Source organism: Streptomyces sp. CB00316, from assembly GCF_001905595.1.
Lineage (GTDB): Bacteria > Actinomycetota > Actinomycetes > Streptomycetales > Streptomycetaceae > Streptomyces.
The window spans coordinates 399,583-456,519 of sequence record NZ_LIXI01000002.1; the positions used below are offsets into that span (position 1 = coordinate 399,583).

Annotated in this window: 47 protein-coding genes and 2 pseudogenes (1 of these 49 only partly in view); 28 read left to right on the forward strand and 21 right to left on the reverse strand. The window is 70.6% G+C overall.

All coding sequences use genetic code 11. The annotated features are described in order from the left end of the window. A protein-coding gene (locus AMK21_RS05835) for a non-reducing end alpha-L-arabinofuranosidase family hydrolase (RefSeq protein ID WP_073874843.1) crosses the window boundary here: on the forward strand, nt 1-1,745 show its 3' portion. 628 nt of this gene lie to the left of the window's left edge; 1,745 of the gene's 2,373 nt are visible here — the last part of the coding sequence; the start codon falls outside the window, past its left edge; it ends in the stop codon at nt 1,743-1,745. Nucleotides 1,746-1,786: 41 nt separating this feature from the next. Further along, on the forward strand, nt 1,787-4,438 hold the full coding sequence (locus AMK21_RS05840) for an RICIN domain-containing protein (protein WP_073874845.1): 2,652 nt from the start codon (nt 1,787-1,789) through the stop codon (nt 4,436-4,438). A 997-nt stretch (nt 4,439-5,435) separates the two neighbouring features. Here AMK21_RS05840 and AMK21_RS05845 read toward each other — a convergent pair. Continuing rightward, on the reverse strand, nt 5,436-5,855 hold the full coding sequence (locus tag AMK21_RS05845) for an SRPBCC family protein (protein WP_073874847.1): 420 nt from the start codon (nt 5,853-5,855) through the stop codon (nt 5,436-5,438). 26 nt (nt 5,856-5,881) lie between these two features. Continuing rightward, complete coding sequence (locus tag AMK21_RS05850) at nt 5,882-6,244, reverse strand: VOC family protein (RefSeq protein ID WP_073874849.1); 363 nt, start codon at nt 6,242-6,244, stop codon at nt 5,882-5,884. 129 nt (nt 6,245-6,373) lie between these two features. Between AMK21_RS05850 and AMK21_RS05855 the strand changes: the two genes are divergently transcribed. From AMK21_RS05855 to AMK21_RS05870, 4 genes are all read left to right on the forward strand, one after another. Next, the gene (locus tag AMK21_RS05855; RefSeq protein WP_073874851.1) at nt 6,374-7,192 is read left to right on the forward strand and encodes an AraC family transcriptional regulator; all 819 of its coding nucleotides are present in this window, start codon (nt 6,374-6,376) and stop codon (nt 7,190-7,192) included. Nucleotides 7,193-7,559: 367 nt separating this feature from the next. Beyond that, nucleotides 7,560-7,754: a type II toxin-antitoxin system Phd/YefM family antitoxin gene (locus tag AMK21_RS05860; RefSeq protein ID WP_073874853.1), complete on the forward strand. Its 195-nt coding sequence runs from the start codon at nt 7,560-7,562 to the stop codon at nt 7,752-7,754. A gap of 29 nt (nt 7,755-7,783) precedes the next feature. Next, on the forward strand, nt 7,784-8,149 hold the full coding sequence (locus tag AMK21_RS05865; RefSeq protein ID WP_030595201.1) for a hypothetical protein: 366 nt from the start codon (nt 7,784-7,786) through the stop codon (nt 8,147-8,149). A gap of 29 nt (nt 8,150-8,178) precedes the next feature. Next, nucleotides 8,179-8,469: a hypothetical protein gene (locus AMK21_RS05870; RefSeq protein WP_079181083.1), complete on the forward strand. Its 291-nt coding sequence runs from the start codon at nt 8,179-8,181 to the stop codon at nt 8,467-8,469. Nucleotides 8,470-8,816: 347 nt separating this feature from the next. Here the strand turns inward: AMK21_RS05870 and AMK21_RS05875 are convergent, their stop codons facing one another. Both AMK21_RS05875 and AMK21_RS05880 read right to left on the reverse strand, forming a co-directional pair. After that, complete coding sequence (locus tag AMK21_RS05875; RefSeq protein ID WP_199863116.1) at nt 8,817-9,482, reverse strand: response regulator; 666 nt, start codon at nt 9,480-9,482, stop codon at nt 8,817-8,819. Beyond that, on the reverse strand, nt 9,464-10,672 hold the full coding sequence (locus tag AMK21_RS05880; protein ID WP_073874857.1) for a sensor histidine kinase: 1,209 nt from the start codon (nt 10,670-10,672) through the stop codon (nt 9,464-9,466). Before AMK21_RS05880 ends, AMK21_RS05875 begins: the two co-directional genes overlap by 19 nt. A 148-nt stretch (nt 10,673-10,820) precedes the next feature. Here AMK21_RS05880 and AMK21_RS05885 point away from each other — a divergent pair, with 148 nt between their 5' ends. Beyond that, entirely contained in the window at nt 10,821-11,381 is a 561-nt protein-coding gene (locus AMK21_RS05885; RefSeq protein WP_073874859.1) for a VanZ family protein, read from the forward strand. Between the two features lie 111 nt (nt 11,382-11,492). Here the strand turns inward: AMK21_RS05885 and AMK21_RS05890 are convergent, their stop codons facing one another. The 7 genes and pseudogenes from AMK21_RS05890 to AMK21_RS35310 form a co-directional block, all read right to left on the reverse strand. Continuing rightward, nucleotides 11,493-14,039 (reverse strand): sensor histidine kinase, encoded by a 2,547-nt coding sequence (locus AMK21_RS05890; protein ID WP_073874861.1) that lies wholly within the window; start codon nt 14,037-14,039, stop codon nt 11,493-11,495. An 80-nt stretch (nt 14,040-14,119) separates the two neighbouring features. Then, nucleotides 14,120-14,823 (reverse strand): annotated as a pseudogene (locus tag AMK21_RS05895) (response regulator). A gap of 116 nt (nt 14,824-14,939) precedes the next feature. After that, on the reverse strand, nt 14,940-15,575 hold the full coding sequence (gene kdpC, locus AMK21_RS05900; protein ID WP_073874863.1) for a potassium-transporting ATPase subunit KdpC: 636 nt from the start codon (nt 15,573-15,575) through the stop codon (nt 14,940-14,942). A gap of 6 nt (nt 15,576-15,581) precedes the next feature. Continuing rightward, entirely contained in the window at nt 15,582-17,720 is a 2,139-nt protein-coding gene (gene kdpB / locus AMK21_RS05905) for a potassium-transporting ATPase subunit KdpB (RefSeq protein ID WP_073874865.1), read from the reverse strand. Beyond that, nucleotides 17,717-19,381 carry a potassium-transporting ATPase subunit KdpA gene (gene kdpA / locus AMK21_RS05910; RefSeq protein WP_073874867.1) on the reverse strand — a complete coding sequence of 555 codons (1,665 nt, stop codon included), beginning with the start codon at nt 19,379-19,381 and terminating at the stop codon, nt 17,717-17,719. The genes kdpB and kdpA overlap by 4 nt, the downstream gene beginning before the upstream one ends. Nucleotides 19,382-19,389: 8 nt before the next feature. Then, nucleotides 19,390-19,479, reverse strand: a complete 90-nt coding sequence (kdpF, locus tag AMK21_RS05915) for a K(+)-transporting ATPase subunit F (protein ID WP_018845955.1) — start codon at nt 19,477-19,479, stop codon at nt 19,390-19,392. Next, entirely contained in the window at nt 19,476-19,613 is a 138-nt protein-coding gene (locus tag AMK21_RS35310) for a hypothetical protein (protein ID WP_199863117.1), read from the reverse strand. Before AMK21_RS35310 ends, kdpF begins: the two co-directional genes overlap by 4 nt. Before the next feature lie 403 nt (nt 19,614-20,016). Between AMK21_RS35310 and AMK21_RS05925 the strand changes: the two genes are divergently transcribed. Beyond that, the gene (locus AMK21_RS05925; RefSeq protein ID WP_073874869.1) at nt 20,017-20,559 is read left to right on the forward strand and encodes an MOSC domain-containing protein; all 543 of its coding nucleotides are present in this window, start codon (nt 20,017-20,019) and stop codon (nt 20,557-20,559) included. 158 nt (nt 20,560-20,717) lie between these two features. On the opposite strand, the gene AMK21_RS05930 is transcribed toward AMK21_RS05925, so the two are convergent. Then, on the reverse strand, nt 20,718-23,129 hold the full coding sequence (locus tag AMK21_RS05930) for a PA14 domain-containing protein (RefSeq protein WP_073874871.1): 2,412 nt from the start codon (nt 23,127-23,129) through the stop codon (nt 20,718-20,720). A 602-nt stretch (nt 23,130-23,731) separates the two neighbouring features. On the opposite strand from AMK21_RS05930, the gene dacB reads away from it, so the two are divergent. Both dacB and AMK21_RS36595 read left to right on the forward strand, forming a co-directional pair. After that, a complete protein-coding gene (gene dacB / locus AMK21_RS05935) occupies nt 23,732-25,285 on the forward strand; it encodes a D-alanyl-D-alanine carboxypeptidase/D-alanyl-D-alanine-endopeptidase (RefSeq protein ID WP_234421843.1) in 1,554 nt (517 codons plus the stop codon). 76 nt (nt 25,286-25,361) lie between these two features. Continuing rightward, on the forward strand, nt 25,362-25,493 hold the full coding sequence (locus tag AMK21_RS36595; protein WP_267893902.1) for a hypothetical protein: 132 nt from the start codon (nt 25,362-25,364) through the stop codon (nt 25,491-25,493). Between the two features lie 74 nt (nt 25,494-25,567). On the opposite strand, the gene AMK21_RS05940 is transcribed toward AMK21_RS36595, so the two are convergent. Beyond that, complete coding sequence (locus AMK21_RS05940; protein ID WP_073874875.1) at nt 25,568-27,085, reverse strand: cryptochrome/photolyase family protein; 1,518 nt, start codon at nt 27,083-27,085, stop codon at nt 25,568-25,570. A 190-nt stretch (nt 27,086-27,275) separates the two neighbouring features. Here AMK21_RS05940 and AMK21_RS05945 point away from each other — a divergent pair, with 190 nt between their 5' ends. Next, entirely contained in the window at nt 27,276-28,442 is a 1,167-nt protein-coding gene (locus AMK21_RS05945; protein WP_073874877.1) for a spore photoproduct lyase family protein, read from the forward strand. 27 nt (nt 28,443-28,469) lie between these two features. Here AMK21_RS05945 and AMK21_RS05950 read toward each other — a convergent pair whose 3' ends face one another. Beyond that, the gene (locus AMK21_RS05950) at nt 28,470-28,682 is read right to left on the reverse strand and encodes a DUF4287 domain-containing protein (RefSeq protein ID WP_030571070.1); all 213 of its coding nucleotides are present in this window, start codon (nt 28,680-28,682) and stop codon (nt 28,470-28,472) included. Between the two features lie 547 nt (nt 28,683-29,229). Beyond that, nucleotides 29,230-32,637: an AfsR/SARP family transcriptional regulator gene (locus AMK21_RS05960; protein ID WP_073874879.1), complete on the reverse strand. Its 3,408-nt coding sequence runs from the start codon at nt 32,635-32,637 to the stop codon at nt 29,230-29,232. A gap of 155 nt (nt 32,638-32,792) precedes the next feature. Between AMK21_RS05960 and AMK21_RS05965 the strand changes: the two genes are divergently transcribed. From AMK21_RS05965 to AMK21_RS05980, 4 genes are all read left to right on the forward strand, one after another. Further along, a complete protein-coding gene (locus AMK21_RS05965; RefSeq protein ID WP_079181084.1) occupies nt 32,793-33,455 on the forward strand; it encodes an SDR family NAD(P)-dependent oxidoreductase in 663 nt (220 codons plus the stop codon). Next, entirely contained in the window at nt 33,452-34,714 is a 1,263-nt protein-coding gene (locus tag AMK21_RS05970; protein ID WP_073874883.1) for an MFS transporter, read from the forward strand. The genes AMK21_RS05965 and AMK21_RS05970 overlap by 4 nt, the downstream gene beginning before the upstream one ends. 385 nt (nt 34,715-35,099) lie before the next feature. Continuing rightward, nucleotides 35,100-36,320, forward strand: a complete 1,221-nt coding sequence (locus AMK21_RS05975) for a transposase (protein WP_073874885.1) — start codon at nt 35,100-35,102, stop codon at nt 36,318-36,320. Nucleotides 36,321-36,354: 34 nt separating this feature from the next. After that, nucleotides 36,355-37,044: a response regulator transcription factor gene (locus tag AMK21_RS05980; protein WP_107429874.1), complete on the forward strand. Its 690-nt coding sequence runs from the start codon at nt 36,355-36,357 to the stop codon at nt 37,042-37,044. Nucleotides 37,045-37,153: 109 nt separating this feature from the next. Here the strand turns inward: AMK21_RS05980 and AMK21_RS05985 are convergent, their stop codons facing one another. Continuing rightward, nucleotides 37,154-37,909: an arylmalonate decarboxylase gene (locus tag AMK21_RS05985; protein ID WP_073874889.1), complete on the reverse strand. Its 756-nt coding sequence runs from the start codon at nt 37,907-37,909 to the stop codon at nt 37,154-37,156. 226 nt (nt 37,910-38,135) lie between these two features. Between AMK21_RS05985 and AMK21_RS05990 the strand changes: the two genes are divergently transcribed. The 11 genes and pseudogenes from AMK21_RS05990 to AMK21_RS06040 all read left to right on the forward strand — a co-directional run. Then, on the forward strand, nt 38,136-39,290 hold the full coding sequence (locus AMK21_RS05990) for a LeuA family protein (RefSeq protein WP_073874891.1): 1,155 nt from the start codon (nt 38,136-38,138) through the stop codon (nt 39,288-39,290). A 44-nt stretch (nt 39,291-39,334) separates the two neighbouring features. Next, nucleotides 39,335-39,520, forward strand: coding sequence for a lysine biosynthesis protein LysW (locus AMK21_RS05995; protein WP_015609635.1), 186 nt, complete (start codon nt 39,335-39,337; stop codon nt 39,518-39,520). Nucleotide 39,521: 1 nt separating this feature from the next. After that, on the forward strand, nt 39,522-40,376 hold the full coding sequence (locus tag AMK21_RS06000; RefSeq protein WP_073874893.1) for an ATP-grasp domain-containing protein: 855 nt from the start codon (nt 39,522-39,524) through the stop codon (nt 40,374-40,376). Further along, the gene (gene argC, locus AMK21_RS06005) at nt 40,373-41,428 is read left to right on the forward strand and encodes an N-acetyl-gamma-glutamyl-phosphate reductase (RefSeq protein ID WP_073874895.1); all 1,056 of its coding nucleotides are present in this window, start codon (nt 40,373-40,375) and stop codon (nt 41,426-41,428) included. Before AMK21_RS06000 ends, argC begins: the two co-directional genes overlap by 4 nt. Continuing rightward, nucleotides 41,425-42,264 carry an acetylglutamate kinase gene (locus AMK21_RS06010; RefSeq protein WP_073874897.1) on the forward strand — a complete coding sequence of 280 codons (840 nt, stop codon included), beginning with the start codon at nt 41,425-41,427 and terminating at the stop codon, nt 42,262-42,264. The genes argC and AMK21_RS06010 overlap by 4 nt, the downstream gene beginning before the upstream one ends. After that, nucleotides 42,261-42,824 (forward strand): type 1 glutamine amidotransferase, encoded by a 564-nt coding sequence (locus AMK21_RS06015; protein ID WP_073874899.1) that lies wholly within the window; start codon nt 42,261-42,263, stop codon nt 42,822-42,824. The genes AMK21_RS06010 and AMK21_RS06015 overlap by 4 nt, the downstream gene beginning before the upstream one ends. A gap of 77 nt (nt 42,825-42,901) precedes the next feature. After that, a complete protein-coding gene (locus tag AMK21_RS06020; protein ID WP_073874901.1) occupies nt 42,902-44,032 on the forward strand; it encodes a Glu/Leu/Phe/Val dehydrogenase dimerization domain-containing protein in 1,131 nt (376 codons plus the stop codon). After that, entirely contained in the window at nt 44,032-45,756 is a 1,725-nt protein-coding gene (locus tag AMK21_RS06025) for an AMP-binding protein (RefSeq protein ID WP_073874903.1), read from the forward strand. The genes AMK21_RS06020 and AMK21_RS06025 overlap by 1 nt, the downstream gene beginning before the upstream one ends. A gap of 41 nt (nt 45,757-45,797) precedes the next feature. Continuing rightward, a complete protein-coding gene (locus AMK21_RS06030; RefSeq protein WP_073874905.1) occupies nt 45,798-47,105 on the forward strand; it encodes a pyridoxal phosphate-dependent aminotransferase in 1,308 nt (435 codons plus the stop codon). A gap of 47 nt (nt 47,106-47,152) precedes the next feature. Beyond that, nucleotides 47,153-48,091 carry a fumarylacetoacetate (FAA) hydrolase gene (locus tag AMK21_RS06035; protein ID WP_073874907.1) on the forward strand — a complete coding sequence of 313 codons (939 nt, stop codon included), beginning with the start codon at nt 47,153-47,155 and terminating at the stop codon, nt 48,089-48,091. Nucleotides 48,092-48,220: 129 nt separating this feature from the next. Next, nucleotides 48,221-48,561 (forward strand): annotated as a pseudogene (locus AMK21_RS06040) (F420-dependent methylene-tetrahydromethanopterin reductase); the annotation flags it as partial. Nucleotides 48,562-49,018: 457 nt separating this feature from the next. On the opposite strand, the gene AMK21_RS06050 reads toward AMK21_RS06040, so the two are convergent. Together AMK21_RS06050 and AMK21_RS06055 are read right to left on the reverse strand one after the other, a co-directional pair. Next, complete coding sequence (locus tag AMK21_RS06050; RefSeq protein ID WP_073874912.1) at nt 49,019-49,963, reverse strand: oxidoreductase; 945 nt, start codon at nt 49,961-49,963, stop codon at nt 49,019-49,021. 179 nt (nt 49,964-50,142) lie between these two features. Next, nucleotides 50,143-51,087 carry a carbon-nitrogen hydrolase gene (locus tag AMK21_RS06055; RefSeq protein ID WP_073874914.1) on the reverse strand — a complete coding sequence of 315 codons (945 nt, stop codon included), beginning with the start codon at nt 51,085-51,087 and terminating at the stop codon, nt 50,143-50,145. Between the two features lie 147 nt (nt 51,088-51,234). Here AMK21_RS06055 and AMK21_RS06060 point away from each other — a divergent pair, with 147 nt between their 5' ends. Together AMK21_RS06060 and AMK21_RS06065 are read left to right on the forward strand one after the other, a co-directional pair. Next, nucleotides 51,235-52,383, forward strand: a complete 1,149-nt coding sequence (locus AMK21_RS06060) for a LacI family DNA-binding transcriptional regulator (RefSeq protein ID WP_073874916.1) — start codon at nt 51,235-51,237, stop codon at nt 52,381-52,383. Between the two features lie 138 nt (nt 52,384-52,521). Further along, entirely contained in the window at nt 52,522-53,748 is a 1,227-nt protein-coding gene (locus tag AMK21_RS06065) for a cytochrome P450 (protein ID WP_073874918.1), read from the forward strand. Between the two features lie 19 nt (nt 53,749-53,767). On the opposite strand, the gene AMK21_RS06070 is transcribed toward AMK21_RS06065, so the two are convergent. The 3 genes from AMK21_RS06070 to AMK21_RS06080 are packed head-to-tail and all read right to left on the reverse strand — an operon-like array spanning nt 53,768 to nt 56,831. Next, entirely contained in the window at nt 53,768-54,304 is a 537-nt protein-coding gene (locus tag AMK21_RS06070; RefSeq protein WP_073874920.1) for a hypothetical protein, read from the reverse strand. Further along, the gene (locus tag AMK21_RS06075) at nt 54,304-56,403 is read right to left on the reverse strand and encodes a hypothetical protein (protein WP_073874922.1); all 2,100 of its coding nucleotides are present in this window, start codon (nt 56,401-56,403) and stop codon (nt 54,304-54,306) included. The genes AMK21_RS06070 and AMK21_RS06075 overlap by 1 nt, the downstream gene beginning before the upstream one ends. Then, the gene (locus AMK21_RS06080) at nt 56,403-56,831 is read right to left on the reverse strand and encodes a hypothetical protein (protein WP_073874924.1); all 429 of its coding nucleotides are present in this window, start codon (nt 56,829-56,831) and stop codon (nt 56,403-56,405) included. The genes AMK21_RS06075 and AMK21_RS06080 overlap by 1 nt, the downstream gene beginning before the upstream one ends. Nucleotides 56,832-56,937: the final 106 nt, after the last annotated feature.

The window sequence follows — 56,937 nt, forward strand, 5'->3', positions numbered from 1 at the left end:
ACATCGAGAACTGGTCGGACGCCAAGACCCAGGGCGTCTACGAACTGGTCAAGGACTTCAAGTCCCGCGGCGTACCCATCGACTGCGTCGGGCTGCAGAGCCACTTCGAGGCGGGGGGCCCGCCGGCGAGCTTCAAGACCACCCTGGCCAACTTCGCCGCCCTGGGCGTCGATGTCCAGATCACCGAGTTGGACATCGCCCAGGCATCGCCCACCCACTACGCCGACGCGGTCAAAGCCTGCCTGTCCGTGGCCCGGTGCACCGGCATCACGGTGTGGGGCGTCCGTGACAGCGACTCCTGGCGCAGCGGCGGAAGCCCGCTGCTGTTCGACAACAACGGCAAGCCCAAGCCCGCGTACGACGCCGTCATGCACGCCCTCAGCTCCGGCCCGGGTACCACCCCGAGCAAGCCGGCCGACGGTACGGGTACGGGTACGGGGGAGATCAAAGGCGTGGCCTCCGGCCGCTGTATCGACATCCCCGCCTCCTCCACCACCACCAACGGCACCCAGGCGCAGCTGTGGGACTGTAGCGGCCAGGCCAACCAGCGCTGGACCCACACCGCCGGCAAGCAGCTGAAGACCCACGGCGGCAAGTGCCTGGACGCCCAGCGCAAGGGCACCACCAACGGCACCGCAGTGGTCATCTGGGACTGCAACGGCGGCGCCAACCAGCAGTGGAACACCAACGCCAACGGCTCGATCACCGGCGTCCAGTCCGGGCTGTGCCTCGACGCCATCGGCGCGGCCACCGCCAACGGCACCAAGATCCAGCTGCACGCCTGTGGAGGTGTCGGCAACCAGAAGTGGACCGCACCGTCCGGCTCGGGCGGCGGCGGCACGTGCGCTCTTCCGTCGATGTACAAGTGGAGTTCGACGGGTGCCCTGGCGCAGCCGGCGAACGGGTGGGCCTCGCTGAAGGACTTCACCACCGTGGTGCACGACGGCAAGCACCTTGTCTACGGGTCGAACTTCAACGGATCGAAGTACGGCTCGATGACGTTCAGCCCCTTCACCAACTGGTCGGACATGGCGTCCGCCGGACAGAAGGCGATGAGCCAGCCCACGGTCGCGCCCACGCTGTTCTACTTCGCGCCGAAGAAGATCTGGGTCCTCGCGTACCAGTGGGGCCAGTGGCCCTTCATCTACCGCACGTCGAGCGACCCCACCGACCCCAACGGCTGGTCCGCGCCGCGGCCGCTGTTCACCGGCAGCATCACCGGATCGCCGACCGGCCCGATCGACCAGACGCTGATCGCCGACGACCAGAACATGTACCTGTTCTTCGCCGGTGACAACGGCAAGATCTACCGGGCGAGCATGCCGATCGGGAACTTCCCCGGCAGCTTCGGCTCGTCCTACACGACGGTCATGAGCGATACGGAGGCCAAGCTCTTCGAGGCCCCCCAGGTCTACAAGGTCAAGGGCCAGAAGCAGTACCTCATGATCGTTGAGGCGAAGGGGGCGCAGGGGCGCTACTTCCGCTCGTTCACGGCCTCCAGCCTGAACGGTTCGTGGACCCCACAGGCCGACAGCGAAAGCAACCCCTTCGCGGGCAAGGCCAACAGCGGTGCCACCTGGACCAACGACGTCAGCCACGGTGACCTGGTCCGCGACAATCCCGACCAGACCATGACCATCGACCCCTGCAAGCTGCAGTTCCTCTACCAGGGCAAGTCCCCCACCGCGGGCGGCCCCTACGACCAACTGCCGTACCGGCCGGGTGTCCTCACCCTCCAGCGCTGACCGGCCCGATCCACCGTGAAATACAAGGAGGACACCTCCCGATGAAGAGCCCCATGAACGGCGGGCGCCGCGGGCGTCACCGCCGTCGCTGGAGCGCCACTGCCCTGCTGGCCGCTATCCCCCTGGGCGTCGTGCCGTACGTCCTGTTCGCCCAGGAGGACTCGCAGGCCGCGACGGTCGACAGCGACGCCTATCACCGGCTGGTCTCCGTGCGCAGTGGCAAGGTGCTGGACGTCAGCAGCTTCTCCACCGCTGACGGCATACGTATCCAGCAGTACACCGACCAGAACACCGCCAACCAGCAGTGGAAGCTGCGGCCCACGGGGGACGGCTACTACGAGCTGGTGAACCGCAACAGCGGCAAGGTGCTGGGCATCGCGGGTGACTCGACCAAGCAGGCGGCCGCCGCCGAGCAGCAGACCGACAGCTCCTCCACCTCGCAGGAGTGGCGGATCAGCAAGGTGAGCGGTTCCGACGCCGTCACCTTCACCTCCCGCAGGAGCGGCCTGGTCCTGGACGTCCACGGAGCCTCCAAGGCCCAGGGCGCGGCAGTCATCCAGTACCCCGACCGGGGCACCCCCAACCAGCAGTGGAAGCTGGTGAAGTCGCCCGGGACCCCGTCGCCCGGGACCGGCAACGGCCAGACCGAGCCCACGGCAGGACCGTATGTGTGGCAGAACGCCCCGGTGGTCGGCGGCGGTTACGTGACCGGCCTGGTGTTCAACCCGAAGGAGAAGGGCCTGCTGTACACGCGCACCGACATGGGCGGCGCCTACCGCTGGGACGTCGCGGCCGAGCAGTGGATCCCGCTGACCGACTGGGTCGGCGAAAAGGACTGGAACCTGCTGGGCATCGATTCGCTGGCCACCGACCCCGTCGACCCCGACCGGCTCTACCTCGCGGCGGGTACCTACACCAACAGCTGGGCGGGCAACGCCGAACTCCTGCGCTCCACGGACCGGGGCCGCACCTTCAAGCGCACCGCGCTGCCTTTCAAGCTGGGCGCCAACGAACACGGCCGCGGGGCGGGCGAACGGCTGGCGATCGACCCCGCGGACCCCGGCACCCTGCTCCTTGGCACCCGCAAGAACGGCCTGTGGCGCAGCACCGACCACGGCGTGACGTGGAGTCAGGTCTCCTCGTTCCCCGTCAAGGACGGGGCGAGCAGCGGCGCAGGCATCGCCTTCGTGACGTACGGCCCGGCCGGCAGCAAGACGGTCTATGCCGGCGTCGCCGACAAGTCCAGCTCGCTGTACCGCTCCACCGACGGCGGCAGCACCTGGCAGGCCGTCTCCGGGCAGCCCATTGGCGAGATGCCGCAGCACGGCGTGGTCTCCGGCGACGGCTCGCTGTACCTGACGTACGCCAACTCCATCGGCCCCAGCGACGCGACGGCGGGTTCGGTGTGGAAGCACACGCCGGCCGGCGGGGCGTGGAAGAACGTCTCCCCGTCCCAGGGCAACTACGGGTTCTCCGGTCTCGCCGTCGACCCGCAGAAGCCGTCCACGGTGATGGTCACCACCCTCGACCGCTGGTGGCCCGAGGACGAGGTCTACCGGACCACCGACGGCGGCACCACCTGGAAGGCGCAGGCCGCGAAGTCGAAGCGGGACGCCTCCGCCGCTCCGTACGTCGGTACCGGCACCGGGCACTGGATGACCGCCCTGGCCATCGACCCCTTCGACTCCGGGCACGCGCTGTACGGCACCGGCAGTGGCATCTGGCGCAGCAAGGACGCGGATGCCACCGACAGCGGCGGCACCAGTCACTGGACCGTGGGGGCCCGAGGTCTTGAGGAGACCTCGCTGATGGACGCGATCGCCCCGCCCGGCGGCGCCACCGTCATCTCCGCCATGGGCGACCTGGGCGGTTTCCGCCATGACTCCCTGACGAAGGTGCCCGCCGGGCGGCTGGACAACCCGATGATGGTCACCAGCACCGACATCGATTTCGCCCAGTCCAACCCCTCGGTGATGGTACGCGTCGGCCGTGGCGGCGAGCAGGACGGCGCCTACTCCACCGACGGCGGCAGCACCTGGAGCGGCTTCAAGTCGGAGCCGGTGGGCAGCGCCGACAGCGGACAGGTCGCGCTCTCGGCGGACGGCTCCGCCATCGTCTGGACCCAGGCCGGTCAGGCCCCGTACCGCTCGACCGACAAGGGGGCGAGCTGGTCGAAGGTCGGCGGCCTGAGCACCGGCGCCGTGGTCGTCGCCGACCGCTCCTCGGCCAAGACCTTCTACTCACTGTCCGACGGCACGCTCTACGCCAGCACCGACGGCGGCGCGACCTTCACCGCCCGCGCCTCCAACCTGCCCGGCGGCAAGCTCACGGCCGTCCCCGGCATCGCCGGGGACCTGTGGATCTCCGGCGGCGACAAGGGGCTGCTGCACTCCACCGACGGCGGCCGCACCTTCACCACGCTCACCACGGTGAAGTCCGCCTCCGCCCTCGGCTTCGGCAAGGCAGCGCCGGGCGCCTCCTACCAGGCCATGTACCTGATCGGTACCGTCAAGGACGTCACCGGAGTCTTCCGCTCCACCGACAAGGGCGCCACCTGGCTCCGCGTCAACGACGACGCCCACCAGTGGGGCAGCATCGGCGGCGTCGGCGTCATCACCGGCGACCCCGACACCTACGGGCGCGTCTACGTCGGCACCAACGGACGCGGCCTCCAGTACGGCGACCCGTCCTGACCCCGACGCCCGAGCGGGGCCGCAGGCACAACGGCCTGCGGCCCCGCCACGGCTGAGGGAGCTCGCTCCGCTCCGAGTTCCTCCTCGGCCCCTGCGCAGCACGGAGTCCGACTCGCGGCCGACGACCGACGACGAACTTTCCCGCCCTGTCAGGGAAACCCGGCTTGACGCCATGAGAGGCCATCCCCCGAATCACACTCTCGGCATCGCCATTCCCCAGTCCTCCACGGAGGGCTGTGCCACAACGTGCCAGTAGGGCTGTTCGTAAGAGCTTCCGCAGGTCAGCGATCCAGCGCACCTTCGGTGCGCGCCGGGGACGTGGTAAATCCCTTGGCGCGCGCCGGGGGTGCTTCCGTCTGCCCTGACGTGGGGTGATGGCGGTCCGGGAGCCTTGGGTTGTCCGTTCCGGCCGAAACCGATGCCTCTGTGATGCCAGTGAGCTCGCAGGTCAGCGTGGTGCTGGGGGCTGTCCACGGGAACGGTGGAGTGTTGCTGCGAAGCACGTGCGTCAGAATTCCTGATTCACCCTGGCCCTCCCGGTACGGCATACCCGGTTGTCCGGCGAGGGAGGGAGCAAGACCGTGGACGTGCTGCACGAACGCTGCGCCGGCCTCGACATCAGCACGCGCCACCCGCCGGGCCATCGGCCAGCTCAACCAGCTCGGCTACACCGTCACCCTCAACCCCAGGGAGACCGCAGCCTGACCGGCAGACCCGGACACCCGGCAGCCCACAACGGCCACTGGGCACCCAGTCCTGCCCACACCCGCCCTGAACTGCTGCTATTTACGCGTCAGAGGCTACGCACCCCTCCAAGTACCGGGTGATTCCCGAGCTCGGAGCGCGGGTTCGATTCCCGTCATCCGCTCTTGAAAGAAGCCCCAGGTCAGCGACCTGGGGCTTCATCATTGTCTGGGCCAATCCGGGCGTCGCGCACCACCTGCCCCGCCGGGGCCGGACCGAGGCACGCTCTCGGCCCGGCCCCTGTCTGCGGTCTCTACCTGTCCGTCGGGACCGGGGTGGCCTTCAGCGTCTCCTGCATGATGCGCGCGCCCTGCTCGGCCATCTCACTGATGGGGTCGGCGAGTTCGTCCGGCGTCACGTCGATCGTCCAGACGAAGCGGCTGCGCCCTTCGGTGTCGGAGAGGACCTGCATCGAGGCGTGGTGGTGCTTCGGCTTCATCGAGCCGCCGACCACCGCGTAGGCCACCCGGCGGGCCGCATCGTCGATGTCGACGATCAGCTCGTGGACGACGACACCGTTCGCGAAGGTCACGATCCTGGTGTCCGTATCCATGCGGGTGTCCGTGACGAAGCCCGGCACCAGGCGCTGGTGCACGGCTCCGACCTCGCGCAGGGCCTCCCAGACGGTCTGCGGGGAGTTGTCGATCAGGAATTCCTTGTGGATGTGAGCCATGTGGTCTTCTCCTGTCGGGTGACGTGTCAGGCGCCGGTGGTGAGGCAGAACGGGTGCCCCTCGGGATCGGTGAGGACGACCCACTGGTCCTTGCCGGGCTGGAACGCGGGCCTCGACGCTCCGAGGGCGAGGATCCGGCCGGCCGCCTCCTCCAGGTCGGTGACCGTGAAGTCGAGATGGGCGTGCTTGCCGTCGTCGGGCCGGCCGGCCGCCCGGTGGCCCTCGATGCGTACGAAAGCCAGGCCGGGGTGCTCCCCGCCGGCGAGGGAGGCGTAGTCCTCGCCGCTGTGGATGATCTCCCAGCCGGTGACCTTGCTGTAGAACTCGGCAAGCCGGACCGGGTCACCACAATCGATGACGATGGTGCTGATCTGCGCGAGAGCGGACATGACGGCGACCTCCTTGAGCGCGGTACGGGACGAAGTACGACGCCGTTCAGCTTGCTCGCCACGCCCCGTCCCCGTCTTGAAGATCCTTGCGGCGGGGCCGGTGTCAGACCCCCGGCGTAGCGTTCAAGAGTGCTCACCTCCACCGTCCTCGCCACCCGGCCGGACTTCCGCGTCACCGCGGTGAACTGCCGTGATGACCACACCCGCTGGTCACAGGCGGAGGTCCGCGGGGACTTCCGCCTGGTGCTCGTACGGCGCGGCCGATTCCGCAGGCGGGCGGGCGGCACCCCGGCCGAGGTCGACCCGACCGTGGGCTATCTCGGCGTGCCGGGCGAGGAGGAGCATTTCGCGCACCCGGCCGCCGGGGGCGACGAGTGCACGTCGATCAGCCTGACGCCCGCACTGTGGCGGGTCGTGGCGGGTGAGGACGCACGCCCAGCTCGACAGAGCGTCTACGTGGACGCCCGCCTTGACCTGGCCCACCGCCGTCTCCTCGCGTCCGCCCGTACCGGCGACGTAGACCATGCGGTGACCGAGGAACTACTCGGACTGCTCTCCGCCACCATTGGCCATGCCCTCGACGGAGCCGTCCCGTCCAGCGTCCCCGGCCGGGACGAGGCGACGCTCGTCGCCGCAGCCCGGCATGCGATCGGCGAAGCCCACCCCGCCTCCGAGGGGCTTCTGCCGCTCGCGGAGCTCCTCGGTGTCTCTCCCTACCGCCTGAGCCGCTCCTTCACCCGCGAGCTGGGAGTCTCGCTGACGCGCTACCGCAACCGGGTCCGTGTCGGCCGGGCCCTCGACCGTCTGGACGCGGGCGAGGACAGCCTCGCGACCCTCGCCGCCGACCTGGGCTTCTCCGACCAGGCCCATCTCTGCCGGACCATGCGCCAGTACCTCGGCCACACACCAACGGCACTGCGGCGGCTCCTCGCCCTTCGGTCGCCCTGAGGACATCGCCCGCGCAGGGGCCTCGACCAGGGTCTGGCGCGTGCCACTACGTGCCAGTAGGAACGGTAGACAGCGGTCAAGCACGGCTTCGCGAAGACCTCACCGCACGGCCAACCGCATCCGTTTGCCCAGGTCAGCACCGACCCCTCAAGTGCCGGGTGATTCCCGAGCTCAGAGCGCGAGTTCGACTCTCGTCACCCGCTCCACATGAAGCCCCAGGGGCCGATGGCCAGGGACTTTCTTCGTTGCTACAAGCCCGATCAGGCACCCCGCGCCCGCTCCGCACCCGACGCGCCCGTCGGCTTCTTCGGCCGCGCACCTCACGGGCATGTATGTCAACTGTGATAGTTGCTATACGCTTCAGCATATGGAGACGAAGACGTACACAACCATCGACCTGCGCAAGGGGATGGGCGAGATCCTGGACCGGACCCGGATCGCCGGCGAGGCCGCCGCCATCACCCGCAAGGGAAAGACGGTCGCCTACCTGGTGCCGGCCGAGTGGTTCGAGCAGATGGCCCGCGGGCACCAGTCGCCCGAGGACCGACGCGAGGCGGCCTGACCCACCCTCCACACCAAGGAGCACGAACCATGCCCGCCCACGCACTCCACTTCGATGGGTACGAGGGGGAACCCCTGCGGTTGCCGCCCATGCCCGAACACACGCCCCAAGCACTTCGGTTGGCGATTCAGGAACACACTCCCCACCTCCTCCCGGACTTTGAGGCGCACTGGAAGCGCGTCATCGGCGACGCCTTCAACATCACCCCCGTCCCCGCCTTCATGCGCCTGTGGTGGACGCAGTACGCCATCGCCCGGAATCCCGTCCTCGACTCGCACCTTCGCGACCTCGAAGCCCGCGCCGCCAAGTCCGAGGACCCCGAGGAGTCCATCCGGCTTCTGGAGGAGTACAGCCGCCTCCGGCACGAAGCCGCTGAGAGAAAGCCCGGAGAGTGATCGACGAACCACTCCGGCCGCCTTGGCAGATGGACTGGACGAAGCAGGCGCAGCACGACTTCCAGAACATGCCCGCCGAGGCCAGTGACCTGGTCCTGAGCGCACGTGCGGAACTGATCACGGCCGAAGACCCGTACTTCCGGGGAATCGACGCCGACGCCTCGCTGCCGCACTGGATGACCGTGCGCCCCCTGGCCTCTACGAGCCCCGGCGGCCCCCACATCGTGGACCTGGCCGGCGGACGCGGCTGGCTCATCTACACCTTCATGCGGCGCCACGCCGACCCGCAGATCGTCGTCACCGAAGCCTTCTGGGCCTGACGTCTGCGCCACCGCAGCGTCTGCAGCATAGGTGGCTTCCGTTCCGTTTTCCGTGACCCGCTCCAGCACAGAACCTCAGACCGACGACCCGCCGTCGACGTGCCCCATCCGTGCCCAGCAGAGCGGACAACGGCGGTCAGGTACGGCTCCCCGAGACCGTGGCCATACACCTCGTCCAGCACGAATGTGCAGTCCAGAGCCCCTGCAACGGCTCAAGCACCGGTGATTCCCGAGCTCAGAGCGCGAGTTCGACTCTCGTCACCCGCTCTGTGACGAAGGCCCCGGTCCGCGTCCGGGGCTCTTTCCTCGCCCGCGCGCACCTGCACACCCGCGCGAAGAACAGGCCTTCAGGCTCCGCGTCCGGTCAGGCCGCTGCGCCAGGCCCAGGCCGCGATCTCCACGCGGTTCCTTGCCCCGAGCTTGGACTGCACATTGGTGAGGTGTGTTTTGACCGTTCCCACCGTGATGGACAGGACCGCGGCGATCTCGGCGTTTGTCATGCCTTCGGCCAGCAGCACGACTACCTGCTTCTCGCGCGGCGAGAGCTTGGTGGCAGGCTCCGGACCACGGGGCTCGGTTCGGAGCTGCTTCAGGAGCCGCACGGTGATCGAAGGGCTGACCAACGAGTCGCCGACCGCGGCCGCACGGACCGCCTCGGCCAGCAGACGCGGGCCGGAGTCCTTGAGGATGAATCCGCTGGCCCCCGCTTCCACCGCGCGGGCCAAGTAGTCCTCGTCGTCGAAGGTCGTCACCATCACGACCTGGGGCCGGTGCATGGCATAGGGCCGGGTGAGGTGGCGCAGGGCATCCAGACCGTCCAGGCGGGGCATCCGGATGTCCATCAGAACGACGTCCGGTCGGTGCAGTTCGGCCATCTCCAGGGCTTGGAGGCCGTCCTGGGCCTGGGCGACGACGTGGATGTCGACCTCGGCGGAAAGAATCATGGACATGCCTGTGCGGACGATCTCCTGGTCGTCGGCGAGCAGCACCCGGATCACGGGCCGTCCCTCCACGCGCTCTCCAAGGGGATTCGGGCGTACACCCGCCAGCGTCCACTGCCGTCGGGACCCGCCTGGAAGACGCCGCCTTCGGCGGTGACGCGTTCCTCAAGTCCGACGAGACCGTACCCCACAGTCGTCGCTGCCCCGGCCACGGGCAGATCGTTGGTGATGTCGATCTCCACGGACCGGGGGAGGGCTCGCAGCATCACGGAGACGTGCCGGGAGTCCGGCGCGTGCTTACGGACGTTCGTCAGGGACTCCATGGCGACCCGGTGCACGGCCGCCATGGGCGCTGTCGGCAGACTGTCGAGGGGGCCCTCCTCCTCGAGCCGGGCAGGTCGGCCGCCCCGCAGCGCGAAGGTCGCCACCAGAGCTCGCAGCTGTTCCGCTTCGCCCGCCGGTACGAGCGGGGCCTCCGTCCGGAGCCCACTCACCATGTGCCGCAAAGCCCGGAGTGCCTCCGAGGCCGCCCCTTCGATCTGCCCCAGAGCCGAGACCGTCGTCTGCGGATCGGATGCCGCGACCACCTGGGCCCCCTGGGCCTGCACGACGATGCCTGTCACATGATGCGCAACGAAGTCGTGCAGGTCCCGGGCGAAGGTGAGCCGCTGCTCCAAGCGCACCTGCTCGGCATGACGCCGCCGGTCAGCGGCTGCCAGCCGGGCGACGAGCGCCCCGGTCAGTCCGGCACAGACGGCGAATGTACATAGCAGCGCCAGGACGAGGCTGTTCTCCGTCGTCTCCACGGCTACCGGGCGCAGAACCGCGGCCAGGCACAACAGGAGCGACGCCCCCGCGGCAGGCCGGGCGGCGCCGTACCGGACGGTGAGGACCAGCACCACGATGAGTGCTGTGATCTCGAACAGGGTGTAGGCGTCGGCGTGCCGCGCCGGCGCCTCCGGCGACCCGGCGGCGACACGCATCCACGCACTGCACCCGAGGGACGCGGCCCCTGCCAGTGCGCCGGCCCCCGCGACGAGCCGCGGATCACTTCGCCACCGGCCCACCGCACCGACCGTAAGCGCGAGAACGGGTGCGGCTGCTGAGAGGAGGGCCTGGGGTGCGAGGACGGACCGGTGGACACCGGTGCTGTGGTCGGCGGCGAGCGCCAGTACCAAGGCCGCACCGACGAGAACGACGCCGAGGCGGAACAGGACACGACGCATCCGGGAAGAGCGTCTGCCGAAGTGCGGGGAATCCATGCGGGCAGCGTATGCATCCGGGATCGGGAGCCCCTCCGCCGAAAGTCATAGTGCTCCGCGGCGGCTCCGTCCTTCGGTAGATACGCCGCGGAGCGTGAGCGGGCGACGATCGCCCGAGACGATCGGTACGCGAACCTCAGGAGTCCCAATGAACTTCCAGATCCACATTCCCACCACTGCGATCCTCGGGCCCGCGCTCGCCGTTCTCGCCCTCGTGGCCCTGGTACGCCACCGACGCGGCCTCCCCGGCTGGCAAGGCGGCTCGCTGGTGCTGCGCGTCGTCACCGCGCTCTACGCCGCAGCGGTCGCCTCACTCACCTTCTTCCCGCTGTGGATCTACGGCGGGGACTATCGGAACCAGGCAGAATGGATCGGGCAGATTCAGCCGATCCCGTTGATCATGGCCGACATCACCATGGTCCCCAATGTGATCATGTTCATGCCACTCGGCTTCATCCTGCCGCTGCTCCTCCCCCGGCTCAACCGCAGCCGCACCGTCCTGGCCTGCGCGCTCCTCAGCCTGGGCATCGAGGCCGTCCAACTGATCCAGTACATCGTCTTCGCCAACGGTCGCGCCGTCGATGTCAACGACCTGATCGCCAACACCATCGGTGGTCTCCTCGGCTACGCGGCCCTGCGCGCCGCACAGCGCGGGACCGCCATCCGCAGGGTGCTGGAAAAGGTGTCTCCGACGTCCGCAACCGTCTGACCACCGCCGAGGCACAGGCGCCCAAAGACTCCCGGCGGCACGGGCACGCCCTCGACACCGTGGCCGCCGAAGGCACCGCCGAGCCGGCAGGGCCCGGTCTGCGGCCACGGCTCAGGTGGTCGCCGCGGCCGGCAGCTCGGGCCGGACCGGCTGGTGGGACGGTTTCGTGGGCAGTGTGATCACCATGGTCAGCCCGCCGCCCGGGGTGTCCTCGGCGGTGACGGTACCGCCCGTGGCCTCGACGAACCCGCGGGCGACCGCGAGTCCGAGCCCGACACCGGCGCCGCGCGGCGCGTCGCCGTGCCTCTGGAAGGGCTCGAAGACGGCCTCCTTGGCCTCGTCGGGGATACCGGGCCCGCGGTCGACGACGCGCAACTCCACACGGTCGCCGATCGCGCTGGCGGCCACCAGGACCGGTGTGCCGGCGGGGGTGTACTTGACGGCGTTCTCAACGATGTTGGCCACGACCCGCTCCAGCAGACCCCGGTCCACCGTGACCATGGGCAGGGTCTCCGGGATGTCCAGGACGACGCTGTCCTCGGGTACGCCGCCCAGCGCCATCGGCACGACCTCGTCGACGTCGGTCTCGCGGAACACCGGCATGACGGTCCCGGTCTGGAGCCGGGACATGTCGAGCAGGTTCCCGACCAGGTGATCGAGGCGGTCGGTGCCCTCCTCTATGCCGGCGAGCAGTTCGGCGCGGTCGTCCTCCGACCACTCGACGTCGTCGGCGCGCAGGGAGGTGACCGCGGCTTTGATGGCGGCCAGCGGGGTGCGCAGGTCGTGGCTGACGGCGGCGAGCAAGGCGGTACGGATCTTGTTGCCCTCGGCGAGCTTGCGGGCCTCGGCCGCCTCGCCGACCAGGCGCTGACGGTCCAGCACGACGGCGGCCTGGGAGGCGAAGGCGCCCAGGACACGGCGGTCCTCCGCGGGCAGGACCCGGCCGGTCAGGGCCAGGGCCAGGTGATCGCTGACGGGGATGTCGACGTCCGCGTCCTCGGGGCGGACGACCGGCTGGGCCTGGCCGACACTGCCCACGCAGGTCCACGGGTCGACGTCGCCGGTCCGCTCCAGCAGGGCGACGGACTCCATGGCGAAGGTCTCCCGCACCCGGTCGAGCAGCGCCTCCAGGCTGGTGTCGCCACGCAGCACACTGCCCGCGAGCAGGGACAGGGTCTCGGACTCCGCCCGCAGCCGGGCGGCCTGCTGGGTGCGGCGCGCGGCCAGGCCGACGACCGACGCCACGGAAGCCGCGACGGCGAAGAAGACGAAGAAGGCGAAGATGTTCTCGGGGTCGGCGATGGTCCACGTGTGGACGGAGGGCGTGAAATACCAGTTCAGGAGCGCTGAGCCGACGGTGGCCGAGGCCAGCGCCGGCCACATCCCGCCCAGCAGCGCCGCACCGACGGTCACGGCCATGAAGAGCTGCATCTCGTTGGCCAGCCCCGTCCCGCCGCCCATCGACGTCAGCACCACGGTGAGCAGGAGCGGCCCGGCCACACCAGCCAGCCACCCCGCCACGAGACGCGGACGCCCGAGGCGGCTGCGCTGCCGCTTGGGCAGCCCCCGGCCCCGCCCTACCGCGTCGTGCGTGACGATGTGGACGTCCAGGTCGGGGCCCGACTCGCGGGACACGGTGGCACTGACCCCGGGTCCGAACACGTACTGCCAGGAACGGCGCCGGCTCGCGCCAAGGACGATCTGGGTGGCGTTCAAGCCACGCGAGAACTCGAGCAGCGCGGAGGGGATGTTCTCGCCGATGACGTGGTGGAAGGTTCCGCCGAGGTCCTCGACGAGGGTCCGCTGGACGGCCAGCTCCTTGGGCGAGGCGGAGGTGAGGCCGTCGCTGCGGGAGATGTAGACCGCGAGGACCTCACCTCCGGCGCCCTTCTCGGCGAGCCGGGCAGCCCGCCGGATGAGGGTCCGTCCCTCGGGGCCGCCGGTCAGGCCGACGACGATCCGCTCCCTCGACCCCCAGATCGCCGACACCTCGTGGTCCGAGCGGTACTGGTTGAGGTACTCGTCGACCCGGTCGGCCACCCACAGCAGGGCCAGCTCGCGCAAGGCGGTGAGGTTGCCGGGCCGGAAGTAGTTGGACAGGGCCGCGTCGATCTTGTCCGGCTTGTAGATGTTGCCGTGCGCCATACGCCGGCGCAGCGCCTCCGGTGACATGTCGACGAGCTCGATCTGGCCGGCGCGGCGGACGACCTCGTCGGGGACGGTCTCCTTCTGCCGTACACCGGTTATGGACTCCACGACATCTCCCAGCGACTCCAGGTGCTGGATGTTCGCCGTCGAGATGACGTCGATACCGGCCGCGAGGAGCTCCTCGACGTCCTGCCAGCGCTTGCTGTTGCGCGAGCCGGGGATGTTGGTGTGCGGGAGCTCGTCCACCAGGGCGACCGCCGGACGACGGGCCAGCACCGCATCGACGTCCATCTCCGTGAAGGTGCCGCCCCGGTACTCGATCTCGCGGCGCGGGATCTGCTCCAGGCCGTGCAGCATGACCTCCGTGCGCGGCCGGTTGTGGTGCTCGACGAAGGCGACCACGCAGTCCGTACCCCGCTCGACACGGCGGTGGGCCTCGGAGAGCATCGCGTACGTCTTGCCGACGCCCGGCGCCGAGCCGAGATAGATCCGGAGCTTTCCGCGTCCCATGATGCGATCTTTCGTGTCGAAGCAGATGGTTCGGTGGCCCGTCGCGGACGATGCCACGACATGCCCGGGGCGAGCGCCACTCAGCCTTCGAAGCGGTAGCCCGTCCCCGGTTCCGTGATCAGGTAGCGCGGTCGGGAGGGATTCTTCTCCAGTTTGCGCCTGAGCTGCGCCATGTAGACGCGGAGGTAGTTCGTCCGGGCGGCGAACGTGGGCCCCCAGACCTCTTCGAGGAGCTGCCGCTGGCTGATCAGCCGGCCCGGGGTGCGGACCAGGATCTCCAGCAGGTGCCATTCGGTCGGGGTGAGACGGACGGGCCGGCCGTCGCGCCGGACCTTCTTGGCGGCGAGGTCGACGGTGAAGTCCTCTGTGGTGAATGTGAGCGACAGCGGCTCGTCGGCCGGCAGCACGCCGCCCGCACCGTCCCCGGTGTTGCGCCGTACCGCGGCCCGCAGCCGGGCCAACAGCTCGGCCATGTCGAAGGGCTTGGTGATGTAGTCATCGGCGCCCGCCTCGAACGCCTCGAGCTTCTCGTGGGTCGTGCGCCGGGCCGACAGGACGATGAGCGGCACGCGGGTCCAGCCGCGCAGGGCCTTGATCACGTCGATGCCGTCCGTGTCGGGAAGACCGAGGTCGAGGACGACGACGTCCGGTCTGCGCTCGGCGGCCAGCCGCAGCGCGGTCGTGCCGTCGGGGCCGCGTCCACCTCGTACGCGCGCGCCTGCAAGTTGATCGTCAGAGCCCTGACGAGCGGCGGTTCGTCCTCGACCACCAGCACCCGGGTCATCGGGGGTGCCACCCTTCTTGTCGTTTCGTCGTTCGCGGAATCCGTCGGCGGCTACGGGGCCGCCGGTACGGGGGACTCCCGGCCCGGCGGCTCCCAGCGGTCTGCCGACGGGATCGTCAGCGTGCGGCCAGGTCCTTCAGCGCGAGGTTGAGCGTGAGGACGTTGACGTGAGGTTCCCCGAGGAACCCGGCGGTGCGGCCCTCGGTGCGGTCCTCGACCAGCTTCGCGACCTGCTGCCCGGTCAGACCGTTGGCCTGGGCGACCCGCTCGATCTGGATCTCCGCGTACTCCGGGGAGATGTGCGGGTCGATCGCGGAGGCCGAGCCGGTGACCGCGTCCTTGGGGACCTCGGACTCCGGTACGCCGTTGAAGGCGGCCACGGCCTTCTTGGTGTCGCCGACCAGCTCGGTCAGCGTCGGGTCGGACGCACCGAGCTGGCTGGAGCCGGTGGACAGCGGGTCGTAGCCGCTGTTGGAAGGGCGCGGCTGGAACCACTTCGGATCCGGCCGGGCGACCTCGTTCTCGTCCTCCGGGTTCTGCTTCGGCAGGTCCCAGGTCTGGCCGATGAGCTCGGAGCCGACCTCCTCGCCTTCGACCCTGACGATCGAGCCGTTGGCCTTGTCGTGGAAGAGGCCTTGGGCGACGCCCGTGACCGCGAGGGGATAGAGGATGCCGGTGACGACCGTGAGGACGAGCAGCATGCGCAGCGCGGCCCAGGCCAGGCGTCCCGTGTTCGCTACGGAGTTGTTCATAGCCGATCAGCCGATTCCGGGGATGAGGGAGAGGAGCAGGTCGATGATCTTGATGCCGACGAACGGGGCGATCAGGCCGCCCAGGCCGTAGAGGCCCAGGTTGCGGCGGAGCATTCTGTCCGCGCTCGTAGGCCGGTAGCGGACACCCTTGAGGGCGAGCGGGACCAAGGCGACGATGATCAACGCGTTGAAGACGACAGCGGAGAGGATCGCGGACTCCGGCGAGGCCAGGCCCATGATGTTCAGCTTGTCCAGGCTCGGGTGGGCGACCGCGAACATGGCCGGGATGATCGCGAAGTACTTCGCGACGTCGTTGGCGATGGAGAAGGTGGTCAGGGCCCCTCGGGTGATGAGGAGTTGCTTGCCGATCTCGACGATCTCGATGAGCTTGGTCGGGTCGGAGTCCAGGTCCACCATGTTCCCGGCCTCCTTCGCGGCCGAGGTACCGGTGTTCATGGCCACGCCCACATCCGCCTGTGCGAGCGCCGGTGCGTCGTTCGTACCGTCGCCGGTCATCGCCACCAGCTTGCCGCCGGCCTGCTCCCGCTTGATGAGGGCCATCTTGTCCTCGGGGGTGGCCTCGGCGAGGAAGTCGTCGACGCCCGCCTCCTCGGCGATGGCCTTGGCCGTCAGCGGGTTGTCGCCCGTGATCATGATCGTCTTGATGCCCATGCGGCGCAGCTCGTCGAACCGCTCGCGCATGCCGTCCTTGACGACGTCCTTGAGGTGGATGACGCCGAGGACACGGGCGCCCCTGTCGTCCTTGGCGGCGACGAGCAGCGGGGTGCCGCCGGCCTGGGCGATGCGGTCGGTCAGCTCGCGGGCATCGGAGGCGACGGTGCCGCCCTGCTCCTCGACCCAGGCGACGACCGAGCCGGTCGCTCCCTTGCGGACCTGACGGCCGTCGACGTTCACACCCGACATACGGGTCTGGGCCGTGAAGGCGATCCACTCGGCGTGGGCGAGTTCGCCCTGGTGGCGCTCGCGCAGGCCGTACTTCTCCTTGGCGAGGACCACGATGGAGCGGCCCTCGGGGGTCTCGTCGGCCAGCGAGGAGAGCTGGGCGGCGTCGGCGACCTCGGCGTCGGTCGTCCCTCGTACGGGGACGAACCCGGCGGCCTGCCGGTTGCCCAGGGTGATGGTGCCGGTCTTGTCGAGCAGCAGCGTCGACACGTCCCCGGCTGCCTCGACCGCGCGCCCGGACATCGCGAGGACGTTGCGCTGGACCAGGCGGTCCATGCCGGCGATGCCGATCGCGGAGAGCAGCGCACCGATGGTCGTCGGGATCAGGCAGACCAGCAGGGCGGTCAGGACGATCATCGAGGTCTGCTCGTCGGCGCCCGCGTAGATCGCGAAGGGCTTCAGGGTGACGACGGCCAGCAGGAAGACGATCGTGAGGGACGCCAGGAGGATGTTCAGGGCGACCTCGTTGGGGGTCTTCTGCCGGGCGGCGCCCTCGACCAGGCTGATCATCCGGTCGATGAAGGTCTCACCGGGCTTGGTCGTGATCTTGATGACGATCCGGTCGGAGAGGACCTTCGTACCGCCGGTGACGGCCGACCGGTCGCCGCCGGACTCGCGGATGACCGGGGCCGATTCGCCGGTGATGGCGGACTCGTCCACCGACGCGACGCCCTCGACGACGTCACCGTCGCCGGGGATGATGTCGCCGGCCTCGCAGACGACGAGATCGCCGATCCTCAGCTCAGCACCCGGAACCCGCTCCTCGTTCTTGCCGATGATCCGGCGGGCGACGGTGTCCGTCTTGGCCTTGCGCAGGGTGTCGGCCTGGGCCTTGCCGCGGCCCTCGGCAACGGCCTCCGCCAGATTGGCGAAGATCGTGGTCAGCCACAGCCAGACGGTGATCGCCCAGCCGAACCAGTCACCCGGGTCCTTGATCGCGAGGACGGTGGTGACCACCGATCCGATCAGCACCACGAACATGACCGGCGACTTGACCATGACCCGCGGGTCGAGCTTGCGCAGCGCGTCCGGGCAGGACTTCAGGAGCTGCTTCGGGTCGAACAGACCCCCGCCGACCCTCCCGCCCTCGGGCTTGCGCCCGGTGGGCACGTCCGAGTGCGGCGCAGGGCTGGTCGTCGTGGTGGACATGGCGTCCTCGTACTTCTCTACGTCGGTGGTCATGCCGCGAGCCCTTCGGCGAGCGGGCCCAGCGCGAGGGCCGGGAAGAAGGTCAGACCGGTGATGATCATGATGGTGGAGACCAGGAGGCCGGTGAACAGCGGCTTGTCGGTCCGCAGGGTGCCCCCGGTCTCGGGGACGGGCTTCTGCTCCGCCAGCGAGCCTGCGAGCGCGAGGACGAACACCATCGGCAGGAACCGGCCGAGCAGCATGCACAGCCCCAGTGCGGTGTTGTGGAACCCGGTGTTCGCGCCGAAGCCGGCGAAGGCCGAGCCGTTGTTGTTCGAGGCGGAGGTGTAGGCGTACAGCACCTCGGAGAAACCGTGCGATCCGGTGTTGGTCATCGACGACTCACCGTTGCCGGTGGCCATCGCGACAGCCGTGCCGATCAGGACCAGGGCAGGGGTGATCAGGATGTAGCAGGCCGCGTACTTGATCTGGCGGGTGCCGATCTTCTTGCCCAGGTACTCGGGGGTGCGGCCGACCATCAGACCGGCGATGAACACCGCGATGACCGCCATGATCAGCATGCCGTAGAGGCCGGAGCCGACACCGCCGGGCGCGATCTCGCCGAGCATCATGCCGAGCAGCAGCACACCACCGGACAGACCGCTGTACGAGTCGTGGAACGAGTTGACCGAACCGGTCGACGTCATGGTCGTGGAGACCGCGAACAGGGAGGAGGCCCCCTCGCCGAACCGCTGCTCCTTGCCCTCCATAGCGCCGCCCGCGAGCTGCGAGGCCGTGCCGGGGTGGGCGAACTCGGTCCAGGTCACCAGGACCACACCGACGAACCAGATCGTGGCCATCGCCGCGACGATCGCGTAGCCCTGCTTCACGCTGCCGACCATCCTGCCGAAGGTGCGCGGCAGCGAGAACGGGATGACGAGCAGCAGGAAGATCGTCAGGAGGTTCGAGAAGCCGTTGGGGTTCTCGAAGGGATGCGAGGAGTTGGCGTTGAAGTAACCGCCACCGTTCGTCCCCAGGTCCTTGATGGCCTCCTGGGAGGCGACCGCGCCGGGGCTGATCGACTGCGTCTGCCCGGTGACCGTGGTGATCTCGTCGATACCCGCGAAGTTCTGCACGGCACCGGTCGCGACCAGCACGATCGCCGCGACCACCGAGATCGGGATCAGGATACGGAAGACGCCGCGGACCAGGTCGGCCCAGAAGTTGCCCAGCTCACCGATGCGGGAGCGGGCGAAGCCGCGGACCAGCGCGACGGCGACCGCGATGCCGACGGCGGCCGAGACGAAGTTCTGCACGGCAAGGCCGGCGGTCTGGGCGACATGGCCCATGTCCGCCTCACCCGAGTACGACTGCCAGTTCGTGTTCGAGGTGAACGAGGCAGCCGTGTTGAACGCCTGGTCCGGCGTGATCGCCGCGAAGCCCAGCGAGCCCGGCAGCCTGTCCTGTATTCGCAGGATCAGGTAGAGGAACAGCACGCTCACCGCGGAGAACGCCAGGACACCGCGCAGGTACGCGGGCCAGCGCATCTCGGTGTCGGGGTTCGCTCCGACGGCGCGGTAGATCCACTTCTCCACCCGCAGGTGCTTGCGAGAGGAGAAGACGGCGGCCATGTAGTCGCCGAAGGGGCGGTGCACAAGGGCGAGCACGACGATCAGTGCGGTCACCTGGAGCACGTCAGCGAGGACGGGGCTCATATCCGTACTCAGAACCTCTCCGGCTTGACGAGGGCGAGGACGAGGTAGCCCAGCAGGGCGACGGCCACGACGAGGCCGACGATGTTCTCGGCGGTCACAGCTTCGCCACCCCCTTGGCGATGAGGACCACCAGCGCGAACACCGCGATCGTGGTGACGACGAAGGCCACGTCGGCCATCGCATGCTCCTTGAAGAGGTTCGGAGAGGAACTGACACCCCGAGAAAAGCGCACTCCTGGCGCGAAAGCGCTCCTCGTTGACGACCCCGATACGCCTCTGACCGCTTTCCTGACGGCATCCATACGGCGCAGTGATCTGGGTCATGCCCATGGCCGGCCCCAGCCCGCTCCCCATCAGCCCGAGCGCGAGCGGGGTTGACGCGGCTCTGATGCCTGCGATGCCCGGCTGTTGAGCTCCTGACTGCGGAAGGCCGCATCACAGCGCTGTGCGACTACGCGACTACGTCCGCGCACCGAGCACCGAGCACCGAGCACCGAGCACCGAGCACGCTCGAGTGTTCTCGTCACCCGCTCCACGACTGACGGCCCGCCCCGCGATTGGTCGCAGGGCGCTGTGCCCTGAGAACCGCCAGCTAGGCTCCTTGGCGAATCATCGCTACCGAACGGGGGCCGCGGAATGAGCGGGACGGTCAAGGCAGTCAGCAGCAACAGCGAGTACTCGTTCACCAAAACCAACCGGGCCGGCATCATGTTGCTCGCCGGACTCGGCGTGGAGGGAGACGTACACGCCGGCGCCACGGTCAAGCACCGCTCGCGTGTCGCGCAGGACCCCACCCAGCCGAACCTGCGCCAGGTCCACCTCATCCACGAGGAACTCTTCACCGAAGTCGGCGAGGAGGGGTTCGACGTGGCGCCCGGCGACCTCGGCGAGAACATCACCACCAGCGGCATCGACCTGCTCGGCCTGCCCGTCGGGACCCTGCTGTGCATCGGCGACGAGGCGATCGTGGAGGTCACCGGACTGCGTAATCCCTGCCTGCAGATCGACAACTTCCAGGACGGACTGCTGAAGAAGGTCGTCGGTCGTGACGAGGCCGGGAACATCGTGCGCAAGGCGGGAATCATGAGCGTCGTCCAGGCGGCCGGCGTAGTACGTCCCGGCGACACGATCACGGTGAAGCTCCCGGACGAGCCGCATCGGCCCCTCGACCGGGTCTGACCTCCTTCGCGCGCAGGCCGTGACGAGTCGGGGTCTTGTGGCTGTGAACACCACAAGAGGAGCTCGCGCCGCGCTGGGAAGCACGCTGCGAGTTCGTCGGCCGGCATGAGGAGGGGACCGAAACCTTCTTCGGTCCCCTCCTCAAGTCCCCCGTCCGGTCAGAGCCAGGAGTCCCAGATGCCGTACGCCGTCGATCGCGTCACGGCCTCGGCGCCCGAGGCGTCGAGCCGTACGACGCGGTAGTAGTACAGGCCGAGCAGGTCCTCGTGCACCGTGGTGTCCATGGAGAACGGGGCGTCACCCATCGTGCCCTCCGCCAGGGAGACGTAGGTGGCGGTGACCGGGTCCCAGCGCTCCACGCGGTAGCTCGCGAACCGGGAGCAGTCCCCGAGTCCGGAGCTCTCGGAGCAGCCGACGTACAGCTTGGGATACTGGCCCTCACGGACCTCGGTCTCCGTCCAGCCCGGGGGCCGGGTGTCGGGCAGGGTGACCGAGACCTCGGCGGGGTGGAGGACCTCGATCGGCTCGTCGTCGTGCATGAGCCGGTCGTCCGTGGCCGCCACCTTGTAGACGTGGGTGGCGCCGTCGGCGACCGTCGGGCAGAGGATCTCGGTACTGGCCAGCGAACTGCCGGACCAGCAGTTCTCCTTCCAGACCGTCTCACCGCTGTCCGGATCGGTGACGCCCTGCCATACGTGGTAGCCGCGGACGTCGGCATCGGCGGGCGGCGTCCAGGTCAGCCGGACGCCGAGCGGGACGCGTTCCGCGGTCAGGTCCTGAACCGGGGCGGGACGCTCGGTGTCCGGGGTGGTCTCCGTGGCGGGCGGGCCGGCCTGCGACACATGCCCGTACCGGTCGGTCGTCACGACTCGGTACTCGTACGTCGTCTCCGACCTGCCCTGGACGTCCCAGCAGGTGCCGTTGACCTGCTTGCGGGCGGACAGGGGAGCATCGTCGCCCGCCCAGGTCCAGTACGTGTCCGGGTCAGCCAGCGGCTGGTCCACCGAGGTGAACGGCTTGCACCTGTCCACGATGTCGGTCTCGCCGGTCGCGGTGTCGGTCCGGATGATCTTGTACGTGGGGAGGGGCCGTTCGTCGACGGTCCACGGGTCGACGCTGCTCCACCCGACCATCACACCCTCGTCGAACCTGTTGGCGGTGGTCTTGAACGCGGGGATCGCCTCCGGCCGGTCGGCCATCTTCAGTGTGATCTCCACCGGCGCGGCGGCATTGCCCTCGGCGTCCACCGAGCGCACCGCGTACCGGTAACTGTCGGCGACGGCGGCCGACTGGCGCGGCACCACATCGGTCCGGGTGCCGGGGCTCCCCGCCGAGCGGGCGTCGGTGTAGCCGCCGGTCGCCGGGTCGTACTGGAGGACCTGGTACGAGGCGGCCTCTGCGACAGGCGACCACACCAGATGCGGAACGCCCGACCGGTACTCGGCGCGGAGCCCCGTGACGGCGTCGGGCGGGGTCAGGTCGGAGGTGGTGAACGTCCTGGCGGCCGAGTACGCCGACCAGTTCCCGGCGGCGTCCCGGGCCCGGCCCCGGTAGGTGACCTTGCTGCCGTCCGCCCGGTGGCCGGTGTCGCAGATCGCGCCCTTGGTGCCGGAGTAGATGGTGCTCCAGCGCTTCGTGGTGGCGTCGAGCCGCTGCATCTCGTACCGGGCGATGTCGGCGGCGTTCTTCGCGGTGGTGACCAGTTCCGGCGCCGCGAAGGGCTGGCCGGACGGGCAGGCGTCCCATTCGACGAAGGGCGCGGCGGGCGGCGTCCTGTCGACGGTGGTGACGAGCTGGTCGGAGCTGCCGCCGGAGACGTTGCCCGCCTTGTCGACGGCCCGCACCTCGTAGTAGTAGGCCGCGCCGGTCCTGGGCAGCGCGCCGTCGGTGTACGACGTGGCGGTGGTCGTCGCGAGCTGCTTGCTTCCGTACGACGAGCCCTTCAGCCGCCGGTAGACCCGGTAGTTCGCCAGGTCCATCTCCCTGTTCCTGGTCCAGGTGAGCTTGGCCGCGCCGGTGGCGGGGTTGTAGGAAACGGCCGCGCCCGTCGGGGCGAGGGGCTTGACCTTGTCGTAGGCGGCGGAGGTGCGCGGCGTGTAGGTGAACCTGACGTTCGCGGGGCCCGTCCAGTTGACGAAGTCGAAGCGGAGCGTGTGCTTGCCCTTGGGGATCGTCACGTTGACCGTCTTCCTGACGGTGGCGGAGACGTTCTTCCACAGGTTGACCTTGCGGACGCCGTCGAGGTAGACCCGCATGCCGTCCTGACCGGAGGCCGTGAACGTGAAGGGGCCGCCGGAGCCGAAGTCGCGCGTCACCGACCAGCGCACGCCGAAGTCGTCGGCCGGCACGCCGGAGACGGGCGCGCCCGTGCCCCAGTTCTGGTCGATCGCGGAATCGCAGTCCGTCTTCTTCGGCGTGCCCGCGAACGTCGTGTTCGCGAAGAACTGCCGCTTGAAGACGGGGGAAGTACAGTTCACCGCCGCGGAGGCGGGTACGGCGGTGGCATAGAGCATTCCGCCTGCCGTGGCCAGAACCAAGGCGGAGGCGGTCATGCGTCTGGCTGGGTTCATCAAGTCCTTCAGTCCTGTTCGGCGGCCGATGTCGATCAGACGTCGCCGAACAAGACGGACAAGAGGTTCGGTTGGTTGTACGGACCTCGTCCTCGGAGCGGTGAACGGCGGTGGCGACGAGTACGGCCGGGTGATCGCCAAGTGCCGCCCATTCGGGAGGGGGCCGACCGCACCGCCCGTCTCTTCCCGCTGTTCGACCTGCCGGATCGCCTGGGTGCAGAACTCGGCCTCGACGCTGCGACCGGCTCGCGGAGGAGACCACGGTCGACGGGAGGGGGATGACCGACGACGACCTTCCGGCCGCACCGTAGGAACGCGCACCCCTCCTCGTCCGGAGATCTCTGCGGAGGACTGCTCCGCGTGGTCGTGATCCAGCGCCACGGCGCCGACCGGCTGTGCTGTCCGGGTGCTCCCGCGCATTGCGACGAATGCGCCGTGCCGTTCGGGTGACACCCCTTCGCGCCGCCCGCACCCGGCGTCCGCCGAGGTCCATACCTGACTTCATGGACATGAAACCGCAGAGACGAACAGTGCGTATCGCCATGCGAGCGGAGAGATCCGGACCCTTTCGGCGGCGCGTTGTCGCAGGATGCTGTGCCCTGTTGCTCCTGGCCCTGGCGTCGGGCGAGGCGGCCCAGGCGGTCTCGTCGCGCGACGGTGGTTCCGGCCGGCTCGACCCGCGGATCACGGAGATCATGCGGAAGCCGGACTACCCCAACGCCCAGTGGGGCCTGCTCCAGCAGGATCCGGACAGCGGGCGGGTCGTCCACAGCCGGTTCGCCGATCAGTTCTTCATCCCCGGGTCCGTCGCCAAGCTGTTCGGCACCTCCGGGGCGTGGGACACCCTCGGCGGCGACCACCGCTTCAGGACGCCGGTCTACGCGGTCGGCGAGCGGCGTGGAAGTACGTTGGACGGCGATCTGGGCCTTGTCGCTCAGGGCGACCTCACCCTGGGCGGCAGGACCCGCCCCGACGGCACGGTCGACTACACCGACCTCGACCACACGTACGCCAATGACTTCCCCGGCGCCACGCTCACTCCGCAGGACCCCCTCGCCGGGATCGACCAGCTTGCCCAGCAGGTGCGGCGTTCCGGCATCACGCGCGTGGAAGGGGACGTGGTCGTCGACGACCGGCTTTTCCAGCCCGAGCCGGTCTTCGTCCCGACCCCGACCCCACTGATCATCAACGACAATCTCATCGACCTGCTGACCACCCCCGGCGCCCGCCCCGGCGCGCCCGCGGAGCTGGACTGGCGGCCGAAGGTCGCCCCGTACCGCGTCACGTCGACCGTGCGGACGGTGGCGGCGGGTCAGCCGACCGACATCGAGGTCACGACCTCCGACAACGGCACCCGGATCCAGCTGTCCGGCACCATCGCGGCCGACTCCGAGCCGGCTCTGAAGGTGTCGCCCATCGCCGACCCGGCGGCCTTCGGACGCACCGCGCTGATCGAGGCGCTGGGACGGGCCGGGGTGGCGGTGACCGCGCACCCGACCGGCGCCAACCCGGTCGGCCGGCTCCCCGGCTCGTACGAGGGCCGGCCGCGCGTGGCTCTGTACACCTCGCCGCCGTACGCCCAGTACGCCAAGCTCATCTTCAAGGTCAGCCACAACCTGGGCGGCAACCTCACCCTCTGCTTGATGGCGGTCGCGGCCGGCGGCAAGGACTGCATGGACGGCTTCCCGGTGCTCGCCGACTTCCTGGAACGCGCGGGGGTCGACCGCAAGCAGGTCCAACTCCTGGACGGCCGTGGCGGAAACCCCGTCGACCGGACCACGCCCAGGGCGGTGGTGCAGTTGCTCAGCCACTGGCATCGCACGCCCGAGGCGGCGGTCTTCCGGAACGCGCTGCCCATCCTGGGCGTCGACGGCCTGCTGGCCGACAACTGCACCGACTGCCCCGCGCGTGGAAAGGTGTTCGCCAAGACCGGTGCCGCCGTGGGGCTGGACGCGCTCAACAACCGCCTGGCTGTCGGCGCCATCACCATCGCCGGCTACCTGGACAAGGGCAACGGCCGCTTCGACGTCTTCTTCGCCGGCGTGAACGGCGCCTCCACCCCGACCACCGATGTCAACGGCGTGCTGGACATCGCCGACGACCTCGCCATGATCTCCGCGTACTTGCAGGAGGAAGCGGCGCGGCGAGAGCACTGAGGGCGGTCGGAGCGTTCGCAGCGCTCAGGGCTTCCGGAGGTCCTGTTGTCCCGCATACGTGTACTCGCCGGTGGCCGTGACCCGTACGGGGGGCGACCCGTTCGAGATCACCGGCAAGGACACCAAGGGCGTGGTCGACCCCGGGAACGGCTTCGGCGCGTGGAACCTCTCGTGGGCCGAGTGGCAGCAGCGGAGCGCTCTGCGCTGAGCGGTGGTGGTCGGGCGCGGGCGTCAGGGGCTGAGCGTCAGGGGCTGGTGGGCAGGGCTGATGGGCAGGGCTGATCAGGGAGGCGCGTCACCCCGCTCCGCCGTCGTGTCGAGGAGTTCCCGCAGGTCCTTGAGCCGGTCCAGGCCCTTCACGGCGCGGGCCGTGCGGTGGTTGGCGGCGAGGCGGGTGCGGTGGCGGTGGAGGAAGGACCAGTAGCCGGTGGTGTAAGGGCAGGCCTCCTCGCCGGTGCGGTGGTCGGGGCGGTAGGCGCAGGGGGCGCAGAAGTCGCTCATGCGGTGGATGTACGCGCCGCCCGAGGTGTACGGCTTGGTCGTCATCCGGCCGCCGTCGGCGTACTGGGACATGCCGACCACGTTCGGGAGCATCACCCAGTCGTAACCGTCCACGAAGCAGCGGTGGAACCAGTCGGTGACGGCCGCCGGGTCCCAGCCGTCCTGGAGGGCGCGGCTGCCGAGCACCATCAGGCGGGGGATGTGGTGGGTCCAGCCGGTGTCCCGTACCTGGGCGAGGACCGTGGACAGGCAGTTGGCCGTGACCGCGTCGGCGTCCAGGTCGAGGAACCAGTCCGGCAGCGGGGCCGTGTGGCGCAGGGCGTTGCGGTGGCGGTACTCCTCGCCGAAGTGCCAGTACAGGTGCCAGACGTACTCGCGCCAGCCCGCGATCTGGCGGACGAATCCCTCGACGCTGTTGAGGGGCGCGTCACCGGAGCGGTACGCCTGCTCGGCGAGCTCCACGCACTCCGCCGGGTCCAGAAGGCCGAGGTTCAGGGGTACGGAGAGGAGGCTGTGGCTCATCACCGGGTCGGCCGCCAGCATCGCGTCCTCGTGGCGGCCGAAACCGGCCAGGCGGTGGGCGACGAAGTGCCGCAGCGCGGAGCGGGCCTCGCGCCGGGTGGCGGGGAAGCGCCTCGGGCCGTCCCGGCCGACGAAGGAGACGTCGCCGTCGCGCTCCCATCGGTCGAGGTCGCGGCGGACCTCCTCGTCGATGTCGTCCTCGCTCGGACTCCAGGGGCGCCGGACGCCGAGGGTGTCCTGTCCTCGGGGCGGGGGTTCGCGGTTGTCGTGGTCCAGGTTCCACCGTCCGCCGGCCGGGTTGTCGCCGTCCATCAGCAGGTCGTGCCGCTCGCGCACCCAGTGGTAGAAGCCTTCCAGCCGGAGGGACCGCCCGCTGCTCTTCCCCGCCCACTCGGCGAAGTCGTCGTGGTTCACCAGGAAGCCCTTCGCGGGGAGTACCTCCACGCCCTCCAGCCCGCCCACGAAGTCCAGCGCCCGGCGGGAGGTGGGGTGGCGGACCGTCAGGGGGCCCGCCACCGCGTGTCCGAGCGCCTGCTCCAGGCCTTCCGTGTAGGTCTCGGCCCGGACATAGGTGACCCGGTCGCCGAGCTCGGCGGCGCGGTGGCGCATCGCCGAGAGGATCAGGTGCGCCTTCGCGCGGTGGAAGCGGCGCCGGCGCAGCACCGAGCGCGCCTCGATCATGATCACCGGGGCCCGGTCGTCCGGGCCGCCGTGGCGCGGGTCGAGGAAGTGCGGGCCCAGCTGGTCCCCGAACAGCCAATGGGGGCGTGATGCCATGGGGGTCCTCTGCCTCTCGCATCCGGCTTGCGGGGTCGCGGCTTTCGGCCTTCGGCTTCCGGCTTCCGGGTTCCGACCTTCGGCTTTCGGCCCCGTCGATGCTGGCAGTCTCCGCGCGTATGCGTACGGCGACACTCCGTCGCGGGCCCGACGCGTCGTTCCGCCCGGCCACCGCCGTAGGGTCGAGGCCGTGAACCGGCCTCCCGAACAGCACGAGCAGCAGGCGCTCTTCGGCTGGGAGGACGCCGTGCCCGCCCGCCCGGCGGACCCTGGCGGCGGGTTCCGGGACAGTCCGCGGGCCCGGCGGATGCTGAACGTACGGGAGGTCTACGCGGAGCCCGCCGCGCTCGCCTCCCCGCGCGGCCGGCAGATCCTGGCGAGGCTGCCGGGCGTCCCCGTCACCGAGGTGGCCGGGCACTGGCGCATCCCCTCCCTCCACGGCAACGACGGCAACATCGCCCGCTGGACCCGGATCAAGTCGGAGACCCTGGTCCTGGGTGTCCGGCAGTCCCTCACCACCCGGCCCAACGGCAGGTCGGCCGACTGGATCGCCCCCGGCGCCTCCAACGGCTGCGCCATGGCGTGCGCGTACTGCTACGTCCCGCGCCGCAAGGGGTACGCCAACCCGATCACCCTGTTCACCAACATCGAGGCGATCACCGCCCACGTACGACGGCATGTACGGGCCCAGGGGCCCAAGCGGGAGCCCAATCAGTGCGACCCGCACGCCTGGGTGTACGACATCGGCGAGAACGGCGACTGCTCCGTCGACGCCCTGATCTGCGACAACACGGCCGACCTCATCGCCGCGTTCCGCGCACTGCCTTCCGCGAAGGCCTCGTTCGCCACCAAGTTCGTCAACCCTGATCTGCTCGCGCTGGATCCGCGAGGCCGCACCCGGGTGCGCTTCTCGGTGATGCCCGCCGACGACTCCCGCCTGCTGGACCTCCGTACCAGCCCGGTCGCGGAGCGCATCGCGGCCGCCGCCGACTTCCTGGACGCGGGGTACGAGGTCCACTTCAACCTGTCGCCCGTGGTGCTGCGGCCCGGCTGGCAGCGGGACTGGGCCGAGCTGCTGGAGCAGCTGGACGATGTCCTGCCCGGCCGGGTGAAGGCGCAGGCCGCCGCCGAGATCATCATGTTGACCCACAACCAGCAGCTCCACGAGGTCAACCTGGGCTGGCACCCGCGGGCGGAGGAAGTTCTGTGGCAGCCGGCCGCGCAGGAGACGAAGCGCTCGGAGAACGGCGCCCTCAACGTCCGCTACGCCCGCGACATCAAGCGTGACGCCCTCGCCCGGCTGCGGGAGCTGATCGCGGAGCACGCGCCGTGGCTGCGCGTCCGGTACTCCTTCTGAGACCCGGCCGGACGGCGCCCTCCGTGCCTACCGGGCCTTGTCCTCGGCGAGGGTGTGGGCGACCAGGGCGTTGGCGTGGCCGTGCCCCAGGGCGTGTTCGGTCTTGAGCCAGGTGACCAGTTCGCCGTGCTTGGTGAGCGGGGAGGAGCGGATGAGGTCCTTCCACTCGGCGACCGGGCGGCCGTACTTCTTCTCGATCGAGGGGAAGTAGCTGGCAGGGCCCTTCACGGCGTCGGTCATGGGGTGTCCCGTCTGTCGAGTCGAGGGATGCGGTTGCTGCTGTGGTGTCCTTATGACGGGCGGCGGGCCGGGAAGTCATCGGATCGACCCGGACCCGACCGTGTGATGCGCCTCACAGGCCTGGGACGAGCTTGTTCCAGCGGTGTCGCGGAGGCCTAGAGCAGCGAGACGACCGCCGGGCCGAAGGCCGCCACGGCCCTGGTGGAATGCACCGCGAAGACGCCCTGTCACCTGCGGCCTGCTCCTCGACGACGAGGCGGCCCTCGGCCTGGCGTCGACGGAGGTGCGCCGGTGCCGCTCGCAGGCCCTGATCGGTGCACTCCCGTACGCGCTCGACGTCCTGGCGCAGACGCAGGTCCTGGCGGGACGGCACCGGGACGCCGAGGCCGCGGTGACGGAGGCGGAGGAGATCGCCCGGGACACCGGGATGCGCCGGCGTCTGGCCCGCCTCGGTGCGGTGCGCGCACGGACGGCCGCCATCGAGGGTGACGCGCGGCGCGTGCGCGAACTCGCCGACGCCACTCCCCCCGCACTGCGTATCAGCCGGTCAGCGTTCCGGGGCGAGCGCCGTGCGGGCCCGGCGGACCGCCTCCTCCGGGTCCAGCCCGGCGCCCCGCTCGTACGCCTCCGAGAACGCCGCCGCCCCCAGCCCCGCCCGCACCGCCGTCGTGACGCGGTCGACGTCCGCGCGTTCGGCGGGCGGCAGCGGGGCCCCGGCCCGGCGGCGGGCAGCCGCCGCCGCGCCCAGGAGGACGGCCGCGCGCGTGGCGGCCGAAGCGTCGCCGGGCAGGGCGGCCGCGCCGGCCAGGCCCTCCAGGGAAAGGGCCAGGGCGCGGGGCTCGGCCAGGGCGCGGGCGATCTCCAGGCCCTGGAGGTGGTGGGCCGCCGCCCCGGGCGCGTCGCCGCGCAGCTCGGCGACGAAGCCGAGCTCGGCCAGGAGCAGGTGGTCGCCCGCCTGGGAGGAGACATCGGCGTAGCCGTCGCGGATGTGCAGCAGGTGCGCCTCGGCTCCGTCGAGGTCACCCGAGCGGCGGGCGCCGAGGGCGAGGCCCATCTCGGAGTGGATCTCGCCGTACTTGTAGCCCTGTTCGGCGGCGATCCGTCGCGCCTGTTCGTGCAGATCGCGGGCGCGGCCGAAGTCGCGGGCGAGCAGCGCGAGCCGGCCGAGCCCGGAGAGCCGAGCGGACACCTCCGCCTCCAGGCCCAACTCCCTCGCTATGCGCAGCCCTTCGTGCTGGCGGCGCTCGGCGTCCTCGTACGCGCCCTTGATCTCGGCGAGCGCGGCGAGTGGGGAGACGGTCTGCAACTCGCCCCAGCGGTCCCCCAGTTCGCGGAAAATCAGGGCGCTGCGCGTGCCGTCCCGGCCGAGTCCGGTGAGGTCGCCGCTCACCAGGGCGAGCGTCGCGCGCAACCCGAGCGCGGCCGCGGTGCCCCACCGGTCCTCGGCGGTGGTGAACAAGGCGAGGGCGCGGGTGTTCAGCTCGCCGCTCCCGGTCGCGTCGCCCGCGCTGAACAGGCCGTACGCGCAGAGCCAGAGCGCGCGGGCCCGGCGCACGGGGTCGGGGATGGCGTCGGGGGCCGAGGCGGGGACGTGACCGTCCGCCGCGGTGGCGGCTGCTCCGAGGTCCCCGGTGAGAAGGGCGAAGGCGGCGTGGAGGAAAGCCAGTTCACTCGGGCCGTCCGTCACCGCCAGCACCACGCCCAGGCTCCGGCGGGCCTCGGTCAGGCGGCCGCGTAGCAGCCACCACCAGGCGAGGGCGGTGGCCAGCCGGACGGCCTCCTCCGGTTCGCCCGCGCCCGCCCGACGCACCGCCTCGTCGAGTGCCGTACGCAGGTTGCCGGCCTCCGCGTCCAGCCGGGCGAGCCAGGGCCGCTGCCCGGCGCCGCGCAGCCGCGACTCGGCGTGCTCGGCCAGGGCCCGGTAGTGGAGGAGATGGCGGTCCCGTACGGCGGTGTGGTCCTCCATCTCGTGGAGCCGCTCGGTCGCGTACGCGGCGACGGACTCCAGGAGCCGGTAGCGGGGGCCGGTGGGCCCGGCCGCCACGACCACCAGGGACCGGTCGACCAGCCGGGTGACCAGGTCGAGCACCTCGTCCCGGGCAACGCCGTCGCCCGCGCAGACCGCCTCGGCGGCGGCCAGGTCGCAGCCGTCGCTGTGGGCGGCCAGGCGGCGCAGGACGATGCGTTCGGGCGCGCTGAGCAGCTCCCAGCTCCAGTCGATCACCGCGCGCAGCGTCTGCTGGCGGGCCGGGGCGCCGCGCTGTCCGAGGGTCAGGACCCGGAAGCGGTCGTTGAGCCGTACCGCCAACTCCTGCACCCCCAGCGCCCGTACGCGGGTGGCGGCGAGTTCCAGCGCGAGCGGGATCCCGTCCAGGCGGCGGCAGATCTCGGCGACCGCCCGGCGCTCGGGCTCGTCCGGGGCGTCCGGGTCGCGCGGGAAGCCGGGGACCGAGGCGGCCGCGCGCTCCATGAACATCCGGACCGCGTCGGCGGGCTCCAGCGGCTCGACGAGGAACATCGCCTCGCCGGCCAGGCCCAGCGGTTCCTGCCCGGTGGCCAGGACCCGCAGGCCGGGGGCGGTGCGCAGGAGGAGGTCGGTGAGTTCGGCGGCGGCGTCGACGACGTGCTCGCAGTTGTCCAGGAGGAGCAGGGTGCGGCGGTCGCGCAGCGCGGCGGCGAGGCGGTGCGGGAGGGAGGGGGTCGCGGGGCCGGTGCCGGGCAGTGAGCGGGGGACGTCGTCGCGGATGCCGAGGGTGGCGGCGACGATCTGAGCCAGGTCGGCGGGGGTGCCGGCGCGGATGCCGGAGAACTCCACCAGCCAGGTGCCGTCGGCCAGTTCTCCCGCCTGCGCGCTGTCCCGCTCGGCGGTGGCCGCCGCGACGGCGAGCCGGGTCTTGCCCACGCCACCGGGGCCGGTGAGGGTCACCAGCCGTGTCTCTGCCAGGAGTCGGGAGAGGTCGGCGAGAGCTCGGCGTCGGCCGACGAGGGGGGTGAGGGCGACGGGGAGGTTGGAGTGGGAGGGCGGAGCGGTGGTGGGTGCGGTGTTCACCGCGGGAGTCAGGGCGGTGGTGGGTGCGGTGTTCACCGCGGGGATCGCGGCGGTGGTGGGCGCCGCGTCCCGTACCGGTACGTCGTCCGGCGCCGTGCCCCCTGTCGGTGCATGGTCCCTCGCGCTCGCGGAGCGGTGAGCCGACACCCCGTACCCGTACGCCCCCGCACTCAGCCCCGGCTCCTGCCGCAGCACCGCCTCGTGCAGGGCGGCCAGTTCGGGGCTCGGGTCGACCCCCAGCTCCCGCGCAAGCCGGGCGCGCAGGTCCTCGTACGACGCGAGCGCCTCGCTCTGGCGGCCCGCCGCGTACAGGGCCCTCATCCGGACACCGACCAGGCGCTCCCGCAGCGGGTGGAGCGCCACGAGGCCGGCGAGCTCCCCGGCGAGGAGCGCATGGTCCCCCGCCTCCAGGCGCGCCTGAGCCTGCTCCTCCAGCACGGAGAGCCGCTGCTCCGCGAGGCGCTGGGCCGCCGCCCGCGCGAAGGGGCCGTCGGCGAAGTCCGCGTACGCCGGTCCGCGCCACAGCTCCAGGGCCTCGGTGAGCAGCGCGGCCCGGGTGCGCGGGTCCTGGACGGGGCGGGCCCGCGTCACCAGGGCCCGGAAGCGTACGGCGTCCACCTCGTCGCCGCCGTCGTCGAACCGGAGCCGGTAGCCCGGAGGCTGGCGCACCACCCGGTCGCGGCCGATGGCCCGGCGCAGCTGGGAGACCTTGGCCTGGAGGGCGCCCGCGGGCCTGCCCGGAGGCGCGTCGCCCCACAGGTCGTGGATGAGGCGGTCGGCGGACACCGGCCCCCCGTCGTTGGCGAGCAGATCCGCCAGCAGGGCCCGGACCTTGGCTTCGGGGACGGTTACTTGCCGTCCCTCGCCGTCCCACACCACCAGTGGCCCGAGCACCCCAAACCGCATAGGCGCCACCGTACAGGTCCGGAGAGCCGGCCCCCTCGGCTCCCGCGCCACCGCCCCGCCCGCCCGTCAGCCGCCCGAAGCTTTTCCGAAGATTCCCCGAAGCCTCCGGGCGCAGAGTCGTCCCCGTGGGTGGCACCTGAAGGAAGCGGGCAACCATGACCAAGTACGCGCGTAGGAAGGCCCTGGTGGTCGGTGAGACCACCGATATCGCCCTGGCCATCGCCAAGCGGCTCGTGGAGGGCGGGGCGAGCGTCCTGCTGACCGCCCGCACGGATGAGGAGCGTGCCCACGCGGTCGCCGAACTCGGCTCCGCCGCTCGGGTCGTCACCCCGTCCGCGGTGTCGGCCTCCCTCACGGGGGCGACAGCGCGAGAACGAGAAGGGGACGACACCACCCACTTCACCGGCGGCGTCGATCTTCTCTTCGCCGACGCCATCCCCACCGCGCGCCCCCTGCTCCCGCACGTCGCGGACGGCGGCGCGATCGTCCTGACCGCCCCCACCCCGTGTCCCGACGCCGTGCGGACGTTCGCCGCCGAACTCGCGGCCCACGGCATCCGCGTCAACGCGGTGGCGCCGGGCTGTATCGAGGCACCGGGCTCCGGCGCCGTACCCCTGCCCCCGCTGGGGCGCCTCGGCGCCGCCGAGGAGGTGGCCCGGGCCGCGCTCTTCCTGGCCACGGAGGCGACCTTCACCACCGGTGCCCGCCTCCCGGTCGACGGCGGCCTCAGCCGCCCGTGCCCCGGCCACCGTGAACCCACCACCGCCCCCTCTCCGTCCCCGCACATCCCATCCGGAAACCTGGAGCACACCCCATGAGCACCGCACCCGACACGGCACCCGCCGCCGCTGCGGCACCGGACCCCAAGGGCGGGGGCGAGGAACAGGACAAGCTCCCGCTCTTCGCCCTGCTGGCCCTCGCCACCGCCGTCTTCATCACCTGCCTCACCGAGACCCTCCCGGCCGGCCTGTTGCCCGCGATGAGCGAGGACCTGCGGGTGAGCCAGTCCGCGACCGGTCAGACGGTCACGGTCTACGCCATCGGCACCGCCCTGACCGCGATCCCGCTCACCGCGGCCACCGCGGGATGGCAGCGCAAGAAGCTGCTGCTCACGGCCATGGTCGGATTCGCCCTCGCCAACACCGTGACAGCCCTGTCGTCCGTCTACGAGCTGACCATGGTGGCTCGGTTCGTCGCCGGTGTCGCGGCCGGTCTCGCCTGGGCCCTGCTCGCCGGGTACGCGCGTCGTCTGGCCCCCGTACACCTCCAGGGCAAGGCGATGGCCATCGCCATGGCCGGTATCCCCGTCGCGCTCTCCCTCGGCGTGCCCGCCGGTACGTTCCTCGGCGAATGGCTCGGCTGGCGCGTGGCGTTCCTCTCCATGACCGTGCTCACGGTCGTGCTCCTGGTGTGGATCCTCGTGGGCGTCCCCGACTTCCCCGGCCAGGGACGCGGCGAGCGGCCGAAGCTGCTGCCCACCCTGACCATCCCGGGCGTCTCCCCGGTCCTCTTCGTCACGCTGGTCTTCGTGCTGGCGCACACCATCCTGTACGCATACATCGCCACGTACCTCAAGGACCTGGGCCTGGGCAGCTCCACCGGCCTGGTCCTGCTGGTCTTCGGGGCCGCCTCGCTGGCGAGCATCTGGATCGTCGGCGCGCAGATCAACCGCAGGCTGCGCGGCCTCACCGTCGGCGGCGCGCTGCTGGTCGCCGTCGCCTCGCTGCTCCTTGCCGTCCTCTCGGACACCACCGCCTTCGTCTATGTGGCCGCGGTGCTGTGGGGTCTGGGCTGGGGTGGCGTGCCCACGCTGCTGCAGACAGCCGTCGGTGACGCGGGCGGCGAGTCCGCCGACGCGGCGCAGGCGATGCTCGTCACGCTCTGGAACGTCGCGATGGCGGGCGGCGGCATCGTCGGCGGTATCCTGCTCGACACCCTCGGCAGCGAGTCCTTCCCCTGGACGGTGCTGCTGCTCCTGCTGCCGGTGCTCGCGGTGGTGCTCTACGCCCGTAAGGCCGGCTTCCCCGCCCGCCGGCCGGTCGCGGAGACCCAGGAGGCTTCGGCCCCGGCGGCCTGACGCACCGGGGCCCTGATGACCGACCGCCGGAGGGTACTGCTCCCCCCTCCTCCGGCGGTCACCCCCCGTCCCCGCTCCCACGTCGGGACACGGTCCCCGTACGCCCTGCCCCGCTCCGCGCGGGCGCGTGTTCCTGATTTGTTGACACTTCACGCGTCAGGACCAACGTGGTGCTTCACCACTGGTGGAGCTCGTTTCCCGCCCCGTGCGCCTCCTCCACGAGCCTCTCTCCCCGGACTGTTTCCGCAGGTAGGCGCGGGACCTGACGAAGTAGTCGGCCCACCCGGGAAACTTCCGTCCCGGACGGTATTTTCACCTCGTACTTCTGTTCCATGTATCCACTCGGGTGCAAGCGATATCAAGTATCGAGGGGAAGTAGCGTTACATGTCGTCAAGTGAGTTACGCGCGGTGGCGCCGGACAATGGCGCGTACATGCAGACGTTCATGGAAGATGTATTCCGGGCCTTCCAACGCCCCGAGCAGCGCCGTTGGGCCCAGGCCTATCTGTGGGCCCTGATCAACGTGTCGGGCAGGAAGACACCGCGCCGTATGGCACAGGCGAAGCCCCTGCCGTCGGCCGCCGCGCACGGCCTGCACCAGTTCATCAACGGCAGCCCCTGGGACTGGGTCCCGGTACGCCGCCGGCTCACCCAGTACGTGGCGGAGAACACCACCCCGAACGCATGGACCGTCGCCGAACTCATCATCCCCAAGCGCGGCGAACACTCGGTGGGCGTGCACCAGCGCACCGATCCGATGACCGGACGCCGCCTCAACTGCCAGCGGGCTCTGATCTTCTTCCTCGTGTCGGGCACCCAGTGCTATCCGGTGGAGTGGAGCCTCATGCTCGGCGGGCCGTGGGTCTCGGACCGGGAGCGTAAACGCCGAGCCCGTATCCCCGGGTCGGAAGCGGGGCGCACCCCTGGCGACCATGTCGTCAGGTACGCCGCCGAGGCGGCTGTGCAGCCCCATCTCCCGCGTCTGCCCTGGGTGCTGGACCTCACGCACTGCGACGACGCGGCCGGCGTCCTCGCGGGGCTCGCCCGGCTCAGGGCCGACGTGGTGTGCGAGGTCCACCCGAGTCAACTGGTACTCACCGGGCAGCAGTCACCCGCCCTGACCACGGTGGGCGCGCTGATGGAGGCGCGGCACGCGCGTCAGACGCATGTGCTGCTCCGGCAGCACCCCGGCGGCCGCGTCCACCCCGTACCTGTCCACGCCTCCGTGGGCACGGTGGGGCCGCCGCGGCCAGGCAACGGCGACGACGGCTCGCGCCCGTACCGCATTCTGGAGAGACCCGACCCGGACGGCAGGCAGCCGCCCCGGTACTGGCTCACCACCGACCATCGGGTGGAGGAGGCCCTGCGCCTCGCGCGCAGTCACACCGCGGCCCTCTCCACCGTGGCCACGCTGCGGCAGCATTTCGGCGTACTCGACTTCGAGGGCCGCTCCTTCCCTGGCTGGCACCACCACATGACCATGGCCTCGGCCGCCTACATAAGCCAGCGCCTCGTCGGCCCGCCCTCCAGCTCCCCAGCATCGCCGGGGGCACCGTTCCGCGCATGGGCGCCACCTCCCGTCGCGCTCATCGGCGCCACGAACTGATGTGGAACCCAGAAGAGAGAGCAAGGGGGAGCGCGTGAGACAGGTACTCGTGGTGGAGCAGGACTCCTCTGCCGCAGCGGCCATGGTGAGCGATCTGCGGCGGCAGGGGTTCACCGCCCGCAGTGTCTCCACAGGAGAGCGGGCGCTGCGGGTGTACCGCGAGATGGACTTGGTGCTGTTCTCCCTGGAACTGCCCGATATCGACGGGTTGGAATTGTGTCGGGACCTGCGCAGCGGCGGGGACACGGCCCTGATAGCGATCACCGATTCCGACGCCGAACTGGAGCGCGTCCTCGTTCTCCACGCGGGCGCGGACGACTGTGTGGTGAAAAGCTGGGGATTCCGGGAAGTCGGAGCCCGTATCGAAGCGGTACTACGCCGGGCCCGACCCCGACAGGACCTTCCGGGCGCCATTTCCCTGCGCCATCTCCATATAGATCCACGCCTGCGCGAAGTGCGACTGAGGGGCCGACCCGTCGGTGTCACGTCGAAGGAATTCGAGCTGCTCTACACCCTGGCCGCAACCCCGGAGACGGTCGTGACGCGCAAAGAGCTGATGGCCCGGGTCTGGGGCAGCGACTGGGGGCACACGAGCCGCACGATCGACACGCATGTGAGCAGCCTGCGGGCGAAGCTCGGATCCAGCGGCTGGATCATCACCGTCCGGGGCGTCGGCTACCGCATGGGGTACGCCTGGCAGATGCCGGAGACGACCGCCGGCTGAACGGACGGACGATACGGGGCCCCGGGGCGTACGCCTTGGGTTCGATCCTCCCCCCGGGGCGTACGCCTTGGGTTCACCCTCCCGGGGCCCCGCCCGACCGCCTCGTCCGTCACACCGCCGCCGCCAGCCGCCGGAGCAGCGGGTGGTGCGCCTCCCCCTTCTCCCCCACCGCCCGCCGCGCCCACCAGGCCGACGCCAGGTTCGACGTGAGCAGCGTGCGGCGCGGCTCGCTGCGGGCCAGCTCGGTCACGGCCGCGAGCGTGCCCATCCCCGTCCCGGTGAAGAGGAGAGCCGTGTCGGCCGGCAGCTCCCGCTCCCGTATCCGCCGCAGGATGGCCCCGGTCGTCACCTCGTACGGGTCGAAGTGCGCTTCCTCGCCCGGGCGCACGGCCTCCTCCGCCGGGACGAGCACCACCCCGTCGACCGTGAGGCCGGCCCGCTCCCAGAAGGCGCGGGAGGTATCGGTGAGCCAGGGCTCGTACGGGGAGACGAGCGTCAGCCGCTGCACCCCGAGCGCCTCGCAAGCCGCGAGGATCGCCTGCGTGGAGGACTGCACGGGCGAACCGGCACGTTCGGACAGTTCGTCGCAGAAGGCCCGGTCGCCCTCCGGTTCCAGCAGGTAGTGCGACGCGCTGCACGCCACGACCGTGGCGTCCAGGCGCAGTGCGCCGAAACTGCCGAGCAGCTCGGGGAGCACCTCGTTGTACGTCTCCAGCATCGCCCTCAGTCCGGCCCCGGGCGTCACCGGGAAACGGGAGGCGTACACATTCATTCCGAAGCCGAGCAGGTGGTTGAACTCGGGTTCCGCCGTCGGGTTTTCCGGCGGCACGACGACCCCCAGCCGGGGCAGTGAGAAGAGATCCATGGAAGTACCGTAGGGCGTACGTCACATCGACGGGCTTTCTGCGTCCCCTATTTGGCACGCTCGCACATCACCCTTGCACTTCCTTTCCTTCCTGACATTCCTTGACACTCCGCAACACAGCCCTGACTCGGCAGATATTGCTCTTCTCAGCCAGGCACCGAAGGATATGCATCAGCGAATGCGGCCCTGATCGCAGACCCCTTTCACGGAAAGAGGAGCAGAGGAAATGGCAGCAGAAGGCCCCGAGAAACTGGAGAAGCCGCCCCATATATCGGACGCGACCCTGCGGGACTCCGCACATATGGCGGGGGTCGAATTCGGCCCCGAGGACGCCGCCGCCATCGCGGACTTGCTGGTGCGCACCGGCGTCGAGCTCGTCGAGGTGGGCATGGTCTCCGGGCCGGACTCCAAGGACGCCGACCTCGTCCTGGCCACCCACGAGGCGGTCACCCCCGAGCGCAGTATGACGCTGGTCGTCGTCCGCGACCGCCGCCAGGTCGCCCGCGCGCTGGACGAGGCCGAGCGCCTGGGCGTGCGGCACATCATGTACTCCATCCCGACCTCCGAGCAGCACGCGCAGCTGAAACTCGACTCGGCGAGCCCCAAGTTTCTCCAGGCGCTCGCACGGTCGGCGATCCAGCAGGCGAAGGAGCGCGGCTTCCACGTCACGTTCAGCGGTGAGGACGGCGCCCGCACACCCCGGGAGCGTCTCGTCCCCTATGTGGAGGCGGGGTTCGCGGCGGGGGCCGACCGGTTCCGGCTCGCGGAGACCGTGGCGTACCTCTCGCCCTGGCAGATGGAGGAGGTCATCGCGGATATCACCGCGATCGACGGCTCCGAGATCGAGATCCACTCGCACAACATGCTGGGCATGGCCGTCGCCAACTCCCTGGCCGCCGTCCGGGCGGGGGCCCGGTGGATCTCCGCGACCGTCGGCGGGATCGGCGAGCGCGGCGGCAACGCGCCGCTGGCCGAACTGCTCACCTCGCTGCGGGTCATCCACGGCGACACCCGCTTCGACCTCACCCATCTCACCGAGCTCTCCCGGATCGCCCTGCGGGGCGCCGGTCTCGGGGAGGCCTTCCAGTCCGGGCCGACCACACCGCACGCTTTTGCGTACGAGCTGCCGGGCCAACTGAGCCACCCGCAGGCCTACGAGACACTTCCCGCCGAACTCGTCGGCAACAGACGCGAGTTGCGCGTGCGCAGCCGCCTCACCACGGCCCTGGTCAGCTGGGCCCTGGCCGACTCGGGACTGGAGGTGGACGTCGACGCCTTCACCCCGTGGCTGGCCGAGCGGCAGGAGCGGGACGGCCGCCCGCTGCTGGACCGGGACACGATCCGCAAGGCCGCAATCGACTTCCGCCCGGCGCCCGCGTAACCCCTCGCACCGCGCAACCACCACACACAGCAACGGAGTTCACGATGTCCACCGCCACCCTGACCGGCGTATGCCCCGAGTGCGAGACCGACCTGACCGTCCCCCCGGTCACCCTGGGCGAGACGCTCTCCTGCCCCGAGTGCATCCTGACTCTCCGCGTCGAGGCCGTCGAGGACGGCCGGCTGACGCTCGAGATGGTCGAGGTGCAACTGCGCGACTGGGGCCAGTGACATGGACGCTCTCCGTCCCGTCGCCCTCGTCGCGGACCGTATCGCCTGGGAGGAACGCCTGCTCATCGAGACGGCCCCGACCTTCGGCCTCCGTATCGACTGGGTCAACGACGAGTCCCTCTCCCTCGGCCACCCCGACGCCCCGGCGATCAAGGGGTACGACAGCCTCCTCGTCCGCAGCCGCAGCTACACCCGCGGCGGGCTGATCTCCAGCCTCGCCGAGGCGGCCGGCGTCCCCACGCTGAACACCGCCCGGGCCATCCACGCCTGCGAGAACAAGGCCGCCCTGCGCGCACTGCTCCAGACCGCGGGCGTACCCGTCCCGGACCACCGGCTCGTTCTCTCCCGCAAGGACTTCGACAAGGCTCTCGCGGACCTGCCCCTGCCCCTCGTCCTCAAGCCCGTCTTCGGCGGGATGGGCAAGCGGGTCACCCTGATCCGGCACGCCGACACCGCGCACTCCGTCTACGACTACATCGAGGACCTGGCCCACGCCTTCGAGCAGGCCAGCGTGGTGGAGCCCTACCTCGGCGGCAGCTCGGTGCGATGCCTGGTCGTCGGGCGGGAGCTGATCGGGGCCGCGGAGTTCGAGAGCGGCGGCAGCGACTGGCGCAACAACGCCGCCCTCGGCAACAGGAACCGCCCGGTAGCCCACGACCCCGACGTCCTGAAGATCGTCGGCGGTGTGGTGGATGTGCTCGGACCCGGCATCTACGGGGTCGACCTCTTCGCCACCCCCGACGGCTACGTCGTCAACGAGGTCAACCACGCCCCCGGCTTCCGAGCCGTGGCGTCCGCCACCGGAGCGGACATCCCCTCAGCCATATGCCGTTACGTGCAGGAGTTACTCGCATGATCCGTGCAGGAGTCGTCGGCGCCTCCGGGCTCGCCGGCGGCGAACTCATCCGCCTCATCACCCAGCACCCCGACCTGGAACTCACCTTCCTGGGCGGCTCCTCCAACATCGGCCGCCGCCCCTCCGAGCTCCACCCCGGCCTCCGCCTCGACCAGGGCCTGACCGTCCAGCCGGTCACCGACGACATCGTGGACAAGGTCGACGTCCTCTTCCTGGCCACCCCGGCGCCGGTATCGGCCGAGCTGTCCTCGCTGCTCGCCGACCGCATTCCGGCCATCGTCGACCTCAGCGGCGCGTTCCGCATCCGTACGCCGGAGCTGCACGACCGCTGGTACCCGAAGGTCAAGCGCCGCACCGACCTCGCGGACCGCTTCGTCTACGGCGTACCCGAGCTGATCGGTGACCAGCTGAAGGACGCCGCGCTCATCTCCCTGCCCGGCTGCTACGCCACCGCGATCACCCTGGGCCTGGCTCCGCTCGTCCTCGGCCTCGGGCTCGACCTGAAGACGGTGGTGGTGGACGGCAAGAGCGGGTCCAGCGGCGGCGGCATCCAGCTGCGCACCTCCGACCTGCACCCGTTCCGGGCCGGGGCCATCGCCCCGTACTCCCCGACCGGGCACCGGCACGCCGCCGAGGTCGGCGACTTCCTGGAGCGGAGCAAGCCCGGGACTGTCGGGAACCTCTCCATGTCGGCGTACGGCGTCCCCAACGTACGCGGTTTGCTGACCAGTTCGTACGTGTTCACCGACGAGAAGGTGGACCAGCGAGAACTGAGCCGGGCCTTTCTGCGCTTCTACAAGGGGCGCCCGTTCGTCCGGGTGCGCCGACACAACGAGACGCTGATCCCGGTGCCCGACCCCCAGGTCGTGCTCGGTTCCAACTACGCCGACGTGACGGTCCTGCTCGACGAGGAGGGCGGCCGGATCGTCGTACTCGCCGCGCTCGACAACCTGGTCAAGGGGGCCGCGGGCCAGGCCGTGCAGGTGACGAACCTGCGGTTCGGCCTGCCGGAGGAGACCGGGCTGACACAGCAGCCGGTGATGCCGGCATGAGCGCCGGGCGTTCCCTCTCCGGAGTTCCCACGGTGGTCAAGCTCGGCGGCAGCTGCCTCGACGACCTCGACGGCACCTGGTGGGACGACCTGGCCCGTCACGGCCAGGAGCGGCCTCTGGTCCTCGTCCACGGCTGGTCCAAGCCGCTCAAGAAGCTCGACGCCCGCCACAGCGAGCCGTCGGCGATCCTGCGCGACCGGTACGGCAACCAGAGCCGGTGGACCACACCCGAGGTCATCGACGACATCAGGACGGTCAGCGCCGTGCTGGCCGAAGACGTCCTCGCGCGGCTGGAGAGCCGTGGCATCACCGCGGAGCGGCTGCTCGGCAGCGACGGGCTGGTCAGTGCGGGCGAGAGTGAGCGCTGGTGGTGGCGGGAGAAGCAGCTCGTCGAGCTGGAGAACCTCGTCGGACCGATCACCGGGGTCGACCCGACCCCGCTGAAGAACCTCCGGCCGGGCCATGCCTACCTGGTCACCCCGCTCGCCCGGAACGAGGCGGGCCAGGAGGTCAACACCGACGCCGACCGGGCCGCCGCGGCGATCGCCGGGGCCACCGGCGCGACCGACCTGGTCCTGGTCACCGATGTCGGCCATCTGCTCATCGACGACGAGCCGGTACGCCGGATCAGCGCCGACGACGCGGCCGCCTTCCGTGACAAGGGGGCCCGGGGCGGCATGCGCAAGAAGCTGCGGGCCGCCGGCGAGGCCCTGGAGCACGGCGTCGATCGGGTCGTCATCGGCAGCGCCGCCGTCACCGAGCTGCTGGACGGCTCGACCGGCACGCTGATCACGAAGGCTCCGGGCGGGGCCGATACGTCAGGAGCTGTCGCATGAGTCGGTCCCGCGTCCTGGTCGTCAACAACGGCACGCTCTCACTCAAACAACTCCGCTCCCGCTTCGAGGTGTTGGGTTCGGATACGGAAGCGGTCGACGCTTCGTCCGTGCCCGCCCGGGTGGACGGCCGCTACCAGGCGATCGTGCTGAGCGGCACCAAGGTGCGCGCGTACGACAGCGAGTTCTACAAGCCCCTGATCGACCTGGTCACCACAGCGGACGTGCCGGTCTTCGGCATCTGCGGCGGGATGCAGATCCTTGCTGTCGCGGCCGGCGGGCGCCTCGCGGAGGGGCCGCAGCGGGTCGGGGGCTACGAGGTGCAGGTGGACACGGGGGAGCCGCTCTTCACCTACGTGAAGCCGACGGTCACCGTCTTCCACCGGCACACCCTCTACCTCCAGGAGGCCCCGGCGGGCTACCACTCGATCGGCCGCTCCGAGCACGCGCCCGTGGAGTTCCTCCGCTCGGACGACGGCCGGATCCACGGCTCCCAGGCTCACCTGGAATTCCGGAAGGACGGCCTGGAGATCCTGCGGGGCTTCGCGCAGCTCTACCAGTGACCCGAGCCCCTACGTACGCGAACCCACTCGACGTAGGCGCACCCCCTCACACCTTCGGACAGAACAAGGACTTCGCCATGAGCACTCTGGAAGAACCGCAGGACCCCGCCCTCACCGTCCACCTCAACGGCAGCGGCGGCGCCATCAAGGGATGGGTGGTCGTCGACACGCTCGTCGACGGCCTGGCGATGGGCGGCACCCGAATGACCACCGGGGTCACCGAGGAGGAAGTCGCGGGCCTGGCGCGGGACATGACCGAGAAGTTCACCCTGGCAGGGCTCCGCATCGGCGGCGCCAAGGCCGGGCTGGTCGCCGACGCCACGAACTCCGAAGGTCCTGACCGCGAGGAGACCTTCCGCACCTTCGGCCGCACGGTGAAGCCGCTCCTGCACGGCGGCATCCACCTCGGCATCGACATGGGCGTCACCCCCGCCGACCGGGCCGTCTTCTTCGAGGAGGCGAAGTACGACCCCCGCTACCGGCTCGGCGCCCCCGACATGCCGATCGACTGGCGTACGTACTACGAGCCCTTGATCGACGCCACCGGCCACGGGGTCGGGGTCGCCGCGATCACCGCCCTGGAGGCGAGCGGCCGCACCGAGCCCGCCCGGGTCGTCGTGCAGGGGTTCGGGGCGGTGGGCCGGGCGGTGGCACGGTTCCTGGAGGACCGGGGGCACATCGTCGTGGGCATCGCGGACATCCGGGGCACGATCAGCGCTGAGCGGCTGCCGGTGTCCGAACTGGTCGCCATGACCGACCAGTTCGGGGCCATCGACCGCACCCGGCTACCGCAGGGCGTCAAGCTCTCCGCCGAGCCGGACGCCTGGCTCGACGTGGACGCGGACATCCTGATCCTGGCGGCTCAGAAGTACGCGATCAACGCCGAGAACGCCCACCGACTGCGGGCCGGCCTGGTCGTCGAGGGTGCCAACCTCGCCTCCAGTGCGGCGGCGAAGGAGAAGGTGGCCGCCTCGGGGGCCGGACTGGTCCCGGGCGTGATCGCCAACATCGGCGGCGCGGCCTCGGCGGCCCTGGCCGTCACCCGGGTCGTCCCGTTCGACCTGGAGGCGGAAGCCCGCAAGGCGTGGGTCTTCGACTGGGTCGGTGACCGGGTCCGGCAGAACACGCGCGACCTGCTGGAGATCGCGGCCTCGCGGGCGGGCGACCCGCTGCCCGAGCTGCTCGCGGCCCGCCGGAAGGAACGCTGATGCGTACGGCGGTCGGGAGCCCGCCGACCCCTGAAGCCTCGGCCGTCGTACCCGAAGGGCGCGCCGCCGAGTACCGCCGCCGGGGCTGGTGGCGGGAGCAGACCTTCCTCGACGACCTGCACCACCAGGCCCGGGAGCGCCCACGCCGGCTGGCCATCGCGGGCCGACGCGTGGCCGAGTCCCGTACCGACACGCTCGACTACGCCGAACTGAACCGGCTGACCGACCGGTTCGCGCTGGCCCTGCTGGACCTGGGCGTCCGGCGAGGCGACTTCGTCGCCGTACAGCTGCCCAACCGGTGGGAGATGGTGCCGCTGATCTTCGCTTCCATCCGGATCGGCGCGGTCATCATCCCGATCTCGCCCATCTGCACGGAGGAGGAGCTGCGCCACCGCCTCGCCCTCACCGAAGCGCGGGTGTGCATCACGCTCCCCGAGTGGTCGGGCACCCCGCTGGCTGAGATCGCGTCCCGCTTGCTGGGTGAACTGCGTTCTCTGAAACACGTGTTGGTGGTGGATGGCCCGCTGCCGGAGGGCACTCTCCCCTTTCACCAGCACTTCGTGGAGGCGAAACGGGAGGAGCAGGCGGGCGCCGCCGACCGGCTGGCCGGTCTGGCTCTCGGCGCGGACGACCCGTTCGTGGTGCTGTTCACCTCCGGCACCACCGGCCTGTCCAAGGGGGTCCTGCACAGCCAGAACACGGTGCACTCGGCCGTACGCGGGTACGTCGACGCGTTCGGAGCGGGCGAAGGCGGCGGCGGTGACGGCTGGGTGGTGGCGGTTTCCACGCCGCTGGTGCACTACTCGGGCTTCGCGCAGGGTGTGCTGGCCGGCGTCATGCTGGGCGGCACGGTCGCCTTCCAGGACGTCCGCCGCAACGAGGCGTTGCTCGACCTGGTGGAGCGGTACGGCGCGACCCTGCTGTACGGGCCGCCCGCCACCCTCGCCGATGTGGTCGCCTCCCAACGGGCCGAGCGGCGGGACACCAGCACGCTGCGGCATGTGGTCATCGGCTCGGCGCCGGTCCTGAAGGAGCTGGCCGACGAGGTGCACGAGACGCTCGGCGCCCGCGCCCACTCCCTGTGGGGCATGTCGGAGAACGGCCCCGTGACCGTCACCCGGCCCGAGGACCCCACAGGATGGTCGGCACGGAGCAACGGCCGCGCGATCGATGCCATGGAGACTCGGATCGAGGCGTCGGAGGCGTACGGGACCCCGGGCGCCGAGGGCGCCGTGGGCCGGCTCAAGGTGCGCGGGGCGTCGCTCGCGTTGGGGTACCACCGGCGCCACGAGGCGTTCGCGGCCGAGCTGGACGAGGACGGCTGGTTCGACACCGGCGACCTCGCCCGGGACGACGGCCGGGGCGGCATCCGCATCATCGGCCGGGCCCGCGACGCGGTCCTGCGAGAGGGGCGGGTGGCGCCGATGACGGAGCTGGAGGCGGTGATCGGCAGCCACCCAAGGGCGGAGGAAGCCGCTCTGGTGGGTCTGGAAGCGACTGGCGGAGAGGGCCCCGGCAACGTGATCGTCGCCGTCGTGGTCCCACGCGACGGCCGGGGCCCCACGCTGGAGGAGGTCCGGGCCCGGGTCACGGAGGCGGGCCACGACGCCCGCTTCCTACCCGACCGGGTGGAGCTCGTCCCCGCCCTTCCGAAGACGCTGACCGGCAAGGTCCGCAAGGCCGAGCTGCGTGAGCGGTACGCCACGAGCACCACCCCCGCCTGACCTCTGTCCACCCCCTCCACCCACCGAGCGCTGGAGCTGTGATGCCCGAACCCACACCGGTCTCCATGTCGGCGACCCTGGCCGCCGACGAGGCCCTGGCCCGCCGGCGCCGGGCCGGGGAGCGGGTCATGTCGATGGCCAGCGGGGAGATCGGCCTGCCGGTCCTCCCCGCGCTCAGGGACCGGCTCGCGGCGGCGGCCGACGAGAACGCGTACGGCTCCGTCGCCGGGAGCCCCAGCCTGCGGACCGCCGTCGCCGGTTACTGGGAGCGGCGCGGTCTGGACGTCGATCCGGGCCTCGTCGTGGCGGGTCCAGGCAGCAAGTCGCTGCTGTTCGCGCTGCTCCTGGCCATCGGCGGCGACGTGATCGTGCCGGTGCCGAGCTGGGTGAGTTACGCCGCCCAGGCCCGGCTGGTCGGGGCGCGTCCCATCCCCGTACCGATCCTGCCGGGGCAGGGTGGGGTGCCCGATCCGGACCTGCTGCGCGAAGCGGTCGCCGACGCCCGGGCGGCCGGACAGCGCCCCCGGGCGGTGGTCGTGACCGTGCCGGACAACCCGACCGGCACGGTAGCCTCGGCCGCCACCGTACGACGGCTGGCGCAGGCGGCCCGCGAACTGGACCTCGTCATCGTCTCCGACGAGATCTACGGCGACCTGGTCTACGACAGCTCCGAGCCTGCCGTCTCGCCGGCCCTGCACGCCCCCGAGCGGACCGTCGTCACCACCGGGCTCACCAAGAACCTGGCGCTCGGCGGCTGGCGCACGGGCGTGACCCGGCTGCCCGACAGTGAGCTGGGACGCGCCCTGCACACCCGGCTCCTCGCGGTCGCCAGCCAGATCTGGTCGAGTCCGCCCGCGCCGGTGCAGACGGCGGCCGCGTACGCGTTCGGGGAGCCGCCGGAGGTCGTCGAGCGGGTCGCGGCGAGCCGACGGCTGCACGAGAAGGTGGTGCGCGCGGTCGCCGCCCGCTTCACCGCCGTGGGCGCCGGGCTCGCGCCCATCGCCGCGACCTGCTACCTCTACCCGGACTTCGAGCCCCTGCGCGAGCACCTGGCCGAAACCCACGGCGTACACGGCGGCGACGGTCTGGCCGCGCTGCTCTCCGAGCGGTACGGGGTCGGCGTCCTGCCCGCCACCGCGTTCGGGGATGCCGCCCGCCCCCTGCGCATCCGTGCGGCGACCAGCCACTTCTACGGCGAGACCGCCGAGCAGCAGACCGCGGCACTGGAGGCGGCGGGGTCGGCGGATCCGCTCGCCCTGCCGTGGATACGGGAGTCGGTCGACCGGGTCGGTGAAGTCCTGGCCGACCTGACGTCGGCACCGGTCCCGGCTTCCGCCCCGCACGCCTGATGTCACCCCAACTCACCTACGCACCAACGACGTCATAGGAGTAATCGATGCCCCACTCCCACCTCCCCGTCCTCTTCGAGGCGCTGTACCGGGGCGAACGCCACGTCGGCTTCGGCCACCCCGAGGAGGGCACGCCGCAGACCCTGTACCGGGTGGAGGACGGCCAGGTCGCCGCCGCCTTCATCGCCACCGACGGCTCGGAGGAGGCCCTGCGGGCCGCACTCACCGAGGGTGCGGCGACCGTCGTCGTCACGGCCGGTGACCCTGCACTCCGCCTGCTGCCGCCCCTCCTTCCGCAGGCCACGGGCAACGCCCTGCTGAGCGGCTTCATGGGCACGCACAAGAAGAAGTGGGGCGGCGAATCCGCTCCGGAGGACGGGGAGTTCACCCCGCCCAAGTGGTTCTTCAAGGGGTTCGGCGACTGGGTGAAGCTGCCTGGCGAGGACTTGGTCGTCCCGGCCCGACCGGTCGCCCTCATCGAGGAGCCCGAGATCGCCCTCGTCTACGTCAACGACGCCGACGGCATCCCGCACTACGCCGGCTACACCTTCGGCAACGACCTGTGCGACATCGGCCTGCACCGCCAGGACCCGGGCTACAACCCGTACTGCAAGCTGTGCGACACCGCCCTCACCCCGTGGCTCTTCCTCGGCCCGCCGCCGCGTACGGTGACCGGCCGGGTCACCATCGTCCGGGACGCCGCGACGGCCTGGGAGGGCCCGTTCGACTGCGGCGACGACGCCCTCTACTACCGGATCCAGGACATGGCGGACCACCTGTTCACCTTCCCGGCGGTACGGCGGCCCGGGTTGGTCAACTACGTGCTCCTGGGCGCCGACGAGGCGAGCTTCCACGACGGGTTCCGGATCGCCGACGGCGATCGGATCGCCATCGACGTGAAGAGCCACGGGGTCACCTTCGAGAACCGCGTGCGCTACGTCTCCCCGGCCCCGTACACCACCCCGGCGCCCGTCGCCACGGCATGAACACCCCGTGAGGTGGAGCGGGTGACTGTGCTGACGCCATCCGGCACAGCCACGCTCTGAGATCCACCACCCCACCCGTCCCACCCCGCCGCCGCCGGACTACGCAGAAGGAGACCGCGAGACCGCACCGTGCCCGCCACCACCAAGAAGCAGGTTCGTCTCGCAGCGCAGCTGCCCGGCATCCACCATGTGAGCGTCCGGTCGGACCCGCGCGCCGAGAGCCAGACTGCCATCGACTCCTCCATCCGGCTCGCGCAGACCGTCGAACGCGGCAAGTTCGACTTCTTCTTCCTCGCCGAAGGGTTGCGGCTGCGCGAGCACAAGGGGCATGTCCACGACTTGGACGCCGCCTGAAGGCCGACACGGCGACGGGAGAGTTCGTCGCCGCCGGGGCCGGCCGCTTCGCCCACCGGGGACAGCACTTCGACACCTCCGGCCGGTTCACCACCCCGCCAGGACCGCAGGGCCACCAAGCCCGGCGGCCTGGCGCGAGGAGGGCGCCCGGCCGGGTGAGCTCCTCGACGCCGCGTACACCGGCCGCGACACGGCGCGACGCCCACCGCGGACCTTCGCGGACCTCGTCGTCTTCCTGGACGACGAACCGGGCTCCGCCGCACGACGCGAGACCCGCCTCGACGAGGCGGACGGAGCCGAACCGGCTTCGGACGCCGAGATCTTCGCCGGCACTCCCGCCGAACTGGCCGACCTTCTCCTCGACTGGCGCTCCACCGGCCTGGACGGCTTCCGCCTCCGCCCGGGCACCCTGCCGCACGACCTCATGGGGATCGCCCGGGGCGCGGTCCCCAAGTTGCAGCGGCGCGGAGTGTTCCGTACGGAGTACGCGTCCACGACGCTGCGCGGCCACCTGGGGTTGGCACGGCCCGCGAGCCGCTACGCGAAGGCGGTTGACGCGCGGCGGAAGCGAGGTCAGCCGGTCGCCGCCGCGCTCCGGTGCAAGGTCTCCAGCAGCTCCAGCTCGTCCTCGGACAGCCGCAGGGCTCCGGCGGCCACGTTGGCGGCGAGGTGGCCGAGGTCACCGGTGCCGGGGATGGCCAGGACGTGCGGCCCCCGGTGCAGGGTCCACGCCAGCCGGACCTCCGCCGGGCTCACCCCGTGCGCCTGCGCGACGGTGAGGATCTCGGCGGGCTCGGCCCCGGTCGCGCCGCCCTCGCCGCCGGCCGCGGCTATCGCGTAGAACGGCACGAACGCGATCCCCTGCTCGCCGCAGTCCCGCACGAACGCGTCGTCCTCGGACGACCGCATGCCGATCCCGTACCGGTTCTGTACGCAGACCACCGGGGCGATGGCCTGGGCCTCGGCGAGGTGGGCGGGGGTGACGTTGGACAGGCCGAGGTGGCGGATGAGCCCGGCCTGGCGCAACTCGGCCAGAGCACCGAAGCGCTCGGCGATCGAGTCCGTCCCGACGATCCTCAGGTTCACCACGTCGAGGTGGTCGCGGCCGAGTTGGCGGAGGTTCTCCTCGACCTGGCCGCGCAGCGCCTCGGGGGTGCGGGCGTGGGCCGCCCACTCGCCCGTGAGGTCCCGGGCCGGGCCGACCTTGGTGGTGATCACGAGGTCGTCCGCGTACGGGGCGAGGGCACTGTTGATCAGCTCGTTGGCCGAGCGCAGCGGGGAGAAGTAGAAGGCGGCGGTGTCGATGTGGTTCACGCCGAGATCGACGGCCCGGCGCAGGACGGCCAGGGCGGCTTGGCGGTCGCGGGGGACGGCGTCGGGCACGAGCGCCCCGCCGGTCTGCGGCAACCGCATCGTGCCGAAGCCGACGCGGTTGACCGGCAGATCGCCGAGGGTCCAACGGCCGGACGCGGCCGCGGTGATCGGGGCTGTGGTGCTCGCGGAGCTCGTGGAAGTCATGTCTGAATGATCTCCGCTCGGCGTGCCTCCGGGCCATGGGATCATCCCGCCGATCCGCCCTGAGGCCCGCCGAGCCCCGAAGCTGAGGAGGCCCCCAGGGCCGTCGGTCTCCCGGGCCTGTCAGTCCGCCGGCCCCCGAGCCCGTCAGTCCGCCAGTCCCCAGGGCCCGTCAGAACACCTCAGTCCGTCACCGTGAGCGGACCGTACGCGTCCGGGCGGCGGGTGGTCAGGAACGGGAACAGCTCCAGCCAGTCGCGGCGGGCGTCGAGATCGAGGTCCGCGACCAGGACGGCCGGCTCGTCGCGCGGGGCCTGGGCCAGGACGCGGCCGTACGGGTCGACGATGAAGGAGCTGCCGTAGAAGGTGAGCCCGTTCTCGGCGCCGATCCGGTTGGGAACGATCATGAAGGTGGCGTTGGCGATGGCGTTGCCGGTGATCACCTTCTGCCACAGCGGCTGGGAGTCGAAGCCGGGGAAGCCGGGCTCGGAGCCGATGGCGGTCGGGTAGACGAGGACGTCGGCACCGGCCAGCGAGTAGGCGCGCGCCAGCTCCGGGAACCACTGGTCCCAGCAGGTCGGCAGGCCGAAGCGGGCCTCGTCGACCGTGACCAGCGGGAAGGCGTCGTCGCCCGCCGGGCCGGCGCGGAACCAGTCGTCCTCGTAATACCCCTCGGTGACCGGGATGTGGGTCTTGCGGGTGCGCTGGGCGAGGGTGCCGTCGGGGGCGACGAGGATCGCGGTGTTGTAGCCGAGGCCGTCGTCCTGGCCGTCGGGCGCCGGGGCCTTCTCGTACAGGGAGGCGTGGACGTGGAGGCCGTGCTCGCGGGCGGCCTCGGCGGCGAAGGTGAAGGTGGGACCGGTGAGCAGCTCCTCCGGCTCGGCCGGCGCGGGGTGGTCGGCGCGGCGGACGACCGCGAAGTACGGCGAGAGCGTCAGCTCCTGGAGGCAGACCACCCGCGCCCCCTCGGCCGCGGCGAGGCGGATGCCCTCCCGCAGGGCGGCGCGGTGCTCGGCGGGGTCGCGGTGCCACCGCTGCTGGACGGCCGCGACGCGCAGGGGGGCGCGCTCGGCGGGGCGGGTCCGGGTCGGGGAGGCGGGCGGGTTGTACGCGGTGATCAGGCGCATGACCAGTTCCAGGGGGGGGGAGGGGCCGGGGGCAGGCACGGGGCGGAGGATTGCCGGAACGTTCCGGCAGGGACCGAATCTAACCGTGCCGGAACGTTCCGGCAACCCATCACCTCGCACGATCACCACCGTCTAGACTTCACCCCCGTGACCTCCCGGACCGTGACCCTGCTCGACGTAGCCCGCGCCGCCGGGGTCTCCAAGAGCACCGCCTCCGACGCCCTCCAGGGCTCGGGCCGCGTCGCGCGCGCGACCAGGGACCGGGTCCGCGCGGTGGCGGAGGAGCTCGGCTACCGGCCCAACAGCGCGGCGCGGCGGCTCCGCCGCTCCAGCACCGGGGCCATCGGACTGCACCTGCCCCAGACCGCGACCCGGCTGGATTACTACATGAACCTCGCCTTCGGGGCCGTCGCACGCGCCCAGGAGGAAGGCCTCGACGTGGTCCTCCTCGCCCCGGCGAGCACCGCGGGCGCCGTGGCGGGCCCGGGTGGCACGAGCGGACCGGTCGCCTCGCGGGTCGACGGGCTGCTGGTGATCGACCCCGAGGTGGACGACAGCGCCGTGCCGGGGCTGCTGGACGCGGGGGTTCCGGTGGTGACCGGGGAGCGCTACCTCGGCCCCACCGCCACCCCCACCGGCGCCGTGATCTGCGACAACGCCGCCTCCCTCACCGCGCTCCTGGACCACGTCACCGAACGCGGCGCCCGCCGCCCCGCCGTCCTGGCACCCGCGGGCACCTCCGCCTGGGCCACCGCCCTGCGGGCCACCGCCGCCTCCTGGGGTCAGGAGCGCCGGGTGGACGTGGCGCTGCGGACCGTGCCGTTCGCCGCCACGCCGGGCGAGGCCGAGCAGACGACGCTCGCCCTGCTGCGGGCGGACCCGGCGGTGGACGCGGTGATCTGCGCCCCGGACGGCGCGGCCCCGGGCGTCCTTCGGGCGGCGGCGACTCTGGGCCGTACGGTCGGCAGCGCCTCGGGCCGTACGGTCGGCACCCCCTCCGGCCGTACGGTCGGCGAGACCAGCACCCCCCGGACCGGCACCCCTCGCCGTACGGTCGGCGAGACCGGCGCCCACCCCCGTACCCGTACCCCCCTCCTCGTCGCCTCCTGCGTGGACGGCACCGCCACCCGCTCCGCCGAGCCGCCCGTCACCGCGGTCGACCTGCGCCCCGCCGCGTACGGGCGCGCCTGCGCCGAGCTGCTCTGCGACATCCTCGCGGGCCGCACGCCCCCCGACACCGTGCGCCGCCACGCCTGGGCACTGGAGACGCGGGCCTCCACCGTCGGGCCCGCCTGAGCAGGACAGCGACGCGGCGCGAGGAGCACCGCGCCCGGGCCCCAGCGCAACCGATCAACTCAGCACCGCAGTCAGCCCGTTGTGGCAGGGTGGAGTCGTGGCGCGCACGCGCGCAAGCGTCTTCTTGAGGGAGTGTGTATGCCCACCGCACACCAGGTGCCAGACATCCTGTCACCCGATTTCGAGGCGAATCCCTATCAGGCGTACCGCCTGATGCGCGACGCGTTCCCCCTCTTCCGACACGAGGCCACGGGGAGTTATGTGATCTCGCGCTACGAAGATGTGGCGTACGTCTTCAAGGACAAGAAGGGCGAGTTCACCACCGAGAACTACGACTGGCAGATCGAACCCGTACACGGACGGACGATCCTCCAGCTCAGCGGAGGCGAGCACGCCGTGCGCCGGGCCCTGGTGGCTCCCGCCTTCCGGGGCAGCGACCTGCGGGAAAAGTTCTTACCCGTCATCGAACGGAATTCACGCGAGCTGATCGATGATTTCCGCGCCTCCGGTTCGGTCGACCTGGTCGCCGACTATGCGAGCCGTTACCCGGTCAATGTGATCGCGGACATGCTGGGTCTCGACACGGCCGACCACGCGCGATTCCACCGCTGGTACACGGCCGTCATCGCCTTTCTCGGCAACCTGTCGGGCGATCCGGAGGTCGCCGAGGCGGGTGAGCGGACGCGTGTCGAGTTCGCCGAGTACATGCTGCCGATCATCCGGGAACGGCGGAGGAATCCGGGCGACGACCTGCTGTCCACGCTGTGCACCGCCGAGGTCGACGGCGTCCGGATGAGCGACGAGGACATCAAGGCCTTCTGCAGCCTGCTGCTCGCCGCCGGCGGTGAGACCACCGACAAGGCGATCGCCGGCATCTTCGCCAACCTCCTCCTCCACCCTGAGCAGTTGGAGGCGGTCCGCGCCGATCACTCCCTGATCCCCCAGGCGTTCGCCGAGACGCTGCGCTACACCCCGCCGGTCCACATGATCATGCGACAGGCGGCGACGGACGTGGAGCTCAGCGGCGGCACCGTACCCGCGGGAGCCACCGTCACCTGCCTGATCGGCGCCGCCAACCGCGACGAGAGCCGCTACCGCGCCCCCGACACCTTCGACATCTTCCGCACCGACCTGACCACCACGACCGCCTTCTCGGCGGCGGCCGACCACCTCGCCTTCGCCCTCGGCCGCCACTTCTGCGTCGGCGCCCTGCTGGCCAGGGCGGAAGTCGAAATCGGCGTCGGCCACCTGCTGAACGCCATGCCCGACCTGCGGGTCGCCGACGGCTTCGACCCGGTGGAGCACGGCGTCTTCACCCGCGGACCGAAGACGCTGCCGCTCCGCTTCACCCCCGTGTCCGGCTGAGCGCGGAGAGACCTCCCGGTCAGGTGGTGCAGGCCATCGCCCTCTTCACCCTGGGGACGAAGTCGACCATGAACGCCTCCATGTCGCTCCGGTGATCGGTCACGTCTTCCCCGCTCTTGTCGCGCGCGATGAGAAGCACGACCAGGTGATCGGCCTGCGGCAGGCCACACGAGGTGCTGATCATGATGTTGTTGTCGCCCATCGCACCGGAACCGTCGAACGGCAAGGGCGCCATCTTCTTCCGGTTCGTGAACCGGAAGCTTTCGTGCTTGCTCATCGGATCGTAGAACTTGTCGACCTGTTCCACGGTGAGAGAGACCGCCGGAAAGTCGTCCACGCTCACGTCGCAGTTGCTTCCGCTCTTCGTGACGATGGACGTATCGGTCACCTCGAGCTTGTCACCGTCGGGAAGAAGAGCGGACAGCTCCTTCTCCCCCACCGGGACGCCGCATACATCCTTCGGTATCGCGTACTCACGTGACGACCCGCAACCCGAGGTGAGCAGAGACAACCCGAGGAGAGCCACTGCGGCGCCTGCTCGGAAGCCTTTCTTCATCACTGGTCTCCCACAACCCCTTCGGCCTTCCTATTTCCGTCGTTGGCGGACGCCCCGATGGAGTCGTAGACACCGTGATTCTTCGAGTACCCCTCGTGCGTCGGGTCCTCGGCCCAGTCGGAGTTCACCTTGTACCACTCATCGGCAATGGCCCGAAGCTGGCCGTTCCGACTTGCGTAGGTCTCCTTATGTTCCGCCTTCGCGGTTGCGTTGATCTCATTGGACTTGTCCTGGAGCCAAGCCGTCGTAATGGCGTCGACGCCTCGCTGCAGGGGGTCGCCGATGACGCCCCCGCCGAGCGGCGTGAGGGCACCGCCCACAAGGTGGTAGGTCCACGTCTTCTTCCACGTGGCGTCGGTGAGGTCGCCGTCCTTCTTGTCGTTGGTCGCCTGGTACCTGGCTTCCTCGAGGAACCCGATGGTCCGGCCGGCCTTGCTGAGGCTGTCCTCGGGATGCGCCTTCTCCGTGTGGATGTCCGCCAGGATGGCGAAGTTCATCTGCTCGTTGAGCAGACCGTAGCTGTCCTTGTTACGGGAGATCTGCTTGCTCACTTCCATGAGCTGACCGGAATCAAGGCCATTGGACCCGAGCGGGTCACTCATGGATTTATGGACGGCCTCACCGTGGTTGCCCATGGCCCTGGCCATGTCGTCGCGCATTTCCGCCGGGAAATCGTTCTCGGTCTGCGCGAGGAACGCGAGTGAGCGCTTCATGGCATCGGTCTGTTCCGGAGTGTGCTCCTGAAACTCCACACCCTCGGCGCCCGGGTCACTGACGCCCGAGACCGCCGCGAACATAGCCTTGCCCGTCGCCTCCAGCGCCGGATTGGGCCCATCGTCCAGCGGCGTGTCGTCGAAGGACGTGCGCTTCTTGAGCACCCACTCCGCGTTGTCCTGCGGCTCCTTGGCGTTGAAGAACTCCGTCGACGCGTCCGGGCTGTTCGCGAGCGCCGTCATGAAGCCGGTCATCGGATCGCGGCCGAAGTCCTCGTCGCTCATGAAGTTCATCTTCGGCGTGTTCGGGCCGCCGACACCGCCGGACCAGAAGTTCCCGGGAAGCTTCATCTTCTTCTCGGTCTCGACCAGCGCATTGCCGTACTTGTTGAGGAACTTGTCGTCGTAGTCCCCGACCCGCATGAGGTTGCTCATCAGCTGGTAGCCCCATACCTGCGAGCCCCGGGTCTGGTACCGCTCGCCCGCGAGCTTCACCATGTCGTTCTCCCACGCGCGCATGGCAGGGCTGTCCGACTGGGTGGCGCCGGCGATGGTGAGGCCGAGGTTCTTCTGGAAGTCGCCGAGCTGGTTCAGCTGCGTGCGGGCCAGGTCGTTCGGGGAGGAGACCTCGGTGAGGTCCGCCCAGAACTCCAGCACGCCCTTCGGACCGAGCGTGGTGGCGAACTTCTCCTGGAACAAGGGGTCGTTCTTGTACGCACCGAGCGTGGAGTTGAGCTTCTGAAACTCGGCGGGCGTCATCTCGTCACCCTTCTCCTTGATGAGCTTCGCCGCCTCCTCCGCCTTCTTCAGTGCGTCGGCCGCGGAGTCGCGATCCTTGTACTGGGCACCGGAGAAGCCCACCTCGGCCTGGTCGGCGATGGCCTTCAGGACCTTCGCCGCGCTCGTGTCGCTCTCGGTGGCCCGGTTCAGGATCCGCTGTACGTCGTCCCGTAGATGGTCCACGTCCTGCTGCGAGTGGTCCGCGACCTGGGTGCCCTTGGCCGCCCGGTCGGGGTGAATGACCATCGTGACGGTGAAACCGCCGTTGCCGGTGGACGCCACCGTGATGTTCTTCTTCCGGCCCCGCTCCAGCGCCTGGTCCAGCTCGGTCTTGTACTCCACGAGTTCGTCGCGAGTGTCCTTGAGAACGTTGTGGATCGTCGTCGCCTGCGTATGAGCGTCGCTGAACTCCCCCGCCGTCTTGGTGATGAACTCCCGGGAGACCGAGGCGTTCAGCCCGGCCCAGTTCGCCTTGTCCGCCTTGGCCTTGAGGTCGTCGCGGGCGTCGGTCTCCAGCGCCTTGAGTTTGTCGACCACGCCTTTCCAGGCGGTGATGGCCTCGTTGAGCTCGGCGAAGTTGCCGTGACGCAGGGTTTCGAGGTCCATCAACGCTGGGTCCTCTCGGTGAATCCCTCGTCCAAGGTGGAGATGCTGCTCACGGTGGAGTAGATGTGGTACTCGTCCCCGGCATGGGCGTTCTTGGTGTAGTCCATGTGGTTGGAGATGTGTGCGCACGCGTCCAGCAGCGAGGTCAGCTGCTTCTCCCACCTCTTCTGTACGTGGTCGAGCCCGCCGCCGAGCGCGAAGCCCTGGGTCGTCAGGTCCTTGGCCGCGGTCTGACTAACGGACCAGGCGTCACGCCCGTCCTTGCCCAGCCTCTCGAAGAGCTTGAAGGCGCTGTCCCCCACGGCCGCCAGATCCTTCTGGCTGACCTTGAGGTCGCCGCCCGGCGCCACCCCGCCGCCTTCGTCGGGAACCTGGTTGAGCTGCATGGCCGCCTGGCTCTTCAGCTGCTCCCACTCGTCCCAAGCCATGAAGGCTTCCTCCCCCGTGAGCTACGCCTCGTACGTTCGATTCCTCAACGTACCAAGAGCGGTCCGGCGGCGATCGAGCCCTGGGGCGCCCCGGTCGCAAGCCCCG

Excerpts from the sequence above, each read along its gene's own strand:
- AMK21_RS05840 (WP_073874845.1), top strand. The coding sequence starts at position 1,787 with ATGAAGAGCCCCATGAACGGCGGGCGCCGCGGGCGTCACCGCCGTCGC.
- AMK21_RS05845 (WP_073874847.1), bottom strand. The coding sequence starts at position 5,855 with ATGGCTCACATCCACAAGGAATTCCTGATCGACAACTCCCCGCAGACC.
- AMK21_RS05850 (WP_073874849.1), bottom strand. The coding sequence starts at position 6,244 with ATGTCCGCTCTCGCGCAGATCAGCACCATCGTCATCGATTGTGGTGAC.
- AMK21_RS05860 (WP_073874853.1), top strand. The coding sequence starts at position 7,560 with ATGGAGACGAAGACGTACACAACCATCGACCTGCGCAAGGGGATGGGC.
- AMK21_RS05865 (WP_030595201.1), top strand. The coding sequence starts at position 7,784 with ATGCCCGCCCACGCACTCCACTTCGATGGGTACGAGGGGGAACCCCTG.
- AMK21_RS05870 (WP_079181083.1), top strand. The coding sequence starts at position 8,179 with ATGGACTGGACGAAGCAGGCGCAGCACGACTTCCAGAACATGCCCGCC.
- AMK21_RS05880 (WP_073874857.1), bottom strand. The coding sequence starts at position 10,672 with ATGGATTCCCCGCACTTCGGCAGACGCTCTTCCCGGATGCGTCGTGTC.
- AMK21_RS05885 (WP_073874859.1), top strand. The coding sequence starts at position 10,821 with ATGAACTTCCAGATCCACATTCCCACCACTGCGATCCTCGGGCCCGCG.
- AMK21_RS05890 (WP_073874861.1), bottom strand. The coding sequence starts at position 14,039 with ATGGGACGCGGAAAGCTCCGGATCTATCTCGGCTCGGCGCCGGGCGTC.
- kdpC (WP_073874863.1), bottom strand. The coding sequence starts at position 15,575 with ATGAACAACTCCGTAGCGAACACGGGACGCCTGGCCTGGGCCGCGCTG.
- kdpB (WP_073874865.1), bottom strand. The coding sequence starts at position 17,720 with ATGACCACCGACGTAGAGAAGTACGAGGACGCCATGTCCACCACGACG.
- kdpA (WP_073874867.1), bottom strand. The coding sequence starts at position 19,381 with ATGAGCCCCGTCCTCGCTGACGTGCTCCAGGTGACCGCACTGATCGTC.
- AMK21_RS05925 (WP_073874869.1), top strand. The coding sequence starts at position 20,017 with ATGAGCGGGACGGTCAAGGCAGTCAGCAGCAACAGCGAGTACTCGTTC.
- AMK21_RS05930 (WP_073874871.1), bottom strand. The coding sequence starts at position 23,129 with ATGAACCCAGCCAGACGCATGACCGCCTCCGCCTTGGTTCTGGCCACG.
- AMK21_RS05940 (WP_073874875.1), bottom strand. The coding sequence starts at position 27,085 with ATGGCATCACGCCCCCATTGGCTGTTCGGGGACCAGCTGGGCCCGCAC.
- AMK21_RS05950 (WP_030571070.1), bottom strand. The coding sequence starts at position 28,682 with ATGACCGACGCCGTGAAGGGCCCTGCCAGCTACTTCCCCTCGATCGAG.
- AMK21_RS05960 (WP_073874879.1), bottom strand. The coding sequence starts at position 32,637 with ATGCGGTTTGGGGTGCTCGGGCCACTGGTGGTGTGGGACGGCGAGGGA.
- AMK21_RS05965 (WP_079181084.1), top strand. The coding sequence starts at position 32,793 with ATGACCAAGTACGCGCGTAGGAAGGCCCTGGTGGTCGGTGAGACCACC.
- AMK21_RS05970 (WP_073874883.1), top strand. The coding sequence starts at position 33,452 with ATGAGCACCGCACCCGACACGGCACCCGCCGCCGCTGCGGCACCGGAC.
- AMK21_RS05975 (WP_073874885.1), top strand. The coding sequence starts at position 35,100 with ATGTCGTCAAGTGAGTTACGCGCGGTGGCGCCGGACAATGGCGCGTAC.
- AMK21_RS05985 (WP_073874889.1), bottom strand. The coding sequence starts at position 37,909 with ATGGATCTCTTCTCACTGCCCCGGCTGGGGGTCGTCGTGCCGCCGGAA.
- AMK21_RS05990 (WP_073874891.1), top strand. The coding sequence starts at position 38,136 with ATGGCAGCAGAAGGCCCCGAGAAACTGGAGAAGCCGCCCCATATATCG.
- AMK21_RS05995 (WP_015609635.1), top strand. The coding sequence starts at position 39,335 with ATGTCCACCGCCACCCTGACCGGCGTATGCCCCGAGTGCGAGACCGAC.
- AMK21_RS06000 (WP_073874893.1), top strand. The coding sequence starts at position 39,522 with ATGGACGCTCTCCGTCCCGTCGCCCTCGTCGCGGACCGTATCGCCTGG.
- argC (WP_073874895.1), top strand. The coding sequence starts at position 40,373 with ATGATCCGTGCAGGAGTCGTCGGCGCCTCCGGGCTCGCCGGCGGCGAA.
- AMK21_RS06010 (WP_073874897.1), top strand. The coding sequence starts at position 41,425 with ATGAGCGCCGGGCGTTCCCTCTCCGGAGTTCCCACGGTGGTCAAGCTC.
- AMK21_RS06015 (WP_073874899.1), top strand. The coding sequence starts at position 42,261 with ATGAGTCGGTCCCGCGTCCTGGTCGTCAACAACGGCACGCTCTCACTC.
- AMK21_RS06020 (WP_073874901.1), top strand. The coding sequence starts at position 42,902 with ATGAGCACTCTGGAAGAACCGCAGGACCCCGCCCTCACCGTCCACCTC.
- AMK21_RS06025 (WP_073874903.1), top strand. The coding sequence starts at position 44,032 with ATGCGTACGGCGGTCGGGAGCCCGCCGACCCCTGAAGCCTCGGCCGTC.
- AMK21_RS06030 (WP_073874905.1), top strand. The coding sequence starts at position 45,798 with ATGCCCGAACCCACACCGGTCTCCATGTCGGCGACCCTGGCCGCCGAC.
- AMK21_RS06035 (WP_073874907.1), top strand. The coding sequence starts at position 47,153 with ATGCCCCACTCCCACCTCCCCGTCCTCTTCGAGGCGCTGTACCGGGGC.
- AMK21_RS06050 (WP_073874912.1), bottom strand. The coding sequence starts at position 49,963 with ATGACTTCCACGAGCTCCGCGAGCACCACAGCCCCGATCACCGCGGCC.
- AMK21_RS06055 (WP_073874914.1), bottom strand. The coding sequence starts at position 51,087 with ATGCGCCTGATCACCGCGTACAACCCGCCCGCCTCCCCGACCCGGACC.
- AMK21_RS06065 (WP_073874918.1), top strand. The coding sequence starts at position 52,522 with ATGCCCACCGCACACCAGGTGCCAGACATCCTGTCACCCGATTTCGAG.
- AMK21_RS06070 (WP_073874920.1), bottom strand. The coding sequence starts at position 54,304 with ATGAAGAAAGGCTTCCGAGCAGGCGCCGCAGTGGCTCTCCTCGGGTTG.
- AMK21_RS06075 (WP_073874922.1), bottom strand. The coding sequence starts at position 56,403 with ATGGACCTCGAAACCCTGCGTCACGGCAACTTCGCCGAGCTCAACGAG.
- AMK21_RS06080 (WP_073874924.1), bottom strand. The coding sequence starts at position 56,831 with ATGGCTTGGGACGAGTGGGAGCAGCTGAAGAGCCAGGCGGCCATGCAG.